Below are 51,626 nucleotides of genomic sequence, written 5' to 3'. Positions count from 1 at the left end.
CGCCCGGTTACATTCCGAACCCGGAAGCTAAGCCTTTCAGCGCCGATGGTACTGCAGGGGGGACCCTGTGGGAGAGTAGGACGCCGCCGAACAATATTTCAGGACCCCTGGTCCCAGCGTTCACGCTGGACCAGGGGTCCTTTTGTTTTTGCTTGATTTTCCCGATGCGCGGCAGAGTGCCGGCTGCGCGAGAATGACTGCAGTACCCGAAGACAGGAGTCACCCACATGTCCACCAACTCTCCCGACGGCCGTCCGGAGCGCGAGCCGCGTCGCAACGACGGTGGCGGTGGCGACCGGGGCGGCTTCCGCGGGCCGCGCCGTGACGACAACCGGGGCGGCGGCGGTGGCGGCTTCCGTCGCGACGACCGCCCTTCCCACCAGCGCGATGACAACCGCGGTGGCGGTTCCGGCGGTGGCTTCCGCCGTGACGACAACCGTGGTGGCGGTTCCGGTGGCGGGTTCCGCCGTGACGACAGCCGTGGCGGTGGCACCGGCGGTGGGTTCCGCCGTGACGACAGCCGTGGCGGTGGCACCGGCGGTGGGTTCCGCCGTGATGACAACCGTGGTGGCGGTTCCGGTGGCGGGTTCCGCCGTGATGACAACCGTGGCGGTGGCACCGGTGGTGGCTTCCGTCGTGATGACAACCGTGGTGGCGGTTCCGGTGGTGGCTTCCGCCGTGACGACCGTCGTGATGACAACCGTGGTGTTGGCTCCGGCGGTGGGTTCCGTCGTGATGACAACCGTGGTGGCGGCACCGGTGGTGGGTTCCGTCGTGATGACAACCGTGGCGGTGGCACCGGCGGTGGCTTCCGTCGTGATGACAACCGTGGTGGCGGTTCCGGTGGCGGGTTCCGTCGTGATGACAACCGTGGCGGTGGCACCGGCGGTGGGTTCCGCCGTGATGACAACCGTGGCGGTGGCACCGGCGGTGGGTTCCGCCGTGATGACAACCGTGGCGGTGGCACCGGCGGTGGGTTCCGTCGCGATGACAACCGTGGCGGTGGCACCGGCGGTGGGTTCCGTCGCGATGACAACCGTGGCGGTGGCACCGGTGGTGGCTTCCGCCGTGATGACAACCGTGGTGGCGGTTCCGGTGGTGGGTTCCGCCGTGATGACAACCGTGGTGGCGGTTCCGGCGGTGGGTTCCGGCGTGAAGAGCGTCGTGACGAGCGTCCTCCCTTCCGTCGGGATGACCGGCGGGACGACAACCGTGGCGGTGGCTCCGGTGGCGGGTTCCGTCGTGATGAGCGGCCTTCCTCCTTCCAGCGTGACGACCGCCGTGATGACAACCGTGGTGGCGGTTCCGGTGGTGGCTTCCGTCGCGATGACAACCGTGGTGGCGGTTCCGGTGGTGGCTTCCGCCGTGAAGAGCGTCGCGACGAGCGGCCCCCCTTCCGCCGTGACGACAACCGTGGCGGTGGCTCCGGCGGTGGGTTCCGTCGTGATGAGCGGCCTTCCTCCTTCCAGCGTGACGACCGCCGTGACGACAACCGCGGTGGCGGTTCCGGTGGTGGCTTCCGCCGTGATGACAACCGTGGCGGTGGCACCGGTGGCGGCTTCCGTCGGGACGACCGGCGGGACGACAACCGTGGCGGTGGCTCCGGCGGTGGGTTCCGTCGTGATGAGCGGCCTTCCTCCTTCCAGCGTGACGACCGCCGTGATGACAACCGCGGTGGCGGTACCGGTGGTGGCTTCCGCCGCGACGAGCGTCGCGACGAGCGGCCCCCCTTCCGCCGTGACGACAACCGTGGCGGTGGCACCGGCGGTGGGTTCCGTGGGCGGGACGACCGGCGGGACGGCGACCGTGGTGGGTTCCGTGGGCGGGACGACCGGGGTGGTTACGGGGCGCGTGACGACCGTGACCGGGACCGCGGCGACCGTGCGCCGATCAAGCGTCTGCCGATCCCGCCGGAGGTCACCGGTGACGAGATCGACCCGGACGTGCGCCAGGAGCTGATGAGCCTGCCCAAGGGGCTGGCCGAGGAGGTCTCCCGCAACCTGGTCATGGTCGCCCAGCTGATCGACGAGGAGCCGGACCGGGCGTACGAGTACTCCCGGATCGCCCTGCGGCTCGCGTCGCGTGTCGCGGCCGTGCGCGAGGCGGCCGGCTTCGCCGCGTACGCCACGCAGAAGTACTCCGAGGCGCTGGCCGAGTTCCGGGCGGCGCGGCGGATGAGCGGTGGCGTCGAGCTGTGGCCCGTCATGGCCGACTGCGAGCGTGGCCTGAACCGTCCCGAGCGCGCGCTGGCGATGGCCGGCGAGCCCGAGGTGCAGAAGCTGGACAAGGCCGGACAGGTCGAGATGCGGCTCGTGGCCGCCGGTGCCCGTCGTGACCTGGGCCAGATGGACGCCGCCATCGTGACGCTGCAGAGCCCCGAGCTCGCGTCCGGCGCCGTTCACCCGTGGACCGCGCGCCTGCGGTACGCCTACGCCGACGCGCTGATCGCCGCCGGTCGTGAGAGCGAGGCGCGGGACTGGTTCGCCAAGGCCCTGGAGGCCGACAAGGACGGGGTCACGGACGCCTCGGACCGGCTCGCCGAGCTGGACGGTGTCGAGTTCGTGGACGCCTTCGACGACTCCGAGGACGAGGTCGTCGAGGGTGGGATCGATGGTGTCGAGGACGACGTCGATGACGTTGACGTTGACGTTGTTGTCGACGTTGACGACGTTGACGACGACGAGATCGATGACGCCGACGACCTCGACGGCGACGACCGCTGATCCGGTGAACAGGTGAGAAGGGCGGCACCCCTCGGGGTGCCGCCCTTCTTCGTTTTCCGGGCTTCAGTCCAGCGCGAGGCTTCTCAGGACCAGGCCGGTCGCGGGCTTCGGGCCGAACGAGGTCGACTTGCGGGGCATCGTCACGCCCTGCCGCGCGAGGTCCCGTACGACCTCCTCCCGTACCGGATGCATGAGGACCGCCGTACCGCCGCGGCGTTCCGCCTGGGCGACCGCGGCCTGCGTGTCGTGGATGTAGGCGATGTCCTCGGGGGCGTCCGGGATGTGCCAGACGTGGTCCAGGAGGGTCGAGTGCAGGACCGTCGCGTCCAGGGTGCGCCAGGTCTCCGGGCGGTCCGTGCGGATCGTGCGGTCGAGGAGGGCGGGGTCCGGGCGGTCCAGGAGGTGGAAGGCGCCGTCACCCGCGAGGAGGAACGCGTTGCCTTCGGCCGCCGCGGTGGCCAGGGCGTCCAGGGCCACCGGCAGGGGGCACTCGATCCGGCGTACGCGGAAGGAGTCGCCGAGGGCCGCCAGGGCGTCCGCGACCGGCAGGCGGTTGAGGAGACGGTGGATGGCGCGGACCCGCAGGGGGTAGCGGGCGGTGTCGATGAGGAGGACCAGGCCGTAGTTCCACGGGCCGGGAGCGGTGTGCTCCTCGCGCAGACGCAGATACGTCGCCCAGCGGTGGTGGCCGTCGGCGATGAGGGCCTGGTGGCGGCGGAGTTCCTGGGCGACGGTGGCCTGGTCGGCCGGGTCGGTGACCGCCCAGAGGCGGTGCTGGAAGCCGTCCTCCGTGGTGGTGGAGAGCAGCGGCTCGCGGCGTACGGTCCGCTCGATGACGGCGTCGGCGCCGCCGTCGTCCTCTCCGACGTAGGTCAGGAGCAGGGGTTCCAGATTGGCGGCAGTGGTCCGCATGAGGGCGGCGCGGTCCTCGACCACGTGCGGCATGACGTCCTCGTGAGGGAGGACCACGCCCTCGTCCGGGGTCGAGAGTTCCAGGGCGCCGATGATGCCCCGCTGGAGGATGCCGTCGCCGTTCTGCTCGTACACGTAGAGCGCGGGCTCCGGGTCAGGGGCGAGGACGCCGTCCGCGAGCCAGCGGTCGAGGGTGACCGCGGCCTTGCGGTGGCGGGTGCCGGCGGTGATCGCCTGCGGGAGGATCAGCCGGACGATGTTGTGGGGGTCGGCCGACTCCAGATGGAGAAGTCCGTCAGGTCGTACGACGACGTCGTAGGGCGGGGACGTCACGGCGGCGAGGCTGCCCACCCGCTCGGGGACGTAACGGAGTCCACGGAACGGGGCCAGGCGCAGCCCTGCGGCGTCGTCGCGGACAGCGTCGGCCGCGTGACCTGAGGTGTTCATCTCGACATCGTATGTGTGCACGGGCATGAGCGATGATCGGGGGAGCGGGCGAATTTCACCCGGCGAGGCGAGGAGAGTACGCGGTGACGGTGCGGATCGGGCAGGGGCAGCAGGACGGTGGAGGCAGGGCGCTTCCGGGGAGCAGCGCGGTGGCGCTGAGCGCGGCGTACGACACGGCGCTCCTCGACCTGGACGGTGTCGTGTACGCGGGCGGGGAGGCCATCCCGTACGCCGTCGAGGCGCTCGGGGTGGCACGGAACGGCGGAATGCACCTGGCGTACGTCACCAACAACGCGCTGCGGACGCCGCAGGAGGTCGCGACGCACCTCACCGAGCTGGGCGTGCCGGCGGTGGCCGGGGACGTGGTCACCTCGGCGCAGGCGGTCGCGCGGCTGATCGCCGACGAAGTGCCTCCGGGGTCGCGGGTGTTGGTCATCGGAGGGGAAGGGCTGCGGGTGGCGCTGCGCGAGCGGGGCCTCGTGCCGGTGGAGTCGGCGGACTTCGAGCCGGCGGCGGTCGTCCAGGGGTACGGAGGGCCGGACCTGCCGTGGGGGCGGTTCGCGGAGGCGGCCTACGCGGTGCAGCGGGGGGTGCCGTGGTACGCCTCGAACACCGACCTGACGATTCCGGGCGCGCGGGGGATCGGACCGGGGAACGGGGCGGCGGTGGAGGTCGTACGGATCGCGGCCGGGGGTGGCGTGGAGCCGAAGGTCGCGGGGAAGCCGCTGCCGCCGATGCACCGGGAGACGGTGCTGAGGACGGGGGCCGAGCGGCCGCTGGTCGTGGGGGACCGGCTGGACACGGACATCGAGGGCGCGTTCAACGGCGGGGTGGACTCGCTGCTCGTCCTCACCGGGGTGACGGATGTGGCGCGGCTGCTGACGGCGGCGCCGGAGCACCGGCCGACGTATGTGGCGGCGGATCTGCGGGGGCTGCTGGTGCCGCAGCCGGAGGTCGTCGCGGGGGCCGGGGGAGTCGTGGTGTGTGGGGGGTGGCGGGCGTCGGTGCGTGGGGGTGAGCTGGTGCTCGAGTCGGTGCTTGAGGCGGGTGCTGATGTGATGGACGGGGTGCGGGCGTTGTGCGGGGCTGCGTGGTCGGCCGCGGGGGACGGGGTGTGCGGGGCGGACGCGGGGAAGGCGCTGGCGTCGTTGGGGTGGTGAGGCTCCCCGCGGAGGCGAAATAATTGGGTAGGCTAACCTAACTCCGTGTTGGTTGAGAGTCCCTCCCGAGCGAGCGCGGAGCCGACGCCCGCCGCCCAGTCTCCGAAGCGCCGGAATTCCGTGCGTGCCGTCGGGTTGGCGGTGGCCGTCGCGGTCCTGCTGCTGGTCTGTGTCCTGAGCATCATGATCGGTGCCAAGCCGGTGCCGCTCGGGGATGTGTGGCACGGGCTGTTCCGGAACAGCGGTGTCGGCAACGACGTCGTCATCCATGACGTACGCGTCCCCCGTACTCTCCTCGGGCTGCTCGTCGGGCTCGCCCTCGGGCTGTCCGGGGCCGTGATGCAGGGGCTGACCCGTAATCCGCTGGCCGAGCCCGGACTGCTCGGGGTCAACGCGGGGGCCGCCGCCGCCGTCGTCTCGGCGATCGCGTTCCTCGGGGTGTCCGACGTCAAGGACTACGTCTGGTTCGCCTTCGTCGGAGCCGCCGTCGTCGCCGTGGTCGTCTACCTGCTCGGGGGCAGCCGCAGTGCCACTCCCGTGCGTCTGGCGCTCGCCGGTACCGCCGCCACCGCCGCGCTCTACGGATACGTCAACGCCGTCCAGTTGCTGAACTCCGCCGCCCTCGACCGGCTGCGGTTCTGGACCGTCGGGTCGCTCGCCTCCGCCGACATGGCGACCATCCGGCAGGTCGCCCCCTTCATCCTGGGCGGCGCCGTCCTCGCGCTCCTCATCGCGCGGCCGCTGAACGCCATGGAGATGGGCGACGACACCGCCCGGGCGCTCGGCGCGAACATCAACCGGACGCGGGTCATCGCCATGGTGTCCGTCACCCTGATGTGCGGAGCCGCCACCGCGGCCTGCGGGCCCATCGTGTTCCTCGGGCTGATGGTCCCGTACATGGTGCGGGCGGTCACCGGGCCCGACATGCGCTGGATCCTGCCGTACGCGGCCGTCCTCGCGCCTGTCCTGCTGCTCGGCTCCGACGTCGTCGGGCGGCTCGTGGCCCGGCCCTCCGAGCTCCAGGTCGGCATCGTGACCGCCCTCATCGGCGGGCCCGTCTTCATCCGACTCGTCCGCCGCAAGAGGATGGCCCAGCTGTGACCACCAAGACCCTGCGGGCCGGCGGCGGACTCTCCGTACGGTACGAGCCCCGGGCCGCGCTCTCCGTCCTCGGCCTGCTCGTGGTCACCGTCGCCGTCTCCGTCGTCCTCATCGGCACCGGGGACTTCCCCATGTCGCCCGGCGAGGTCGTCGACACCCTCCTCGGCAAGGGCACCGTCGTCCAGGAGTTCGCCGTCATGGACCTGCGGCTGCCGCGGGTCCTCGTCGCCGTCTTCGTCGGCGCCGCGCTCGCCGTCGGCGGGGCCGTCTTCCAGTCGGTGGCCCGCAATCCGCTCGGCAGTCCCGACGTCATCGGCTTCGGCCAGGGCGCCACCGTCGGCGCGCTCACCGTCATCGTCCTCTTCCAGGGCAGCGCCGCCGCCGCGGCCGGCGGGGCGGTCGTCGGCGGGCTCGTCACCGGTGTGACGATCTACCTGCTGGCGTGGAAGAAGGGCGTGCACGGCTACCGGCTCGTCCTCGTCGGCATCGGCGCCGCCGCCATGCTCACCTCCGTCATCCACTACCTGATCACCAAGGCCGATCTGGTGGACGCGACCCGCGCCACCGTGTGGATGACCGGCTCCCTCGACGGGCGCGACTGGTCCCAGTTCTGGCCGCTGTTCGCCGTCTGCTGCGCCCTGCTGCCGCTCGTCCTCGGCCACGGCCGGGCCCTGCGCATGCTGGAGATGGGCGACGACGCCGCGTACGCCCTCGGGGTGAAGGTGGAGCGGACCCGGATCATTCTCATGGCCTCGGCCGTCCTGCTCGTCGCCGTCGCCACCTCCGCCGCAGGGCCGATCGTCTTCGTGTCGCTGAGCGCGCCCCAGCTGGCCCGCCGCCTGACCCGGGCACCCGGCCCCAACCTCGCCGCCTCCGCCCTCATGGGCTCGGCGCTGCTGCTCAGCGCCGACTGGCTCGCCACGAACGCCTTCGGCGAGCGCCAGCTCCCGGTCGGCGTCGTCACCGGCATCCTCGGCGGCTGCTATCTGCTCTGGCTGCTCGTCACCGAACGCAAGGCGGGCCGGATATGACCACGAACAAGGACAACAGGAGTACGGGTATGGCCGGTCGGCAGAAGCAGCGTCTGAGCGCGGAATCGGTCACCCTCGCGTACGAGCAGCGGGTCATCGCCCGCGACCTGTCCGTCGAGATCCCCGACAACTCCTTCACCGTCATCGTCGGGCCCAACGCCTGCGGCAAGTCGACCCTGCTGCGCGCCCTCTCCCGGATGCTGAAGCCCACCGAGGGACGGGTCCTGCTCGACGGGGCGTCGATCCACTCCCTGCCCGCCAAGAAGGTCGCCAAGACCCTCGGCCTGCTGCCCCAGTCCTCGATCGCCCCCGACGGCATCACCGTCGCCGACCTCGTCGCCCGCGGCCGCTACCCGCACCAGGGACTGCTGCGCCAGTGGTCGCCGGAGGACGAGCGGATCGTCCAGGAGTCGATGGCCTCGACCGGCGTCGCCGAACTGGCCGAGCGGTACGTCGACGAGCTCTCCGGCGGGCAGCGCCAGCGCGTCTGGATCGCCATGGCGCTCGCCCAGCAGACACCGCTGCTGCTCCTGGACGAGCCGACGACGTTCCTCGACATCCAGCACCAGATCGACGTCCTCGACCTCTGCGCCGAGCTGCACGAGACGCAGGGCCGGACGCTCGTCGCCGTGCTGCACGACCTCAACCACGCCGCCCGGTACGCGACCCACCTCATCGCCGTCCGAGGCGGCGAGGTCGTCGCCGAGGGCCCGCCGTCCGAGGTCGTCACGGCCGAGCTCGTCGAGCGGGTCTTCGGACTGCCCTGCCAGGTCATCGAGGACCCGGAGACCGGTACGCCGCTGGTCGTGCCGGCCGGGCGCAAGGCGCGGGCCCGGAAGGCCGAGGGCGTGGCCGTGCTGCGGAAGTAGGGCCGTCTGGGGCGGTGCTACAGGAGCGAGCGCAGCTTCAGCAGGTCGCGGAAGCCGGCCTCCAGCCTGACCCGGCCGGAGGCCCAGGCCTTCGCGAAGTTCAGCTCGCCGCCCACCATCGCCACCAGGTCGTCGCCGGTCATCGCGAGCCGGATCTGCGCCTTCGTCGGCGGCGGGCCCGGCACCGTGTCCACGACCTCGATCCGGCCGTCGGCGAGACGGCCCGTGAAGGTCGTGTCGAGGTCCGTGATGTGGCAGCTCAGGGTGCGGTCGAGCGCGGTCGCACCCCGCACGCCGCCGTCGGCCCGCGCGAGATTGTCCGAAAGTCTGTCCAGTGCGCCGCGGCACTCAGTGATCGTCGCCATCGCGGTCGACCGTACCCCAGGCCTTCGCGATAGCGTCGGGGGATGAGCGATGCGACGACGGAGCCGGCACCCATCGAGGCGGAAACCACGGTGGACCACGAGCCCGCCGCGCCCGCGCCGCTCGGCGTCGCCCGGGAGCTCACCGGCCACGCCGCCGTCGACGCCCACCTGGCGCGTCTCGGCGAGGTGGACCACCTCCCGGCGGACGGACACCTGGAGGTGTACGAGGATGTACACCGTGGACTGCGCGCCGAGCTGACCTCGCTCGACGCGCACCCCGACCCCCGTCCGCACGACAACAGGAGCTGAACCGAACGTGGCAGGAGTGGCACGCCGCCGTCTCGACGCCGAGCTGGTACGGCGCAAGCTCGCGCGCTCGCGCGAGCACGCCAGCCAGCTGATCGCCGCGGGCCGGGTGACCGTCGGCAAGACCGTCGCCACCAAGCCCGCCACCCAGGTCGAGACCGCCGCGGCCATCGTCGTCGTCCTGGACGACTCCGACCCCGACTACGTCTCGCGCGGCGGCCACAAGCTCGCCGGGGCCTTCGAGGCCTTCGTCCCGCAGGGCCTGCTCGTCGAGGGCCGGCGCGCCCTGGACGCCGGGGCCTCGACCGGCGGCTTCACCGACGTGCTGCTGCGCGCGGGCGCCGCCCACGTCGTCGCCGTCGACGTCGGCTACGGGCAGCTCGCCTGGTCGCTGCAGAGCGACGAGCGCGTCACCGTGAAGGACCGGACGAACGTCCGCGAGTTGACGCTCGAAGCGATCGACGGCGTCCCGGTCGACCTGGTCGTCGGCGACCTGTCGTTCATCCCGCTGGGCCTCGTCCTGCCCGCCCTGGTGGCGTGCACCGCGCCCGACGCCGACCTCGTCCTGATGGTGAAGCCGCAGTTCGAGGTGGGCAAGGAACGGCTCGGTACGGGCGGGGTCGTGCGGAGCACCGAACTCCGGGCCGACGCCGTGAAGAACGTGGCCCGGCGCGCGGCCGAGCTCGGACTCGGTGTCCTCGGCGTCACCGCCAGCCCGCTGCCCGGCCCGTCAGGGAACGTCGAGTACTTTCTGTGGCTGCGGGCAGGCGCACCCGCGCTCGATCCGGCGGACGTCGACCGCGCCGTGGCGGAGGGACCTCGTTGAGCTCAACGGCAGCACCATCGGGAACATCACGCACCGTCTTCCTGCTCGCGCACACCGGCAGGCCCGCCGCCGTGCGCAGCGCCGAACTGGTCGTCCTGGGGCTGCTGCGCTGCGGCATCGGCGTCCGCGTCCTGGAGGCCGAGGCCTCGGACCTGCCGCTGCCGCCGTCCGTCGAGAAGGTGCCGGAGGCCTGCTCCGACGCCCTCGACGGCTGTGAACTCCTCGTCGTCCTCGGCGGCGACGGCACGCTGCTGCGCGGCGCCGAGTTCTCCCGGGCCTCCGGGGTGCCGATGCTCGGCGTCAACCTGGGCCGGGTCGGCTTCCTCGCGGAGGCCGAGCGGGACGACCTCGACAAGGTCGTCGACCGGGTCGTGACGAAGGCGTACGAGGTCGAGGAGCGCATGACCCTCGACGTCGTCGTGTACGAGAACGGCGACGTCCTGCACCGCGACTGGGCGCTCAACGAGGCGGCCGTCCAGAAGGTGTCCCCGGAGCGGATGCTGGAGGTCGTGCTCGCGATCGACGGCCGTCCGGTGACCGGCTTCGGCTGCGACGGGGTGATCTGCGCGACACCGACCGGCTCCACCGCGTACGCCTTCTCGGCGGGCGGACCGGTCGTCTGGCCGGAGGTCGAGGCCCTGCTCATGGTCCCCATCGGGGCGCACGCGCTGTTCGCCAAGCCGCTCATCACCACCCCCGAGTCGGTGCTGGCCGTCGAGGTCGAGCCGCACACCCCGCACGGCGTGCTGTGGTGCGACGGGCGGCGGACCGTGGAGCTTCCGGCGGGTGCGCGGGTCGAGGTGCGGCGCGGCGCCGTGCCCGTCCGGCTGGCCCGTCTGCACCACGCCTCCTTCACGGACCGGCTGGTCGCCAAGTTCGCCCTGCCGGTGTCGGGGTGGCGGGGCGCTCCGCACTGACGCGCTCCCGGGAGCCCCGGCCGGGGCTCCCGGTGCGCGAACGATCGGCGCGCCGGAGAGTTACGCCCGGGGCGATGTCGCATCGGACCAGAGAAACCTCGTATGGTCTGGGGCGTGCTGGAGGAGATGCGGATACGGTCGCTCGGGGTCATCGACGACGCGGTGGTCGAGCTGTCGCCCGGCTTCACCGCGGTGACCGGTGAGACCGGCGCGGGCAAGACCATGGTCGTGACCAGTCTGGGCCTGCTGCTCGGTGGACGGGCCGACCCGGCTCTGGTGCGGATCGGCGCGGCCTCGGCCGTCGTCGAGGGACGGATCAGCGTGCCCCCGGGCGCGCCGGCCGCCGTACGCGCGGAGGAGGCCGGGGCGGAGCTCGACGAGGGCGTGCTCCTCGTCAGCCGCACCATCTCGGCCGAAGGACGCTCACGGGCCCACCTCGGCGGGCGCTCCGTGCCCGTCGGGCTGCTCGCCGAGCTCGCCGACGACCTCGTCGCCGTCCACGGCCAGACCGACCAGCAGGGCCTGCTCAAGCCCGCCCGGCAGCGCGGCGCGCTCGACCGGTACGCGGGCGAGGCCGTCGCCGTGCCACTCGCCGCATACGGCGAGGCGTACAAGCGGCTGCGGGCCGTCACGGGCGAGCTGGAGGAGATCACCACCCGGGCCCGGGAACGGGCCCAGGAGGCCGATCTGTTGCGCTTCGGGCTCACCGAGATCGAGGCCGTCGCCCCGCGCGCCGGGGAGGACGTCGAACTCGCCGCCGAGGCGGAGCGGCTCGGGCACGCCGAGGCCCTCGCCTCCGCGGCCGCGCTCGCGCACGGCGCGCTCGCGGGCAACCCCGAGGACCCCGAGGCCGTCGACGCGACGACCCTCGTCGCGGGCGCGGGCCGGGCCCTGGAGGCCGTACGGTCGCACGACGCGGCGCTCGCCTCGCTCGCCGACCGGATGGGGGAGATCTCCATCCTGCTCGGGGACGTCGCCGGGGAGCTCGCCGGATACGCCGACGACCTGGACGCCGACCCGCTGCGGCTCGCCGCCGTCGAGGAGCGGCGCGCGGCCCTCACCCAGCTCACCCGGAAGTACGGCCAGGACATCACGGCCGTCCTCGCCTGGGCCGAGGACGGCGCGGCCCGGCTCGGCGAGCTGGACGGCGACGACGACCGCGTCGAGGAACTGACCGCGGAGCGGGACCGGCTGCGCGACGAACTGTCCGTCCTCGCCCAGGGGCTCACCGACGCCCGCACGGAGACGGCCGACCGGTTCGCCGGGGCGGTCACCGCCGAGCTCGCCTCGCTCGCCATGCCGCACGCGCGCGTGTCCTTCGACATCAGCCAGACCGAGGACCCCGAGGGTGTCGAGGTCGGCGGCCGGCGCGTCGCGTACGGCCCGTCCGGGGCCGACGAGGTCGAGCTGCTGCTCGCCCCGCACCCCGGCGCGCCGCCGCGGCCGATCGCCAAGGGCGCGTCCGGCGGTGAGCTGTCGCGCGTGATGCTCGCGGTGGAGGTCGTCTTCGCGGGGACCGACCCCGTGCCCACGTACCTCTTCGACGAGGTCGACGCGGGCGTCGGCGGCAAGGCGGCCGTGGAGATCGGGCGGCGGCTCGCCAAGCTCGCCAAGACCGCGCAGGTCGTCGTCGTGACCCACCTTCCGCAGGTCGCCGCCTTTGCCGATCGGCAGCTGCTCGTCGAGAAGACCAACGACGGCTCCGTGACCCGGTCCGGTGTCACCGTCCTGGAGGGCGAGGAGCGCGTGCGGGAGCTGTCCCGGATGCTCGCCGGCCAGGAGGACTCCGAGACGGCCAGGGCGCACGCGGAGGAGCTGCTCGCGACGGCCCGGGCGGACGCGTGAGGCGTCTCGTCTCCTTCGGGGTCGCCGCAGGGTGACCCGGGCGGTGTACGGGGGGCTGCGGGGGCTGTGGGTGGTTGCGCGTCGGTCGTCGGGTGGCGCGGGTGAGCTGCGTGGTGCGCGGTGGACGCGGGTCAACCACGCCGGGCGGAGCGTCGGCCTGTACGCCGGGGCCGCGACCGCTCTCGGGGCGGCGGCCGCCAGCGGCAGTGGGCCCGTGGCGTTCGCCGTGCCGGCGGCGGGGGCGTGCGGGGCGTACGACGATGTGAAGGGTGATCACCGACACGGGCTCCGGGCGCACTTGGCGGCGTTGCGGGACGGCGAGGTGACCAGCGGGACCGTCAAGCTCCTCGGCATCGCGCTGCCTCGCCGGCGGCCGGGGCACTGCTCAAGGAACGGCCCGTGGACACGGTCCTGGCCGGGGTCGTCATCGCCCGGCAGCGCCCACCTGGCCCTGGTGACCCTCGTGGACGTACGGCCGGGGCGGGCGGGCCTGACCGTGCTCGCGCTCGGCGCGCCCGGGCTGCTGCGCGGGTCGCTCTCCGCCCTCCCCCGATGGGGGCAGCGTCGGCGGTACTCGGCGAGGCCCTCGGGGAGCGCACCATGCTCGGTGACACCGGGGCGCACGCCCTCGGCGCGGCCGTCGGTGGCGCGATCGCCGCGGGGAACGGGTGGTTGGGGCTCGCCTCGCACGCGGTGGGGCTGGTCGCCGCCGCGGTGTGGGGGGAGCGCGAGGCCGCCTCGGGCGCTCGTCCACGTGGGTGAACCCTGGGGCGGGCCGGGGCGGCGGACGCCCTCCGTGCAAGGGAACGACGCCACTTCGGTGCCGGAACGTGCGTACGGTCGGCGGTACGGGCTGGCATCCTTGGGCGCGTGACACAGCTCCGTACGGTCCAAGTGCTGGGCGGCGGCAGCGCGGGCAGCAGCTCCCACGTCCGATCACTCGCCTCGGGGCTTGTGGCGAGGGGCGTGCGGGTGACCGTGTGCGCCCCGGCGGAACTCGACCGTCTCTACGACTACCTCGGCGCGGGCGCGCACTTCGTGCCCCTGCCGCGCCTCGGGGACCCCGCGACCGTCACCGCGCTCCGTAACGCCTGCATCGGCGCGGACGTGGTCCACGCGCACGGGTTGCAGGCCTCCGTGCGGGCCGCGCTCGCGCTGTCGGCGCCGTGCGGGGAGCGGGCTTCCGGCGGTGGGCCGGTGTCCGGTGGGCCGGCCCTCGGCGGGCCGGCGTCCGGTGGGGGGCGTACGCCGCTCGTCACGACCTGGCACAGCCGGAACCACCTCGACGGGGCGCGGGGCGGGGTGCAGCGGCTCCTGGAGCGGAGGACCGTACGGGCCGCGTCCGTCGTCCTCGGTACGTCGTCCGAACTCGTCGACCGGGCCCGGCGGCGGGGGGCGCGGGACGCCCGGCTCGCGCCCGTGACGGTGCCGGCCGCGCGGGGGCCCGTCTGTCTTCACGACGGCAAGGCCCGTGCCGAACTGGGCGCGGTCGAACGGCCCTTGCTGATGGCCGTCGGGGCGCTCGAACGAGGGCGGGGGTACGGGACGCTGCTCGACGCGGCGCGCGCGTGGCGGGACCTCGATCCGCAGCCGCTGCTCGTCATCGCGGGCGAGGGGCGCGAACGGGCCGCGCTGCAGCGGCGGATCACCGCGGAGGGGCTCGCGGTGCGGCTGATCGGGCGGCGCGACGACGTGGCGGAGCTGCTGGCCGCGGCGGACGTCGCGGTCCTCCCGTCGCGCCGGGAGGCCCGCTCCCTGCTCGCGCAGGAGGCGCTGCGGCTCGGCGTGCCGCTGGTCGCGACGGCGGTCGGCGGGGTGCCGGAACTGGTCGGGGACGCGGCGGAACTGGTGCCGTACGGGGACGCGGCGGCGCTCGCGGGGGCGGTGCGGGGGCTGCTGGAGGACGCGGACCGGCGGATGGACCTGGCGGCGGCGGGGCGGGTGCAGGCGGGGACGTGGCCGACGGAGGACGAGACGGTGGCGCATGTGCTGAGCGTGTACGACGAGTTGGCGGGGCGCTGACGGGGTGGCGGGGTGGGGTGTTTCCCCCACCCCGGCCTCGGGGAACATCGGTACAGCGGTTAACGCTAAGCCGGTGATCATGAGCTGTTAGCACAGGTGATCAGCCTGGTTACGGGGTTCGCCGGAAGATCGTTGAGCGGCTGCGGGCGTCGTTAGCGTCAGGTCCATGCCAGTGGAGTTCTTGACCGACGAGCAGGCGGCTTCGTACGGGAAGTTCAATGAGGAGCCGACCCGGCCGGAGCTGGAGCGGTTCTTCTTCCTCGATGACGAGGACCGCGAGCTGATCGCGAAGCGCCGCGGTGACCACAGCCGGCTCGGGTTCGCGCTTCAGATGTGCACCGTGCGCTACATCGGCCGGTTCCTCCCCGACGATCCGCTCGATGTGCCGTGGGTGGTGGTGGAGTACCTCGCGGAGCAGCTTGGCATCGAGGACGCCAGTTGCGTGAAGCAGTACACCGAGCGCAAGCCGACGGCGTACGAGCACGCGTGGGAGATCCGCGACGCGTACGAGTACCACGAGTACGAGGATGCCCAGTGGGGGCGGAAGTTTCGTACGTTCTTGCACGGCCGGGCGTGGACGCATGCCGAGGGGCCGGTGGCGCTGTTCAACCAGGCGGTGGGCTGGCTGCGTCGGCACCGGGTGCTGCTGCCGGGGGTGTCGGTGCTGGCCCGGAAGGTGTCGGAGGTCCGGGCGGTCGCGGAGAAGCGGCTGCACGCCACCGTCGCGCGGGCCGCGCACCGCGCGGACACGGCGCTGCCCGGGGACCTGGTGGCCACCCTGGTGAGGCCGGAGGGGGCCCGGTTCTCGGAGCTGGAGCGGCTGGGCCGGCCGCCGACGCGGACGACGGGCACGGCGTTCGCCCGGTCGCTGGAGCGGGTCGATGAGATCGGGGCTTTCCAGCTGAGGCGGGTGCGGCTGTCGCAGGTTCCGCCGAACCGGCTGGCCGCGCTGGCGCGGTACGGGCTGGGGTCGAAGTCGTCGAGCCTGGAGCGGGCCGAGGAGCCTAAGCGCACGGCGATGCTGACCGCGGTGATGCGGCACCTGGAGGCAAAGGCCATCGACGAGGCCCTGGACCTGTTCCAGGTGCTGATGGCAACCCGGCTGATCAGTACGGCGAAGCGGAAGACGGAGAAGGAGCGTCTGTCGACGCTGCCGCAGCTGGAGAAGGCGTCACGGACGCTCGCACGGGCGGCGAAGGTGCTGTTCGAGGAGCTGGAGCTGGTCGAGACGCACGGCGCCGACATGGACACGGCTGCGTTGTGGGCGGCGGTCGAGGAGGTCGCGCCGCGGGCGGCGGTGATGAGCGCGGCCGCGTTGGTGGTTGCGCTGGTGCCCGAGGACGAGGGTTCGGGCGACGTCGCGATGCGGGCGGCGCTGACCACCCGCTAGAACACGGTGCGGCCGTTCCTGGCGCTGCTGGGCGAGTCGAAGGCGCTTGCGGCGGCGACCGGCGGGGCGCGGGTGCTGGCCGGGGTGAAGCGGCTGCCTGCTTTGGCGCGGCGGCGGGTGAAGGACAAGCCGCTGCTGCCGCGGGAGGTCGACGAGAAGCTGGTGCCGGCCGCGTGGCGCAAGGCGGTGTACGCGAACGCGGAGCTGCCGCAGGGGGCGGTGGACCGGGACGCGTACGTGGTGTGCGTGCTGGAGCAGCTGCACCGGGCCCTTCAGCGCCGGGACGTGTTCGCCTCTCCCTCGCACCGCTGGTCCGCCCGCGGGCCCGGCTCCTGGACGGGGCGGCGTGGGAGGCGGTGCGAGAGGACGTGCTGGCCGGGCTGAGCCTGGACATGCCCGTGACCGAGCACCTGGCGGATCTGGTGCGGGCCCTGGATGTGGGCTGGAAGCAGATGGCGGAGCGTCTTCAGTCGGCGGGCAAGGACGCGCGGGTGTCGCTGGATGTCCTGCCGAGCGGCCGGGTGAAGCTGAACGTGGCCAAGCTCGGCGCGGTCGGTGAGCCGAAGTCCCTGGCGTGGCTGCGGGGGCGGGTCGGGAAGATGCTCCCGAAGATCGACCTGCCTGACCTCTTGTTCGAGGTCCACTCCTGGACCGGGTTCCTGGACGCGTTCGTCCACCTTGGGGACGGCACCACCCGCATGAAGGACCTGGCCACCTCGGTGGTCGCGCTGCTGGTGTCGGAGGCGTGCAACATCGGCATGACCCCGGTCACCAACCCCGGCCAGGAGGCCCTCACCCGCGCCCGCCTGGTCCACGTCGACCAGTTCTATCTCCGGGGCGAGACGATCGCCGCGGCGAACGCGATGCTGATCGAGGCCCAGTCGAAGGTGCCGATCGTGCAGTTCTGGGGCGATGGTCTGCTGGCCTCGGTCGACGGCCTGCGGTTCGTTGTCCCGGTGCGGACGATCAACGCGGCGCCGTCCCCGAAGTACTTCGGGTTCAAGCGCGGCATTACCTGGCTCAACGCCGTGAACGACCAGGTCGCCGGGATCGGGCAGATGGTCGTCCCCGGCACCCCGCGCGACTCCCTGCACATCCTGGACGCGCTGCTGAACCTGGACGGCGGGCGCAAGCCGGAGATGGTGGCCACCGACCATGCCTCGTACTCCGACATCGTGTTCGGGATCTTCAAGATCCTGGGCTACAACTTCAGCCCCCGGTTCAAGGACCTGGACGACCAGCGGTTCTGGCGGGCCACGATGCCCGGCGTCCAGACGGGGACGTACGGCGTCCTGGAGCCGCTCGCGCGCAACCGGGTCAACCTGAAGAAGATCGAGATGTGGTGGCCGGACATGCTCCGCGTCGCCGGGTCCCTGGTCACCAACCAGGTCCGCGCCTACGACCTGCTGCGGATGTTCGGCCGCGAGGGCCACCCCACCCCGCTGGGGCAGGCATTCGCCGAGTACGGGCGGATCGGCAAGACCGAGCACCTGCTCCGGATGGTCGACCCGGTCGACGACACCTACCACCGGCAGATGAACCGCCAGCTCACCGTCCAGGAGTCCCGCCACAAGCTCGCCCGCGACGTGTGCCACGGCAAGCGCGGCACCATCCACCAGGCGTACCGCGACGGCATGGAGGACCAGCTCGGCGCGCTCGGCCTGGTCCTCAACGCCATCGTGCTGTGGACGACGAAGTACATCGACGCCGCTGTCGCCCAGCTCCGCGCCGAGGGCCAAGAAATCCGCGACGAGGACATCGCCCGGCTCTCCCCGCTCAAGCATGCGAACCTCAACGTCCTCGGCCGCTACAGCTTCACCGCCTCCACTCCAGCCGCCGGCGGCTTGCGGCCGCTACGGGACCCTGATGCGGTCGAGCTCGACGAGGACGACGACGGGTAGGGAGGGACAGACCCGGTCTCGTGTAGATGGCTAGTGCATCAGCTCGGAGTGGGGGTGCTCGGGCGCCGCAGGGCAGACGTAGAGCTGCTGGTCGTAGCCGCGGCCGATCTGGACGGCAGTGGGCTGGCTCCGTTCGTAGGGGTCGAAGCCTGGAAGTGATGCATCTTCCGGTTCCTGGTGCGCGAGCCAACTGCTGTCGTCGTTGTCCTCGTACGTGGCGATGGTGAGCAGGGCGTCCATGTCTCTGCCGCAGGCCGGGCAGGGCCGGGGGCCCGGGTCGGTGGTAGTCCACCGTGGCCAGCCGCCGACCTTCCAGCCGGGCGCGCCGGCCAATTCTTTGTCGTAGAACTCCTCCGGCCACGGAAGTTCTTCGCTGTCCATCTCCACGTTGGCGGCCTGCCACACGCTCAGGTTCCCCAGCTGCTCCTGCAGTTCCTTGCTCACCTCCAGGTGGTCGGGGTATTCGGTGACCTGCTCCGGGTGGAGCAGGCACGGCTCGGGCAGGTAGCTGTCGTACTGCATCGCGGGCGGTTCGGGGGGGCGTGGCGAGGATGTCGGTGACCGTGGCTGCCGACCGCCAGAACAGCGCGGTCTTGGGCATGATCGGGTGGTCGAAGGGGCACCACAGGACCTGGAGCAGGTCCATTCCTTCGGGTATGGGCAGATCGGGCACGTCCCGCTTGTACAGCTGCGCGACCGGCAGCATCGCGATGGAACCCTCATACGGACCGATCGCGACCTTCACGGGGTGTTTCCGAGGAGGGGTGATCCGCTCCAGGGTTTCTCGTTCCTGCTCGGTCAGGATCCGTCCGCGGGAGGCGGTAGTGATTCGCCGCTTTAGCCTCATGTCCGCCGGCGACGGGGCCAGGTCGTTCCCGTCCACCACATGAGGTCCCTCGCAGTGCGGCCACGGCTCGCCGGCGGGCCACAGCAGCGGTCCGCCGATGGAGCTGTCCTGCGGTGACGGGGTCCCCCGGCGGGGGTGCAGCCGGGTGGCCGTGCGGGCCAGCGGAGCGAGCTGAGGGAAGATCGCGGTGACGTCGTACGGTCGGGGAGGCGTCGTCGGAGTGCTGTTCATAGCCGCGATCTTGCCAAGTGACTCTGACAACGGAGCTCGGGGCAACTGTCCCTCAGGCGGTACATCCGGAACGGCCGTGTCCTCGTTTGGCTGAGTGGCCAGGCTATTGGAAGAGCCGCCTGCCCCAGCCGTCGCGGGGGGCTCCAGCACTGACTTATTGGATCAGGTCGGTATGTGTGTAGCACGTCGGGCAAACGTAGAGCTGCAGATGATTCGCGTCGGAGACCTGGATCCCGGGCGGGTTCGACACGGGGTCGTTGTCGAGCACGGCGATGGCTTGGTCCTCGTGCGGGGCCCAACCCCTTCTGTAGTCACGGCATTCGTCTGAGGCGATGGTCAGCAGCGGGTTCATCGCGGCGCCACAGTTGATGCAGAACCGGGCGATGGGATCGGTGAGGCCCCAAGGTGCCCATCCACCGACCTTCCAGCCGGGGGCCTCGGACAGCTCGTTCATGTAGAACTCTTGCGGAGCGGCCTCATAGCGATCGTCTATCTCGACTCCGGCCGCCTGCCACAGGCTCCAGTCGCTCAGCTGCTGCTGCAACCCCTCGCCCAACTCCAGAAAATTGGGGTACTCGGTGACTTGCTCCGGTGCGAGCACGCACGGCTCCGGCGTGTAGCCGTACTGCGCCTCGGTCGGTTTGGGCGGTGAGGCGAGGACGTGGGTGACGTCGGCGGCGGTTCGCCAGAACAGCTCGGTCGTAGGCTTGTGCTCCGGCGGGTGCTCTGAGGGACACCACAGCACCTGGAGCAGATCGGTCCGTCCGGGCGGCCGCAGCAAGGGCACGTCGCGCGTGTACAGCTGGGCCACTGGCAGAAGGGGGGAAACTGGACCCTCATGCCACTTGTCGCAGTACAGCCATGGCTGACTGGAGGGCCACAACAGCGGCCCGCCGACCGAACTCTCGTATGGGGACGGAGAGCCGGGGCGGGGATGCAGCCGGGTCGTCGTGCGGGCCAGCGGAGCGAGCTGAGGGAAGGCCGCGGCCACGTCGAACGGCCGTGGTGGAGTGGTACGGGTGACGTTCACAGCGGCGATACTGCCAGCAGTCTCTGACAATCGGCGTACGACAAGATCAGCCGCGGCTCCGCCCTCCCCTCCGAAGACCCCCACCACGTCAGCATCGGTACCCCGCTCCATCGCTCACCAGATCCAGCGCGATCCACTCGGGAGGTGAGGCATCAAGTCATTCTCATAAACGGTCATCTGTGAGAGTTCTGCGAGAGCCCCCGCAGTGATCACGTTTCCGCAGGTCGCTGCTCGCAAAAGTCCTCTCGAAACCGGCGTGTTGTGCGAGGCACTTCTGAGAGACTCCCGGCATGGATCTCACGCCCGATCGGGCCGCATTGGCGGTAGAGCGGCACGACTGCCCGAACTGTGACGTGCCCGCCGGCTCCGCCTGCCGCACCCGAGGTGGGAAGACCGCCGCGAAGTACCACACCCCCCGCTTCGTCCTAGTTCCCGCGCTCCGCGAGGAACTCGAAGTCCTCGTCCCCGCCGACCGCCACCCCGGCCACGCGTGGAAGCAGGGCCCAGCGCTCGCCATCGTGCCCGCGCCCCGAACCGAGCGGCCGGTCCGGATCGGGTACGCGAGGACGTCGACCGCGCGGCAGGAGTTGGCGAGCCAGCTCGAAGCCCTTCACCGGGCCCAGTGCCACAAGGTGTTCAAGGAGCAGATCAGCACCCGGGTGAGGATCCGGCCCGAGCTGGAGAAGGCGCTCGCCCTGGCCCACCAGTTCAAGGAAGCCACGCCGGAGACCCCGGTCATCCTCACGGTGCACGAGCTCAAGCGCCTCGCCAGGAACGCCGCCGAGCTGATGACGCTGTCCGCCGAGCTCCAGGCCGGCGGCATCCAGCTCGAACTCCTCACCGGGCCGCTCACCGGGATCTACGACCCCAACGGCATGGGCGCCATGTTCTTCGCCGTCCTCGCCGTGGCCGGGCAAATCGAGCGCAACTACATCCGGGAGAAGACCCTCGAAGGGCAGGTCATCGCCGCATCAAAGGGCAACCACGGCGGCCGGCCGAAGGTCATCGACGACGACATGCTCACCTTCGCCGTCGCGCTCAAGGACAAGGGCGTGCCCGTCCCCGACATCGCGAAGAAGCTCACCATCAAGACCGGGAAGAACGCGGGCAAGCACCCCTCGGTCGCCTCGCTCTACCGGGCCCTCGCGGAAGCAGAGGAAGCCGCGTCCGACGACGGCCTGCCGCGACGGCCCAAGCCTGTACGCATCCGCCGGCCCGGGGACCCGCTCACCGCCGAGGAGATCGACCTGCGCGAACGACTCCAGGCTCAGCCCCATCCGAACGCCAAGCTGCGGTAGCCCCACTCCTGACCTGCATCGGAACCCTTGATCAACGGCTTAGCGTTAACCGCTGTACCGATGTTCCCCGAGGCCGCACCCCGCCCCTTCCCGAAACTCTGACGAGACCGGGGGCTCCGCCCCCGACCCCCCGGGGCGACGGCCTCGCGCGGGCCGACAGGCGAACTTCGGGCTCTGCACCCGCCCGCTCGGCGGCGGCTTCGCGCCGTTCGGCGCTTGCCGGGCTCTTCGTCCGCGCCCTGGGCGGCGGTTTCGCGCCGGGTGGCGAGTTCCGGGTTTTGCGTCCGCGCCCTCGGCTTCGCGCCGGGTGGCGGGCTTCGGGCTCTGCGTCCGCGCCCTCGGCGGCGGCTTCGCGCCGGGTGGCGCGTGCCGGGTTTTGCGTCCGCGCCCTCGGCGCGCGCCGGGCGGCGAGTTCCGGGTTCGCCCCCCGCGGCCGTTTCGTGTCGAGCGGGGAGCTTCGGGCTTCGTGCCCGCCCCGCGGCAGCTTTGCGTCGGCTTGTTCGTGGTCTTACGTCGTGTGGCGGCGGGCTCTCAGGGCCAGGGAGAGGGCCAGCACCGTTTGGGGGTCGTCCAGGTCCGTGCCCAGGAGTTCGGAGATGCGGGCCAGACGGTTGTAGAGGGTCTGGCGGTTGAGGTGGAGTTCGCGGGCCGTCTCCGCCTTGCGGCCCGCGTGCGCCAGGTACGTCTCCAGGGTCGGGAGCAGCGGCGGGCGGGAGGTGCCGTCGTGGTCGCGGAGGGGGCCGATCGCGCGGTCCACGAACGCGGCCAGGTCAGGGTGGTCCCGTAGGCGCCAGAGGAGGAGGTCGATGTCGAGGCGGCGGGCGTCGTACCAGGGGCGGTCCGAGAGGCCCTGCGCGGCCGTCGCAGTCTCCGCCGCGTGCCGCAGACCCGCCGACGCCGCCGCCCAGCTTCCGGCGACGCCCACGACGACCACCGGCGGGTGGACGCCCGCGCGCTCCAGGCCGGCCCGCTCCACGCCCGCGCGGAGCGCCGCCGCGACCCGGTCCGCGACGGCCGTGCGCTCCGACTCCGAGCGCAGGCCCAGGAGGAGGGGGACACGTCCCTCCACCGGGCGGACGCCCAGAAGGACGGGGACGCCTACCGAGGAGAGTTCTTCGAGGACCGCTCGGGCCAGGAGGGCCCAGTTGCCCGACGGGGAGAGTTCCGAGGCCAGGCGCATGACCACCGGCAGCAGCGGGCCGTCGCCCGGTTTGAAGCCGAGGACCCGGGCCTGGGCGGGGGCGGCCTCCGCCGTGATCCGGCCCTCCGCCAGGTCCGTCAGGAAGTCGCCCCGGCCGCGTGCGGCCAGTTCCTCCTCCTGGCGCGCCTGCATGAGGACCACCGCGAGGATGCCCGCCGCCCGCTCGGCCGCCATCCGGTGGACGGGGGAGAGGGCGCCGGAGACCGCGAGAAGGACCAGGCGGGCCCGTACCGAGCCCGTACCGGGGCCGCCACCCGGCACGTCGACGAGCACCGTACCGGTGGGCGGGCCGGATTCGCGGGCCGCCCGCTGGCCGCGCAGCCCGTCCCACACCTGGAGCGGGTCGGCAGGGCCGGACTCGGTGCCCGCCGCGTACAGGAGCTGGCCGTCGGCGGTCTCCAGGAAGACCGGGTTCGCGGCGAAGTCGGACAGGATGCGCAGGACCTGCGGGATCCCGCCGCCGCCGAGCAAGGCCTCCGTGCACTGCCGATGGACCTCCTCGGCCTGGCGGAGGAGCGCGTAGTGGCCGTTGACGATCTCGGTGTGGATCTCCTCCGTGACGGCCACGAAGGGGACCTCGCGGTGGAGCTGGACGAGCGGCAGCCCCGCCGCCCGCGCGGTCTCCACTATCGTCGCCGGGAGGCGGGCGAAACGCGGGCCCAGTTCGACGACGAGCGCCGCGATGCCCCGGTCGGCGAGCCGGCGGACGAAGGCCCGTTGTTCGGCCGGGCGGGTGCCCAGGCCGAGGCCCGTCGTGAGGAGCAGTTCGCCGCCCTTGAGCAGCGACGCGATGTTCGGCACCTCGCCGGCGTGCACCCAGCGCACCGTCCGGTGCAGCCGGTCCGCGCCGGCGACGACCTCCGGGAGCCCGCCGCGCAGCCCCGGGAGTTCGAGTGCCCGCTGCACGGTGATCCCGCCCTGATTGTCCATGGGCCCGGACGCTACCCCGCGTCCGCGTTCCGGTGACATCACCCCACGGTTACGGGACCGGACACTTCGTACATCGGGGCGACAACTCGTCGCCCCATGGCGGGAATTGTGCGACCGCATGTCGATTGTGGCCTGCGTCACACGCGAGGATGCTCTCGCGCCATGGCAAAGAACTCCACCCCAGAGGTCCACCGGCTGAAGGCGAACTCCGTCGGTCTGGTCGGCGTCGTCTTCATGGCCGTGGCCACCGCGGCCCCGATCACCGCGATGACCGGTAACCTCCCCATCGCCGTCGGCTTCGGCAACGGCACCGGCGCACCCGCCGGCTATCTCTTCGCGACGCTCGTCCTGACCGTCTTCTCCGTCGGCTATGTCGCCATGGCCAAGCGGATCACGGCCGCGGGCGCCTTCTACGGCTACATCTCGCACGGTCTCGGCCGGATCGCCGGCATGGCCTCCGGCATGCTCGCGGTCCTCGCGTACATCGTCTTCGAGGCCTCGATCGTCGGCGTCTTCGCGTACTTCGCCAAGACGACGGTCGCCGATCAGCTCGGCGTCGACATTCCGTGGATCCTGTACGCGGCGGTCATGCTGGCCGTGACGGCGGTCCTCTCGTACTTCGACATCAACCTGACCGCCAAGGCCCTCGGCGTGATGCTCATCGCGGAGATCGCGGTCCTCTTCGCGGTCGCCACCGCCGTGCTGATCGCCGGCGGCGGACCCGACGGCATCCCGGTCGAGCCGATCAACCCCATGAACGCCTTCACCGGCACCTCGGCGGGGCTCGGACTCTTCTTCGCCTTCTGGTCCTGGGTCGGCTTCGAGTCGACCGCGATGTACGGGGAGGAGTCGCGCAACCCGAAGAAGGTCATCCCGCGCGCCACGCTGATCTCCGTCATCGGCGTCGGCCTCTTCTACATCTACGTGTCGTGGATGACGATCGCCGGAAACGGCCTCGCCGGGTCCGTGAAGCTGTCCGCCTCCGCCGCGCCGCTCGACCTGTTCTTCGCCCCCACCCAGTCCTTCATCGGCGCCTGGGCCGTCGACGCCTTCCAGTGGCTGCTGCTGACCGGCTCCTTCGCCTGCGGCATGGCCTTCCACCAGTGCGCCTCGCGCTACCTGTACGCCATCGGCCGCGAGGGCTTCCTCCACCCGGCGCTCGGCCGCACCCACGCCCGGTACGGCTCGCCGTACATCGCCTCCTACGTGCAGAGCGCGATCGCCGTCGGCCTCGTCGTCGCCTTCTGGCTCACCGGCCAGGACCCCTACATCCACCTCTACACGCTGCTCGCGATCCTCGGGACGATGGCGATCCTCATCGTCCAGACCCTCTGCTCCTTCGCCGTCATCGGCTACTTCCGCAAGAACCACCCCGAAGACCGGCACTGGTTCAGGACCCTCACCGCCCCGCTCCTCGGCGGCATCGGCATGATCGCCGTCGTCGTCCTGCTGGTCGTCAACATGGAGACCGCGGCCGGTCTCGCCGCCGACTCCCTCTTCTTCAAGGCGATCCCGTGGATCGTCGGCGTGGTCTTCTTCGGCGGCCTCGGCCTCGGCTTCTACCTCAAGGCCAAGCGGCCCGAGCGCTACGAGATCATCGGCCGGATCGTCCTGGAGGACGCGGCCGAGCGCCCCGCCGAGGAAGTCCTCGCTCCCGCCGCCGTAACCCAGAGCTGAATCCCCTCCCACCTCAGAGCTGTATCTCGTCGTACCGCAGAGCCGATCCCCTTCTCCCAGGAGCGCTCCATGGCACGCACCAACCCGATGCACCTCCTGAAGCGTCTCGCCGCCGAGCACGCCGACGCCCGGCGGCTGTCCCTACCCGTCGACGAACTCAGAGGCATGAGAGCCGACGCCCTCGGGCGCCGCTCCCTGCTCACCTACGCGGCCGCCGCCGGTGTCGCCGTCGGTGTCGCCGGGGCCGCCGGCCTGGGCGGGGCCGTTCCCGCCCGCGCCGCCACCCCGGACCCGCCCGTCAGGAGCACCGCCAGGGTCGCCGTCGTCGGGGCCGGGATATCCGGCCTCACCGCCGCGCTCACCCTCCAGGACGCCGGCCTGAGCCCCGTCCTCTACGAGGCCGACCCCTCGCGGGTCGGCGGCCGCATGTGGACCCAGCGCACGCACTGGGCGTACGGCCAGACCTCCGAGATCGGCGGCGAGCTGATCGACACCGGCCACAAGAAGATCCTGGAGCTCTGCCGCCGCTTCGACCTCGACGTCGAGGACTTCCTCGGCGGCGGACCCAACGGAGCCGAGGAGGTCCTCTGGTTCGACGGCGCCTACTACCCGCGCCACCAGGCCGACGAGGACTTCAACGGGGTCTACCAGGCCCTGCGCCGCGACCTCTCCGAGGCGGGCGAGGTCTTCTGGAACCAGACCACGTCCACCGGCACCGCCCTCGACAACCTGTCCGTGTACGAGTGGATCGAGACCCGCGTCCCCGGCGGCCACTCCTCGCCCCTCGGCAAGTTCATCGACGTCGCCTACAACGTCGAGTACGGCGCCGACACCACCGAACAGTCCTCGCTCGCCCTCGTCCTGCTCATGGGCTACCAGACCAATCCGGGCAACTTCAACATCTGGGGCCTGTCCAACGAGCGGTACCACATCGTCGGCGGCAACGATCAGCTCCCGAACGCCATCGCCGGGGCCCTCACCCCCGGCACCCTGCGCCGGGGCTGGTCCCTGACCGCCGTACGGGCCAACGCCGACGGCACGCAGACGCTGACCTTCACCGAGGCCGGCGCCACCCGGACCGTCACCGCCGACCACACGATCCTCTGTCTCCCGCTGCCGATCCTCAAGCAGCTCGACCTCACCCAGGCGGGCTTCGACCCGCTCATGCGGAACCTGCTGCGGGACGCCCGCATGGGCCACTGCACCAAGCTCAACATGCAGTTCGGCACCCGCCCCTGGCGCGGCACCGGCCCCTGGCCCGGGGTCTCCGCCGGAGACTGCTTCACCGACAGCGAGGTCCAGCAGACCTGGGACACCACCAAGGTCCAGGGCGGCACCGGCGGCATCCTCATCCAGTACGGCGGCGGCAGCCTGGCCAGGAACCTCAACCCGGCCGGGCCGTTCTCCACCGAGTCCGATCCGTACGTACGCGGCCTCGTCACCCGCTACCTCGCGGGCATCGACGCGTTCTTCCCCGGCACCTCCAGGGCGTACACGGGCCGGGCCCAGGTCTCCGCCTGGCACAAGAACCCGTACGTCCTCGGCGCGTACTCCTGTTGGCCCGTCGGCTACCTCCACAAGTACGCGGGGTACGAGGGCACGGCACAGGGGAACGTCCACATCGGCGGCGAGCACTGCAGCTACGACTTCCAGGGCTTCATGGAGGGCGGGGCCACGGAGGGCGAGCGGGCCGCCAAGGAGGTGATCGACGCCCTGAGGTGAGTCTCAGGCGGCCGGTGTGATGTTGTGGTTGAAGCGGAAGACGTTGTCGGGGTCGAAGGCGGCTTTGACCCGGGCCAGGCGCCGGTGGTTCTCGGCGCCGAAGCCCTCGACCACCCGCTGCTCGCCCTCGGAGCCGATGAAGTTCAGATACACCGCTCCGGTCGACCACGGCCTCGCATCGGCCCGCACGTCCCGGACCCACTGGATCGCCCGTTCGTCGTCGGCCGGGTCCGACCAGGTCGCGAAGGGATGGACGGCCCAGGGCGCGGAACGCCAGGGGATCGGGTGGTCGGCCGGCCCGGCCGCCACCGCGCCGCCCAGCGGGAACAGCACGTGCTGGCAGGAGGTGGGCGGCGGGATGCGCTCCGCGCGGGCGCAGTAGGCGTCCACCGCCGCGTCCGGCAACGTCTTCAGGTACTCCGCCGACCAGTAGTTCCGAAGGCCCGGGGGGTCGTCGAGCATGCACTGGAGATCCGCGTAGGCGATGTCCGTGACCATCTCGATCACGGGCTTCTGCGCGAACAGCGGCGCCGCGAGTTCGCGGACCTCGGCGACCGGACCGGCGTACGTGAACAGCGTCCCGCAGAGCAGCTCGCCGACGAGGTGTTCGGGGACGAACGGTTCGGGGGGCGCGGGCAAGTAGATGACCCCGCCGCCCACGTCGTCGGGGGCGGACGCCAGGAGATCGCGGAAGGTGCGCACCACTCCGGGGGCCGCCTCCGGCATGAAGAACAGCATCGCGATGCTCATCGCCGGCAGCTCGTGCAGCCGCAGCGTGAGCGAGGTCGCGACCCCGAAGTTCCCGCCGCCGCCGTGCAGCGCCCAGAAGAGCTCCGGGTTCCGCTCCGCGTCCGCGTGCACGTGCCTGCCCTCGGCCGTGATCAGCTCCGCCGCGAGGAGGTTGTCGCTCGCGAGGCCGAACTTCCGCTCCAGCCAGCCCGAACCGCCGCCCAGCGTGAACCCGCCGACCCCGGTCGTGGACACCCGGCCACCGGTCGTGGCCATCCGGAAGGGCTGGGTCGCGTGGTCGAGATGACTCATCGTCGCGCCGCCGTCGACCCGTACGGTCATGTGCTCGGGGTCGGCGACGACCGTGTGCATCCGGCGCAGGTCGACCACGAGGCCGTCGTCGACGACGGACGTGCCCGCGACACTGTGCCCGCCGCCGCGCACCGCGATGGGCAGACCCGTCCCACGGCCGAAGAGGATCGCGTTCGAGACGTCCTCCGCGGTCGCGCACTGGGCGATGACCGCCGGCCGGCGGTCGATCATCCCATTGTGGATCGCCCGGGCCTCGTCGTAACCGGGATCGCCGGGGACGAGCACCACACCGGCGAGATCCTCCCGGAGCCCGGTGAGCGCGGCCTGCGGGACGCTGTGCGGGGGAGCCATGGGAGGGCCCCCCTTTCCTCGGGGGGACAGGACCCTCTCAGCGTATTCCGGCGGGCCGCGCGCCGCGCCTCAGCCGCCGTACGCCCCGCTGGCCGTCAGGCGCAGCGCGGTGTCGATCAGCGGGACGTGGCTGAACGCCTGCGGGAAGTTGCCCACCTGGCGCTGGAGCCGCGGGTCCCACTCCTCGGCGAGCAGCCCGAGGTCGTTGCGGAGGGAGAGCAGTTTCTCGAAGAGCGTGCGGGCCTCGTCGACCCGGCCGATCATCGCCAGGTCGTCGGCGAGCCAGAACGAGCAGGCGAGGAACGCGCCCTCGTCGCCCTCCAGGCCGTCGACACCGGCCTCCTCGCCGGCCGTCGGGTAGCGCAGCACGAAGCCGTCCTCCGTGGACAGCTCCCGCTGGATCGCCTCGATCGTGCCGATGACCCGCTTGTCGTCCGGCGGCAGGAAGCCCATCTGCGGGATCAGCAGCAGCGAGGCGTCGAGCTCCTTGGAGCCGTACGACTGCGTGAACGTGTTCCGCTCCGGGTCGTAGCCCTTCTCGCAGACGTCCCGGTGGATCTCGTCGCGCAGCTCGCGCCAGCGCTCCAGCGGGCCGTCGGCGTCCCCGGACTCGATGAGCTTGATCGTGCGGTCGACGGCCACCCAGGCCATCACCTTGGAGTGGGTGAAGTGGCGGCGCGGGCCGCGGACCTCCCAGATGCCCTCGTCGGGCTGGTCCCAGTGCGTCTCCAGGTACCTGATCAGCTTCAGCTGGAGCAGCGAGGCGTAGTCGTTGCGGGAGAGCCCCGTCATGTGCGCGAGGTGGAGGGCCTCGGTGACCTCGCCGTAGACGTCCAGCTGGAGCTGGTTGGCGGCGCCGTTGCCGACCCGGACCGGGCCGGAGTTCTCGTACCCCGGGAGCCAGTCGAGCTCCGCTTCGCCGAGCTCCCGCTCGCCCGCGATGCCGTACATGATCTGGAGGTTCTCCGGGTCACCCGCGACCGCGCGGAGCAGCCAGTCCCGCCAGGCGCGGGCCTCCTCGCGGTAGCCGGTGCGCAGCATCGAGGAGAGGGTGATCGCCGCGTCCCGCAGCCAGGTGTAGCGGTAGTCCCAGTTGCGGACGCCACCGATCTCCTCGGGCAGCGAGGTGGTCGGCGCGGCCACGATCCCGCCGGTCGGCGCGTACGTCAGCGCCTTCAGGGTGATCAGTGAGCGGACGACGGCCTCCCGGTAGGGGCCGTGGTACGTGCAGTGCTCGACCCACTCGCGCCAGAAGTCGGCGGTGGCCTCCAACGATCCCTCCGGGTCCGGCAGCGCCGGAGGCTCCTTGTGGGAGGGCTGCCAGGAGAGCGTGAAGGTGATCCGGTCACCGGGGGAGACGGTGAACTCGGAGTACGTGGTGAGGTCCTCGCCGTGCGTCTCCGCGTCCGTGTCCAGCCACACCGAGTCGGGCCCGGCGACGGCGACGGTGCGCTCGCCGACCTTGTGGACCCAGGGCACGATCCGGCCGTAGCTGAAGCGCATCCGCAGCGCGGAGCGCATCGCGACCCGGCCGGAGACGCCCTCCACGACCCGGATGATCTGCGGGGCGCCGTCGCGCGGAGGCATGAAGTCCGTCACCCGGACCGTGCCGCGCGGGGTGTCCCACTCGGACTCCAGGATCAGCGAGTCGCCCCGGTAGCGGCGCCGGTCGGCCGGGGGCGGCTCGGCGTCCTCGGCCACGGTGGGACCCACCCGCCAGAATCCGTGTTCCTCGGTGCCGAGCAGTCCCGCGAAGACCGCGTGGGAGTCGAAGCGGGGGAGACACAGCCAGTCGACGCTGCCGTCCCGGCAGACCAGGGCGGCGGTCTGCATGTCTCCGATGAGTGCGTAATCCTCGATGCGCCCGGCCACGTGCTTCACTCCAGTCGAACGGCCACGTCCGCCCCGTGGGGCGCTTGCTCGAATGCGCCGGCTGGGTGTCAGCCGGGTCTGGTTGTCTCAGCGGTCAAGGGATCGTCGACGAGCTCTCGGGCCGGCCGAGGGGCGGGGTGGTGCCGCCGGCCGTTCTGCTCGGTGGGCAATGTCCGAGCAGAATACGTCGCACCCTAGTGACCCGGTGATCACGCGGGTAACGTCGCTGCTCCGATCGGGTGAACAGGCCCGTGACCCCGCCGATCACCCCGCCGCACGAATCCCGCCCCACCCCCTTCTGTCGCCGTCCGTGTACACCCGACTGCCGCGTGTGGCCGGAAGCGCCCTCCCGATGTCGCTGATACCCTGGTACCCCGTGGACCGGTGGGAAACGGCGACAGCCGAGGACCCCGAAACCGCAGCGACGGCACCCCCCGATTCTTCCGGAGGGGACGCCGGTACGCACCTCCAGAACGCGACCACGGGAGCCCCCTCTTGGCGATGCCGCCCAACACCACGACGACCAAGCACATCTTCGTCACCGGGGGTGTCGCCTCCTCCCTCGGCAAGGGACTGACCGCCTCCAGCCTGGGTGCGCTCCTCAAGGCCCGCGGCCTGCGGGTCACGATGCAGAAGCTCGACCCGTACCTGAACGTCGACCCGGGCACGATGAACCCGTTCCAGCACGGCGAGGTGTTCGTCACCAACGACGGCGCCGAGACCGACCTGGACATCGGCCACTACGAGCGCTTCCTCGACGTCGACCTCGACGGCTCGGCCAACGTCACCACCGGCCAGGTCTACTCGCAGGTCATCGCCAAGGAGCGGCGCGGCGAGTACCTGGGCGACACCGTGCAGGTCATCCCGCACATCACCAACGAGATCAAGTCCCGGATCCGCCGCATGGCGACGGACGACGTGGACGTCGTCATCACCGAGGTCGGCGGCACCGTCGGCGACATCGAGTCCCTGCCGTTCCTGGAGACCGTCCGCCAGGTCCGCCACGAGGTCGGCCGCGACAACGTCTTCGTGGTGCACATCTCGCTGCTGCCCTACATCGGCCCCTCCGGCGAGCTGAAGACCAAGCCGACCCAGCACTCGGTCGCCGCCCTGCGCAACATCGGTATCCAGCCGGACGCGATCGTCCTGCGCGCCGACCGCGAGGTCCCGACCGCCATCAAGCGCAAGATCTCGCTGATGTGCGACGTCGACGAGGCCGCGGTCGTCGCCGCCATCGACGCCAAGTCGATCTACGACATCCCGAAGGTCCTGCACACCGAGGGCCTGGACGCCTACGTCGTCCGCAAGCTCGACCTGCCGTTCCGCGACGTCGACTGGTCCACCTGGGACGACCTGCTGGACCGCGTGCACAACCCCGACCACGAGGTCACGGTCGCGCTCGTCGGCAAGTACATCGACCTGCCCGACGCCTACCTCTCGATCACCGAGGCCATGCGGGCCGGCGGCTTCGCCAACAAGGCCCGGGTCAAGGTCAAGTGGGTCACCTCCGACGACTGCAAGACGCCGGCCGGCGCCACGAAGCAGCTCGGCGACGTCGACGCGATCCTCATCCCCGGCGGCTTCGGCGACCGCGGTGTGAACGGCAAGATCGGCGCGATCCAGTACGCCCGTGAGAACAAGGTGCCGCTGCTCGGCATCTGCCTCGGCCTCCAGTGCATCGTCATCGAGGCCGCGCGGAACCTCGCGGACATCCCGGACGCCAACTCCACCGAGTTCGACCCGGCCACCGCGCACCCCGTCGTCTCCACGATGGAGGAGCAGCTCGCGTACGTCGAGGGCGCCGGCGACCTGGGCGGAACGATGCGCCTGGGCCTCTACCCGGCGAAGCTCGCCGAGGGCTCGATCGTCCGCGAGGTCTACGACGACCAGCCGTACGTGGACGAGCGCCACCGCCACCGCTACGAGGTGAACAACGCCTACCGCGCGGAGCTGGAGAAGAAGGCCGGCCTGGTCTTCTCCGGCACCTCCCCGGACAACAAGCTCGTGGAGTACGTCGAGTACCCGCGCGAGGTCCACCCCTACCTGGTCGCCACCCAGGCGCACCCGGAGCTCCGCTCCCGACCGACCCGCCCGCACCCGCTCTTCGCGGGCCTGGTCAAGGCTGCGGTCGAGCGCAAGACGGGCAAGCCGGCCAAGTAACCGCCGGGCGTTAACGTTGCCGGGGTACGGGTCCTCACGGACGCGTACCCCGGCTTTCGTATGTGGGAGGACAGCACATGGAGTTGCAGGACACCCCGGAGGAGTGGCGGGTCGTCGCGACGACGACCCCCTTCCAGGGCAAGAAGACCAGCGTCCGCACGGACGACGTGGTCATGCCGGACGGCACGGTCGCCCGCCGCGACTACCAGGTCCACCCCGGCTCGGTGGCCGTCCTGGCCCTGGACGAGCAGGACCGGGTCCTGCTGCTCAAGCAGTACCGGCATCCGGTGCGGCAGAAGCTGTGGGAGATCCCCGCGGGGCTGCTCGACGTGCCCGGCGAGAACCCGCTGCACGCCGCCCAGCGCGAGCTGTACGAGGAGGCCCACGTCAAGGCCGGGGACTGGCGGGTCCTGACCGACGTCTACACGACCCCCGGCGGCTGCGACGAGGCCGTACGGATCTTCCTCGCGCGGGACCTCGCGGAGGCGGAGGGCGAGCGCTTCGAGGTCTCCGAGGAGGAGGCCGACATGGAGCTCGCGCGGGTGCCGCTGGCGGAACTCGTGCGCGGGGTCCTCGCGGGCGAGCTGCACAACAACTGCCTGGTGGTGGGTGTCCTGTCGCTGGCCGCCGCGCGCGCGGGCGAAGGCGTCGAGGCGCTGCGCCCGGCGGAGGCGCCCTGGCCGGCCCGCCCGTTCGCGTCGTAGCGGTGTGACCATCGGCTGATCCGATCGGGGGATGTGCCCGCCGCGCTCCACCGGGTACGTGCCGCGCCCTGAACTACGCTCGGAATCACCCGTGCGGAGACCCCGCGGGATCGGCTCGTGCGCAGGTGGACGGGAGCGTGGCCCGTGACGGATCAGGCGGTGGCGGCGGCCGTGGGCCGGCGGTTCTTCGGCCGGCAGCGGGAGCTGAAGGCCCTGCGCGCCGACATCGAGCGGACCGGCCTCGACACCCTCACGGGTCGCAAGGCACCCCGGGCCCGGGTCCTGCTCGTCGCCGGCAAGCCCGGCTCCGGGCGTACCGCCCTCGCCGAGGAGCTGGCGGACGGGCTCGCCGACCGCTACCCCGACGGGGTGTTCCGCGCCCGGCTCACCGAGCCGGGCGGCGACCCCGTGCCCACCGCCCGCGTCGCCCAGGAACTCCTGGCCGCGCTCGGCGTGGCCGAGCCGCCCGGCGCCGGCGAGGACGAGCTGACCGAGCTGGTCCGCCACGCCCTCGCCGGGCGCCGGGCCGTCCTGATCCTCGACGACGCCGTCGACGCCGAGCAGGCCGACCCGCTGATCCCCGACGACCCCGACACCCTGGTCGTCGGGGTGTCGCGCGGGCCGCTCACCGGCATCCCCGACGTACGGCCCTGCACCCTCGGCGGACTCGACCCCAAGTCGGCCATCGAGCTGCTCACCGCCTTCACCGGTTCCGTCCGCATCACCGTCGACCCGCAGGCCGCCGAGAGCCTCGTCGAGGAGTGCGGGGGGATGCCCGGCGCGGTCGTCCTCGCCGGGGGCTGGCTCGCCGCCCGTCCCAAGGCCTCCGTCGCCGACCTCGCGAAGCAGCTGCGCGGGCTGAGCGGGGACCCGCTCACCAGGACCTTCCTGCTCGCCCACGAGGCGCTGCCCGCGACCGCCGCCCGGATACTGCGATTCCTCTCCCTGGCCCCGCTCGGCCGGGCCGACGCCCACACCGCCTCCGCCCTGGCCGGCTGCTCGGTCTCCGCGGCGGCCACCACCCTCGCCGACTTCGCCGCCCTGGGTCTCGTCTCCGGTGGTCAGGACGGGCAGTACGAGGTCCCCGGCCATCTCGTCCCCCTCCTTCGCGCTCAGCTGGAGGAGCGCGACCGGCCCGCCGAGGTGCAGCTCGCCCGGGCCCGGATGCTGGAGCGGACCGTACGGCTCCTCCAGTCGTGCCGTGCGGTCACCGAACCCGAGGGCTCGGCCGCCCGGCTGAAACTGGCCGGTCTGCCGCGCGCCCTGCGGTTCCCGAACCGGGACGCCGGGGCCGACTGGCTCCGCTCCCGGCAGCCCGTCCTGCTCGCCTCCGCCCGCCTCGCCGTCGCCGACGGGGAGCTCGACACCCTGGCCCGCCGGCTGATCGCCTCCCTGGTCAGGGCGCTGGCCGCGCACCGGGGCGCCGAGGCGGCGGCGCCCGAGCTGTACGGCCTCCACCAGCTGGTCCTGGACGTGGCCGAGCGGCGCGGACTGCACCGAGAGCGGGCGGCCGCCCTGCTGAACCTGGCCGATCTCGACGCGAAGACCGGACGGACGAAGGACGCTCTGCTGCGATATCGGTTGGCTTTGGATGCCGGAAGGGCAGCAAATGATCCGTATGCCACCGGTCGCGCAATGGAATCCGTAGGTGGCTCGTATCAGGAGCTGGGTGACTGGCAGCGGGCCGGCGACTGGTACGGGCGGGCGCTCGCCCAGCGCCTCGCCCGGGACGAGCGCCCCGACCAGGCCCGGCTGTACGGCCGCCTCGGCGCCGTGCAGACCTACGCGGGGCGGTACGGCGAGGCGCTGCGGCACTGGCGGGCCGCCGCGGCCGGCTACCGCAGGCTCGCCGATCTCCCCGGCCACGCGCGGGCGTTGAGCGAGGCGGCCCGGGTCCAGGAGTACGCGGGACGCCCCGAGGAGTCGCTGCGGACCTGCGAGGAGGCGGTGGAGTGGGCCCGGCGGGCGCAGGACACCCGGCTCCAGGCGGCGCTCCAGCTGCGGCTCGCCGACACCCTCGACCGGCTCGGCGACCCGGCCGCCGCCAGGCTGCACAGGGCCGCAGCCGAGCGATTGCTGGAAACGGAAGCCACAGCCTACGAAATCCGCAGTGGGTTCGAGAAAGATTAGTACTTTGAAAGGCTAGACACCGGGAACTCCTTCATTAGACTGGGTCCGCCGCGTTCGAACGTGGTCTGCCCCGGTGCGCCGCAGTGCATCCGGGTATATATCGCAGTACCCCAGTTGTCCCCCCTCAGATTCAAGGACCGTGATCGACGATGAAGGTCGGCATCCCCCGCGAGGTCAAGAACAACGAGTTCCGCGTGGCCATCACCCCTGCCGGTGTCCACGAGCTCGTCCGTAACGGCCACCAGGTCTTCATCGAGCAGAACGCCGGTGTCGGCTCCTCGATCACGGACGAGGAGTACGTCGCCGCCGGCGCCGAGATCCTCGCCACCGCCGACGAGGTCTGGGCCACCACCGACCTGCTGCTCAAGGTCAAGGAGCCCATCGCGGAGGAGTACCACCGCCTCCGCAAGGACCAGACCCTCTTCACGTACCTGCACCTCGCCGCCTCCCGCGAGTGCACGGACGCGCTGCTGGAGTCCGGCACCACCGCCATCGCCTACGAGACCGTCGAGACCGCGAACCGCGCCCTGCCGCTGCTCGCCCCGATGTCCGAGGTCGCGGGCCGCCTCGCCCCGCAGGTCGGCGCCTACCACCTGATGCGCTCGGTCGGCGGCCGTGGTGTCCTCCCCGGCGGCGTCCCCGGCACCCACGCCGGCGAGTGCGTCGTCATCGGCGGCGGCGTCTCCGGCTGGAACGCCACGCAGATCGCCGTCGGCATGGGCTTCCACGTGACCCTGCTCGACCGCGACATCAACAAGCTCCGTGAGGCCGACAAGATCTTCGGCACCAAGGTGAAGACGATCGTCTCCAACGCCTTCGAGCTGGAGAAGGCCGTCGTCGAGGCCGACCTCGTCATCGGCGCCGTCCTCATCCCGGGCGCCAAGGCCCCGAAGCTGGTCACGAACGAGCTCGTCGCCAAGATGAAGCCCGGAAGTGTCCTTGTCGACATTGCGATCGACCAGGGCGGTTGCTTCGAGGACTCCCACGCGACCACCCACGCCGAGCCGACCTTCCAGGTCCACAACTCGGTCTTCTACTGCGTCGCCAACATGCCGGGCGCGGTCCCGAACACCTCCACCTACGCGCTCACCAACGCCACGCTGCCCTACATCGTGTCGCTGGCGAACAACGGCTGGGTCGAGGCGCTGCGCCGCGACTCCGCGCTCGGCCTGGGTCTCAACACCCATGACGGCAAGGTGGTTTACAAGGAGGTCGCCGAGGCGCACGGCCTCGACCACGTCGAGCTGAGCACCCTCCTGGGCTGACCTTCGAGGCGCCGCCGTCAACCGGTGCCGTCAATGCCACACACCCGGCCGGACCTTGTTCGACAAGGTCCGGCCGGCTGTGCGTCCGGCCCCGTCCGGGGCCCGCGCAACTCGCCTCGAACGTAACCCTTTAACCGTTTCGCGCACCCCTGAAACGTGTGGATGCATGCCTGCGCACCCTTGACAGAGACGTGTTCGGTTGCCGACACATCCGGCCGGGAACGGCGGATTGTGTTGCTGCGGAGCGGTGACACGCCATAGAGTCGCCAACCGTCGGCATGGTGCCACGCTGACCTATCGATAAATGTTCCTGGTGACATCCAAGGAGGTAAGACGACTTGTGAATGAGTCGACAATTACTCCCGGGAGCGGTGCGCCAGGTGCCCCGATCGGCTCCGTCGCGGTGCGGACCTTCGCGACGCACCAGCCCATGACGACAGCCCACACGATGAAGACGATGGACGGCCTACACGTGAACGCCACGGCCGGCAACGAGATGGGCCGAGAGTCCACCCACTTCGCCGCCTTTGACGAGGTGCCCGAGGGGCACTTCTACGACCCCGACGCCGAGTATGAGCCCGACCCGGAGTACGCGGCCACCCTCGCACCCGACGCTGCCCGCCAGCGTCGCGAGCGGATCGGCCCCACCGGACGGCCGCTGCCGTACTTCCCGATCCCGGGTCCCCTGACCGACCACGGACCCGCGAAGATCATCGCGATGTGCAACCAGAAGGGCGGCGTCGGCAAGACCACGTCGACCATCAACCTGGGTGCCGCGCTCGCCGAGTACGGACGACGGGTGCTGCTCGTCGACTTCGACCCACAGGGAGCCCTGTCGGTCGGCCTCGGCGTGAACCCGATGGAGCTCGACCTCACCGTCTACAACCTGCTCATGGAGCGGGGCATGTCGGCGGACGAGGTGCTCCTCAAGACCGCCGTTCCCAACATGGACCTGCTGCCGAGCAACATCGACCTCTCGGCCGCCGAAGTCCAGTTGGTCAGCGAGGTCGCGCGCGAGTCCACGCTCCAGCGCGCCCTGAAGCCGCTGATGAACGACTACGACTACATCGTGATCGACTGTCAGCCCTCGCTCGGCCTGCTGACCGTGAACGCCCTGACGGCGGCTCACAAGGTCATCGTGCCGCTGGAATGCGAGTTCTTCGCCCTGCGCGGAGTGGCGCTGCTCACCGAGACGATCGAGAAGGTCCAGGAGCGGCTCAACCCCGACCTGGAGCTCGACGGCATCCTCGCCACGATGTACGACTCGCGGACCGTGCACAGCCGTGAGGTGCTCGCGCGCGTCGTCGAGGCCTTCGACGACCACGTGTACCACACGGTCATCGGGCGGACGGTGCGCTTCCCGGAGACCACGGTCGCCGGCGAGCCCATCACCACGTACGCCTCGAACTCCGTGGGTGCCGCCGCCTACCGCCAGCTCGCCAGGGAGGTGCTCGCCCGGTGTCACGCCGAGTGAGTCTGCCCGGCGCCGACGAACTCTTCCGTACGACCGGGGGGACGGCGCTCCAGTCGTCCTCACCCCGCCGGGCCGTCCCGGCTCCGGCGGGTGAGAGCGACACGGCGGCGGCCGAGGGCTCCGCGGAACACACGGCGGCGGGCTCCGAGGCGGCCGAACCGCGCGCCCGGACGGCGGAGCCGGAGAGCGCCGCCCCGAAGCCGGTGAACGCGGCGGTGCCGGCCCCGGCGGCCCGGCGGCGCGGCGGCCGTGCCCCGAACCGGCGGCCCAGCGGCCGTGAGCGCCACGACGAGAAGATCACGGTCTACGTCTCCGCCGAGGAGCTCATGGACCTGGAGCACGCCCGGCTCGTCCTCAGGGGCGAACACGGTCTCGCCGTCGACCGGGGCCGGATCGTCCGGGAGGCGGTCGCCGTGGTCCTGGCGGACCTGGAGTCCCGCGGCGACGCGAGCATCCTCGTACGCCGCCTGCGCGGCCGCTGACGGTAGCCTGCGGGCTGCCGAGCTCTCCGTACCTCCTGGATCCCCATGCACCACGTCTCTGACGAATCGTCCCGCCCGCCGGGCCGCCGCCCCCTGGGCCGCGGCCCGGGCGAGACGGCGCCGGAGGGGCCTCCGGTGGGGGAGCCCGTAGCCGCAGCTCCCGCAGCTCCCGCAGCTCCCGCAGCTCCCACCGCTCTCGCCGCTCCTCCGATGGACGCCGAGCCCGGCGACGGGCGGTTCACGGTGCGGCTCGCGAACTTCGAGGGGCCCTTCGATCTGCTCCTCCAGCTGATCACCAAGCACAAGCTCGACGTCACCGAGGTCGCCCTCTCCCAGGTCACCGACGAGTTCATGGCGCACCTGCGCGCCCTGGGCCCCGACGGCGACCTCGACCAGACCACCGAGTTCCTCGTCGTCGCCGCCACGCTGCTCGACCTCAAGGCCGCCCGGCTGCTCCCCGCCGCCGAGGTGGAGGACGAGGCCGACCTCGCCCTCCTGGAAGCCCGCGACCTGCTCTTCGCCCGCCTCCTCCAGTACCGCGCGTACAAACGGATCGCGGAGATCTTCCGGGACCGCTGGGAGGCCGAGGGCCGCCGCCACCCCCGTACCGTCGGACTCGAACCGCACCACGCCGAGCTGCTCCCCGAGGTCGTCATCTCCATCGGGGCCGAGGGCTTCGCCAGGCTGGCCGTCAAGGCCATGCAGCCCAAGCCCGAGCCCCAGGTCTACGTCGACCACATCCACGCCCCGCTCGTCAGCGTCCGCGAGCAGGCCGCCGTGGTCGTCGCGCTGCTGCGCGAGCGAGGGACGGCCCTCTTCCGGGAGCTGATCGAGGACGTCGGAGACGACACCCTCACCGTCGTCGCCCGCTTCCTCGCCCTCCTGGAGCTCTACCGGGAGAAGGCCGTCGCCCTCGACCAGGAGACCGCCCTGGGGGACCTCACGGTCTCCTGGACCGGCGGGGAGGCGGATCCGTCCGGGGCCGTGACCGACGAGTTCGACCAGGAGACCGCCGCATGAGCGACCTCAAGCCCTCCCTCGAAGCCGTCCTGATGGTCGTCGACGAGCCCGCCACCGAGCAGCACCTCGCCAAGGTCCTGGACCGCACCCCGCGCGAGGTGGCCGACGCCCTGCACGAGCTGGCCGACGAGTACACCGCCCAGGGCCGCGGCTTCGAGCTGCGGCGGGTGGCCGGCGGCTGGCGCTACTACACGCGAGCCGCCCACGCCGCGGCCGTCGAGGCCTTCGTGCTCGACGGGCAGCAGGCCCGGCTCACCCAGGCGGCCCTGGAGACCCTCGCGGTCGTCGCGTACCGCCAGCCGGTCAGCCGTTCCCGGGTCTCCGCGGTCCGCGGGGTCAACTGCGACGGGGTCATGAGGACCCTTCTCCAGCGGGGTCTGGTGGAGGAGGCGGGCGCGGAACCCGAAACAGGTGCGATCCTGTACAGGACGACGAACTATTTCCTGGAGCGGATGGGCCTGCGCGGCCTGGACGAACTCCCCGAGCTCGCGCCTTTCCTCCCCGAGGCGGAGGCGGTCGAGCCGGACTCCCTGGAAGGCGTCCCGTCGTTCGATCCGGACGCAGACGTAGACGACAAGACGGAAATTTGATGCGAAGCAGCAGCGGCAGGAACAGCAGCGGAAACAACGGCGGGAGCCGTGGTGGCAACAGCGGCGGCCGCGGCGGCAGCGGCGGTGGCCGCGGCGGCAGCAGCAGCGGTGGCGGTGGCTACCGCGGCGGCAGCAGCGGCGGCGGCGCCGGTCGTGGTGGCAGCAGCGGCGGTGGCGGTGGCCGCGGCGGCAGCGGTGGCGGTGGCGGTGGCTACCGCGGCGCCGGCGGCGGCCGCGACGACAGGCAGGGTGGCGGCAGCGCCAGGCCGCGCAACCCGCGCCCCGAAGAGCGCCAGTACGACGTCCCCGGCCTCGGCGGCTCCGCCGGCGGCCCCAAGAGCGGCCGCGGCGCCTCCGCGCGCGGTGGCGCCAAGGGCGGCCCCCGGCAGTCCCCGCAGCGCGGTGGCGGCCGTACCGAGCCGTCCCGCTCGCGCGAGTACGACGCCCGTACGGAGGAGCGCAACCGGGAGCGGTACGCCGGCAAGCCGGAGATCAAGACCCCCAAGACCTTCCCCGGCGCCGAGCAGGAGGGCGAGCGTCTGCAGAAGGTCCTCGCCCGCGCCGGCGTGGGCTCGCGGCGTGCCTGCGAGGAGCTCATCGAGCAGTCCCGCGTCGAGGTCAACGGCGAGATCGTCATCGAGCAGGGCAAGCGCGTCGACCCGGAGAAGGACGAGATCAAGGTGGACGGCCTGACCGTCGCCACCCAGTCCTACCTCTTCTTCGCGCTGAACAAGCCCTCCGGCGTCGTCTCGACCATGGAGGACCCGGAAGGCCGCCAGTGCCTCGGCGACTACGTCAACAACCGTGAGACCCGGCTCTTCCACGTCGGCCGGCTCGACACGGAGACCGAGGGCATCATCCTGCTCACCAACCACGGTGAGCTGGCCCACCGCCTCACGCACCCCAAGTACGGCGTGAAGAAGACCTACCTCGCCGCCATCACCGGCCCGCTGCCCCGCGAGGTCGGCCGGATGCTCAAGGACGGCATCGAGCTGGAGGACGGGTACGCCCGCGCCGACCACTTCCGCGTCGTCGAGCAGACCGGCAAGAACTACCTGGTCGAGGTCACGCTGCACGAGGGCCGCAAGCACATCGTGCGCCGGATGCTGGCCGAGGCCGGCTTCCCGGTCGACAAGCTGGTCCGTACGGCCTTCGGCCCGATCTCGCTGGGTGACCAGAAGTCGGGCTGGCTGCGCCGTCTGACCAACACCGAGGTCGGCATGCTGATGAAGGAAGTCGGGATGTAGTTCCCACCCCCTCTCCGCGAGAGGCCCGTGACCGCAGGTCGGTCACGGGCCTTTTCCGTGCCTTCTCATGCTTGTGGCCGGGGCGCGTCTCCATTTATAGTCAGAGTGACTCTTAAGGAGGGAGGCGACGTGCACCACTACGGCCACGGCCTCGTCGTCGGCGGCTTCTCTCCGCCGCACGCCGGCCACCACCACCTCGTCCGCACCGCGCGCGAGCGGTGCGAGCGTCTCACCGTGCTCGTCTGCGGCTTCTCGACCGAGAGCCTGCCCCTGGCCGACCGCGTCGCCTTGATGCGCGAGATCCACCCCGAGGCCCTCGTCGTCGGAGCCGTCGACGACAGCCCCGTCAGCCTGCGGGCCGCCGTGCCCGAGCGTGTCGACGCCGTCTTCGTCGCGGAGCCGTACGGGGAGTCGTACGGGGACGAGCTCGGCCGCCGCCTCGGCGCGGAGTCCGTCACCGTCGACCCCGACCGCACCCGCTTCCCCGTCTCCGGCGCCGCCGTCCGCGCCGACCTCGCCGGCTCCTGGGACTACCTGGAGCCGCCGGTACGTGCCGCGCTCACCCGGCGCGTCGTCGTCCTCGGCGCCGAGTCCACCGGCACCACCACCATGGCCCTCGCCCTCGCCGACCACTACCGGCGGCGCGGCGGCGTCTGGGCCCGCACCCGGTGCGTACCGGAGTACGGGCGCGAGTACCGCGAGCTCAAGCTCGCCGAACTCCGGGCCGAACGCCCCGGCGCCACCTGGGCCGACGTCACCGTCCGCTCCTCCGACTTCCCCGTCATCGCGCGGCGGCAGGCCGAACTGGAGGAGGAGGCGGCCCGGGACGGCTCGCCCGTGCTCTTCTGCGACACCGACGCCTTCGCCGCGACCATCTGGCACGAGCGGTACACGGGCACCGTGAGCGCCGAGACCGGGGAGGTCGCCGCCCACGGCCGCCGGCACCTCTGGCTGCTCACCGATCACCGTGGCGTCGCATGCCAGAACACCGAGAACACCGAGAACACCGAGAACACCGAGAACAGCGCGAACGCCGAGGGCACAGAGGGTACGGCGCTGCGCGACGGGGAGCACCTGCGGCCCTGGATGACCGCACGCTTCCTCACCCAGCTCACCCGCACCGGCCGCCGGACGGCCGTCCTCAGCGGCCCGCACGAGGAGCGGCTCGCGGCGGCCGTCGCCGCCGTCGACGCGCTCCTCGCCGAGGGCAGCCACCTCGCCGACCCCTTGCCGGAGCGCCGATGAACACCGCCCCGCCCGCGGCGGACGGCTACGACAAGTACGCCTTCGAGCCCTTCGCCGTCACCGCCGACCTCGCCGTCCTCACCGTCCGCGAGGAACGCCTGCACGTCCTCCTCGTCCAGCGGGGCCAGGAGCCGTACGCGGGGGAGTGGGCGCTGCCCGGCGGCTTCGTCCTGCCCCGCGAGTCCGCCGACACGGCCGCCCGCCGCGAGCTCGCCGAGGAGACCGGGCTGCCCGGGGCCACCGTCGCGGGACTCCACCTCGAACAGCTCCGCACCTACAGCGACCCCGACCGGGACCCCCGGATGCGGGTCGTCTCCGTCGCCTTCACCGCGCTCGTCCCCGGCCTGCCCGAGCCGCGCGGCGGCGGCGACGCGGCCGAGGCGCGGTGGCTGCCCTACGGCTCGTACGGGCCGCTGGCCTTCGATCACGACCGGATCCTCGCCGACGCCCGCGAACGCGTCGGCGCCAAGCTCGAGTACACGTGCCTCGCCACCGCCTTCTGCCCGCCCGAGTTCACCCTCGGCGAGCTCCGGCAGGTGTACGAGACGGTCTGGGGCGTCGAACTCGACCGCCCCAACTTCCGGCGCAAGGTCCTCACCACACCCGGCTTCGTCCGGGCCGTGGAAGGGCCGCCGCGCCGCACCGGCGGACGGGGGAAACCGGCCGCTCTCTACCGGGCGGGCGAGGCCACGGCCCTCCACCCGCCGCTCCTGCGACCGGAAGGACGACCCTCATGACCCTGCCCCCGACCCGTACCGCGGTGAAGCGGGCCGCGACCGGATCCCTCGTCGGCCTCGCGCTCGGCGACGCGCTGGGCTTCCCGACCGAGTTCAAGGACGTGCCGGCGATCCTCGCCGCCTTCGGCCCCTGGCGGGAGACGGACCTCCCGCTCGCGCGCGGGACGGCGTACGTCACCGACGACACCCAGATGACCCTCGCCTTCGCCCGGGGCATCCGCACGGCGATGGACCGGGGCGCGCTCGCCCCGGAGCGCCTCGCCCGGCCGGTCCGGGACGAGTTCGTCGACTGGTACCACTCCCCGGAGAACAACCGGGCCCCCGGCAACACCTGCCTGCGCGCCTGCCTGCTCCTCGACGGCGACCGGCCGTGGCAGGACGCCAGCCAGATCGGCTCCAAGGGCTGCGGCGCCAACATGCGGGTCGCGCCGATCGGCCTCGTCCCCGGGCTGAGCGAGGAGCAGCGCGCGGGCGCCGCCCAGCTCCAGGCAGCCCTCACCCACGGCCACCCCACCGCGCTCGCCGCCTCCGACCTCACCGCCCGCGCCGTGTACCTCCTCGCCCAGGGCGTGGACCCGGCCGGGCTCGTCGGACAGCTGCGCTCGTACGCGTACGAGAACCGCTCCCGCTACCACGAGCACTGGCTCGGCGACCTCTGGACCCGCTCCCAGGACCCCTCCGCCCGGCACTTCGTCGAGCGCGGCTGGGACGAGTGCCTGGCCGTCCTGGAGCGCCTGGACGCCGTCCAGCGCACGGCTGACCCGGAGCTCGACCCCTGCGAGTACACCGGTGACGGCTGGATCGCCGAGGAGGCCTTCGCGACCGGCCTGCTCTGCTTCCTCCTCTTCCCCGGTGAGCCCCTCACCGCCCTGCGCAGGGCGGCCTGCACCCGGGGCGACTCCGACTCGATCGCCGCCCTCGCGGGCGCCTTCGCCGGCGCCCATCTGGGCGCGGACGCCTGGCCGAAGGAGTGGGCCGAGCGCGTCGAGTACCGGAGCGAACTGCTGACGTTCGGGGCGCTCTGGGACGCCTGACCGGGGCGCCGCGAGCTGCCGGAGGACGTCCGGCCGGGGCGCCGGGGCGTCAGAGCGACGCGCGGCGGGCGCGGATCAGGAAGTCCTGGACGCGGGTGTGGTCCGGGGCGGCGGGGAGCGGGCTCGTGTCGTGGGCGCGGTCCGCCTCGTCCTGGAGGCGGTTCATCCAGGACTCGACCTCCTGCCACGGCACCTCGCCCCGCTTGACCGCGAGGAAGCGGTCGCGCTCCTCGCCGACGTCGACGCGGAGCTCGCCCGTGCGCAGCAGGTCGCGGCAGCTCGTCAGCAGCCGCAGCAGGTGCATCGCGTGCTTCCAGCGCGGCTGCCCGTACTGGCGGACGTCCGCGTCCAGCTTGCGGCGCTGGCCGCCGGCGTAGCGGACGAAGGTCTGGTGGGCCTGCCGGGAGAGGAAGGCCCCGCGCAGGGAGAGGAGTTCGCGGCCCGTGTCGTCGACGTGCTCGACGACGGGGGAGTGCAGGCACTCCAGGGCGTTCGGGTTGTTGCGCAGGGCCAGCTCGCAGAAGCGCTCCAGCTCCCAGCTGAACTGGTCCTCGCCCGGGCCCTCCACATGGGCCGGGGGCTTGTCGAACCGCCAGAAGAGCGGCGTCGGGGCGAGATAGACGCCCCGCACGTCGGTGTCGCTGCCCTCGGTCGCCAGACCGAAGGCGTGCGAGCCCATCACACAGGAGTAGATCGTGTGGTCGCGCACCAGCTCGTCCGGGGTCATGCCGGTCAGGCTACGCGAGGGTGATCGAATCCCCCGAGACATTGATCTGCTCGGCCGGGAGGGGACGGGGAGCCGGTCCCGCCGCCACCGAGCCGTCGGCGATGCGGTACTTGGAGCCGTGGCAGGGACAGTCGATGGTGCCGTCCGCGACCTTGTTCACCAGACAGCCCTGGTGGGTGCAGACCGCGGAGAAGGCCTTGAACTCGCCTGCGGTCGGCTGCGTGACGACCACCTTCGCCTCGGTGAAGACCGTGCCGCCGCCGACCGGGATCTCGGAGGTCGTCGCCAGCGGGGGAGCTGCCGTCGTCGTGGGGGAGGTGGGCGACGTGGCCGATGTGGCGGGCGTCTCAGGAGTGGCGGATGCCGCGGGGGCGCTCGGCGTGGCCGGGGCGCTGGTGGTCGTACCGCCGTCGCCCTCGCCGTCCGAGCCGCAGCCCGTCGTCAGGGCCGCGGCGGCGAACAGGACGGTACGGCGGTGCGTGGCGCGTGAAGTCATGGCGCCAGCTTGGCGGTGCCCCGGCCCAGGGACCCGCAACACGCCTACGGGCGGGGCGTCAGCTCCCTCGCACGGCCGCCCGCGTCCCGGCGGACCTCCAGGACCGCCGTCACCGCGGACCGCTCGATCGCTCCGTAGACGTGCGGGAAGAGCCGGCCCTCCGCGCCCTCCCAGCGGACCTCGCCGCTCAGCCGGGACTCGTCGATCACGAGGACCAGGAGCGGGCCGGCTGCGGACCGGTAGGGGCCGTCGGCGATCGCGAGGGCCGAGGGCTCGTCGGCCGAGCAGTGGACGAAGCCCTCGGCGGCCAGCGACGGCGGGGCGTAGGGGGCGGTCGGGTCGGCGGGGTCGGCGGCCCAGTCGGCCTGCGGTACGACGTGCAGCAGCATGCCGACTGTTCTACCGCGTCCGGGGTGTGTACACCGAGTGGCGGAATGAGGTGATATGGGTGAGATTGTCCGTGATTCGTACCGGACGAAAGGCAGAGCGATGGCGGGAAACGACCTCGGCAGTCTCCTCGGAAGCCTCCTCGACGGCGGAAGCGGAGGCGGCGGCCAGGGCGGTAGCGGCGGCGCCGGCGGTGCCGGCGGCATCCTCGGCTCCCTGCTCGGCGCCCTCGCGGGCGGCAAGGGCGCCGGTGGCGCCGACGCCGCGAACCCGCTCGGCGGACTCCTCGACATGCTGACCAGGTCCGGTCTCGTCGACCAGGCCCAGTCCTGGGTCGGCACCGGCGAGAACAAGCCCGTCAGCGGCGCCGAGATCGCCGAAGCCCTCCCGGACGACACCCTCCAGAAGGTCGCCCAGGACGCCGGCGTCAGCCCGCGGGAGGCCGCCGACCAGATCGCCCAGTCCCTGCCGCAGGCCGTCGACAGGCTGACCCCGGACGGCGCGGTGCCCCAGGGCTCCCTGGAGGACCTCATCCGCCGGCAGCAGCTCTAGAGGATCTCGCCGGCGCCCGCCCTCCGTCTCGGAAGGCGGGCGCCGCGACGCGTCCTTCCACCGCTGACTAGGCTGAACGGAGCACTCGACGCAGGCGAAGGAGTACGACGTGGCGGTACGAGCGGTCCGAGGCGCCGTCCAGCTGGAGCGGGACGAGGCCGGACACATGCGCGAGCAGGTCGAGGAGCTGCTCACCGCCGTCCTCACGCGCAACGAACTCACCGCCGACGACCTCATCAGCATCTGGTTCACGGCCACGCCGGACCTGCACAGCGACTTCCCCGCCGCCGCGGCCCGCCGGATCGGCATCGTCGACGTACCCCTGATCTGCGCCCAGGAGCTCGACATCGAGGGCGCGATGCCGAGGGTCGTCCGGCTCCTCGCCCACGTCGAGACCGATCTGCCCAAGTCCCGGATCGCGCACGTCTACCTCGGCGCCGCGGCCGCCCTGCGCAAGGACATCGCCCAGTGAGAACAGCGCTCGTCATCGGCACCGGCCTGATCGGCACCTCCGCGGCGATCGCCCTGGCGGGCCGCGGTGTCACGGTCCACCTCCGCGACCACGACCCGGCACGGGCCCAGACGGCCGCCGCGCTCGGCGCGGGCACCGACGAGGCACCCGAGGGCCGCGTGGACCTCGCGATCGTCGCCGTGCCCCCGGCGCACGTCGCCTCGACCCTCGCCGAGGCGATGTCCGCAGGCCTCGCCCGCGGCTACCTGGACGTGGCGAGCGTCAAGGGCGGGCCGAAGCGGGAGCTGGAGGCGCTGGGCCTCGACCTCACCACGTACATCGGTTCGCACCCGATGGCCGGCAAGGAGCGCTCGGGCCCGCTCGCGGCGACCGCGGACCTCTTCGAGGGACGGCCCTGGGTCCTCACCCCGACCCGTGACACCGACACCGAGGTCCTGAACCTCGCCCTGGAGCTCGTCGCCCTCTGCCGGGCCGTGCCCGTCGTCATGGACGCCGACGCCCACGACCGGGCCGTCGCCCTGGTCTCCCACACCCCGCAGCTGGTGTCGTCGATGGTCGCCGCGCGCCTGGAGGAGGCCGACGAGTCGGCCGTACGCCTCTGTGGGCAGGGCATCCGTGACGTCACCCGGATCGCCGCCTCCGACCCGCGCATGTGGGTCGACATCCTCTCCGCCAACCCGGGCCCCGTCGCCGACGTCCTCTCGGGCGTCGCCGACGACCTCGCCGAGACGGTCCGCGCGCTGCGCTCCCTCCTGTCCGTCGACGAGGACAAGCGCCGGGACGGCGCCTCCGGCATCGAGGACGTCCTGCGGCGCGGGAACGCCGGCCGCGCCCGCGTCCCCGGCAAGCACGGCGCCGCCCCCACGGTCTACGAGACCGTCGCCATCCTCATCAGCGACCAGCCGGGCGAGCTGGCCCGGATCTTCGCCGACGCGGGCCGTGCGGGCGTCAACATCGAGGACGTCCGCATCGAGCACGCCACCGGCCAGCAGGCGGGCCTGGTCCAGCTCATGGTCGACCCCGCGGCCGCCCCGGCCCTGAGCGCGGCCCTCCAGGAACGCGGCTGGGCGCTGCGGACGCCCTGACGGCGCGCGGACGGGGCCGGGCAGCGCGCGGACGGGGCCGGCCAGCCACGCCGACGGAGCCGGCAGCCACGCGGACGGGCTGCCGGTACGGGCCGCCGACGGTACGGGAGAGCTCGCCGGGAGCCCCTCCCGCAGGCCTCCGGCACCGCCCCGCAGGGGCTCCGACGTGGGCTGGGCCGAACGGGTGCGTGGGACTCGGTAACCTTGTGGGGGCCCCTTGCATCTCCGCCGAGGCCCTACCGCTCCCCCAGGAAGGTGTTCCCACCGTGGAATCCGTGATCGTCGCCATCGACGGGCCGTCCGGCACGGGCAAGTCGAGCACCTCGAAGGCGGTCGCCGCCAAGCTGGGGCTGAGCTACCTCGACACCGGCGCCCAGTACCGGGCGATCACCTGGTGGATGATCAGCAACGGCGTCGACGTGACCGACGCCGACGCCGTCGCCAACGCCGCCGCCAAGCCGGACATCATCTCCGGCACCGACCCGGGCCGCCCCACCATCACGGTGGACGGTGTCGACGCCGCCGGTCCCATCCGGACCGAAGAGGTCACCTCCAAGGTCAGCGCCGTCAGCGCCGTCCCCGAGGTGCGGGCGCTCATCACCGACCTCCAGCGGTCCATCGCGAAGGGCGCCGAGCACGGCATCGTCGTCGAGGGCCGGGACATCGGCACCACCGTCCTGCCGGACGCCGACCTGAAGATCTTCCTCACCGCCTCGCCCGAGGCCCGTGCCGCCCGCCGCTCCGGCGAGCTCAAGGGCGCCGACGTACAGGCGACGAAGGAAGCCCTGATCAAGCGGGACGCGGCCGACTCCGGCCGCAAGACCTCCCCGCTCGCGAAGGCCGACGACGCCGTCGAGGTCGACACCACCGACCTCACCCTGGACCAGGTCATCGAGTGCGTCGTCACCCTGGTGGAGGAGAAGAGGGCGGGCGCCAAGTGACCCTGCCCTCAGCGAAGGGCGCCGTCGTCGGCCGACGCATCGGCATCGGCCTGATGTACGGCTTCTGGAAGCCGCGCGTCCTCGGCGCCTGGCGGGTGCCGGCCTCCGGCCCCGTCATCCTCGCCGTCAACCACGCGCACATCATCGACGGTCCCATGCTCATGGGCACCGCACCGCGCCCGGTGCACTTCCTCATCAAGAAGGAAGCCTTCGTCGGGCCCCTCGGGCCCTTCCTGAAGGGCATCGGGCAGGTCAAGGTCGACCGCGACAGCACCGACCGGAACGCGATAGGCAACGCCCTGGGCGTCCTGGAGCAGGGCGGCGTCCTCGGGATCTTCCCCGAGGGCACCCGGGGCGAGGGCGACTTCGCCTCGCTGCGCGCCGGCCTCGCCTACTTCGCCGTCCGCAGCGGCGCTCCGATCGTCCCGGTCGCGGTGCTGGGGACCACCGGGCGGGACGGTCGGGAAGAACCGGCGCGCCGCGGACGGTTGGTCAAGGCACTGCCTCCGCTGCGCGGCCGCGTCGACGTCGTCTTCGGCGACGCCTTCGAGGCGGGCGACGGATCAGGGCGACGCACCCGCAAGGCGCTCGACGAGGCCACCGTACGGATCCAGGGACAGCTCACCGCTCACCTGGAAAACGCCAGGCGCCTCACCGGGTGCTGAGCGAGACTTTCAGTAGTGGGCCCCGCGGCATGGGGACCCACCGACCACGAATGATCAAGGAACGGACTTCATGAACGACCAGCACGACCACGGGGCACTTGGCGACGCCGAGTACGCGGAGTTCATGGAGCTCGCCTCGGAAGAAGGCTTCGCCGCCGAAGAGATCGAGGGCGCGATCGAGGAGGCCGGGCACGGCCCCCTCCCCGTCCTCGCCGTCGTCGGCCGTCCGAACGTCGGCAAGTCGACCCTGGTGAACCGCATCATCGGCCGCCGCGAGGCCGTCGTCGAGGACAAGCCGGGCGTCACCCGCGACCGCGTCACCTACGAGGCCGAATGGGCCGGGCGCCGCTTCAAGGTCGTCGACACCGGCGGCTGGGAGCAGGATGTCCTGGGCATCGACGCCTCCGTCGCCGCCCAGGCCGAGTTCGCCATCGAGGCCGCCGACGCCTGTCTCTTCGTCGTGGACGCCACCGTCGGCGCCACCGACACCGACGAGGCCGTCGTCAGGCTGCTCCGCCGCGCCGGGAAGCCGGTCGTCCTCGCCGCCAACAAGGTCGACGGACAGTCCGGCGAGGCCGACGCCACCATGCTCTGGTCCCTGGGCCTCGGCGAGCCGTTCCCCGTCTCGTCGCTGCACGGCCGCGGTACCGGCGACCTCCTCGACGAGGTCCTGAAGAAGCTGCCCGAGGCCCCCGAGCAGCGCTTCGGCAACGCCGTCGGCGGCCCGCGCCGCATCGCCCTCATCGGCCGCCCGAACGTCGGCAAGTCCTCCCTGCTCAACAAGGTCGCGAACGAGGACCGGGTCGTCGTCAACGAGCTGGCCGGCACCACCCGCGACCCGGTCGACGAGCTCATCGAACTCGGCGGCGTGACGTGGAAGTTCGTCGACACCGCCGGCATCCGCAAGAAGGTCCATCTCCAGTCGGGCGCGGACTACTACGCCTCCCTGCGAACCGCGGCCGCCATCGAGAAGGCGGAGGTGGCCGTCATCCTCATCGACACCACCGACAAGATCTCGGTCCAGGACCAGCGCATCATCACGATGGCGGTCGAGTCGGGCCGCGCCATCGTCATCGCCTACAACAAGTGGGACGAGCTCGACGAGGAGCGCCGCTACTACCTCGAGGGCGAGATCGAGACCGAGATGCAGCAGGTCGTCTGGGCGCCCCGGGTCAACGTCTCCGCCAAGACCGGCCGCCACATGGAGAAGCTGGTCCCGGCCATCGAGACCGCCCTCGCCGGCTGGGAGACCCGCGTCCCCACCGGCCGGCTGAACGCCTTCCTCGGCGAGATCGTCGCGGCCAACCCGCACCCGATCCGCGGCGGCAAGCAGCCCCGCATCCTCTTCGGTACGCAGGCGGGCACCAAGCCGCCGCGGTTCGTCCTCTTCGCCTCGGGCTTCCTGGAGGCCGGCTACCGGCGCTTCATCGAGCGCCGTCTGCGCGAGGAGTTCGGCTTCGAGGGCACCCCGATCCACATCTCGGTGCGCGTGCGCGAGAAGCGCGGCCGGAAGAAGTAGTCGGCAGCGTGGTGTGACGGACACGGCAGAGGGCCGGGGCGACAAGCCCCGGCCCTCTGCCGTGTCGCGGACGGGTCCGCTGTGGTGTCCGCCGGACTCAGAAGCCCCGGCGGGGTCCCGGCGGGAGCGCCGCCGGGGTGTGGTGCTGCGCCGTCCACATCGGCGGATGCGCGGAGGCGTACCGGTGACCGGTGCCGTATCCCTGGCCGTTGCCGTACAGGCCCGTGCTCGTGGTCGTGCCGAAGGCCCGGAACGTCACCTCCTCCTCGCCGCTGCGATCACCCGGCAGTGTGCGGAACGACCGGCGGTACTCCGAGAACAGGGCGTCGTAGATCGGCGTGGCCGACTGGCCCGCCGTGACGTCCTGCGCCGGGCGCATGGAGGGGATCTGGCTCGGATACGGCTGGAGGAAAGGGTCGTATGGGTGCACGTACGTGCCAACGACACCGCCGCCGGTCGGATGCGGGCGGCTCTCCGAAAGAGACGCCCGCCGGGGGCGCGGCACGGTCGGAACCTCCGGCACCGCGGCGCCCCCGGCGGTCCTCGGCGCCGCGGCCCCGAGGGGACCGCCCGCCGCCGAGGGCCCGGCCGATGCCGATCCTGACGCCCCGCTGAACCCTGGCGGCCCGTCCAGCCCTGCGAATCCGCTGAACCCGGCGGATTCGCTCGGCCGCGCGGG

General features: G+C 72.0%; 43 protein-coding genes, 1 rRNA gene and 2 pseudogenes. 35 read left to right on the top strand and 11 right to left on the bottom strand.

The features are described 5' to 3' along the window. The 3 genes from rrf to ACFWWU_RS32645 form a co-directional block, all read left to right on the top strand. A 5S ribosomal RNA gene (gene rrf, locus ACFWWU_RS32655) occupies positions 1–92 on the top strand; the annotation flags it as partial. 229 nt (positions 93–321) lie between these two features. Beyond that, entirely contained in the window at positions 322–1,959 is a 1,638-nt protein-coding gene (locus tag ACFWWU_RS32650) for a hypothetical protein (RefSeq protein ID WP_384151159.1), read from the top strand. After that, complete coding sequence (locus ACFWWU_RS32645; protein WP_384151156.1) at positions 1,944–2,723, top strand: hypothetical protein; 780 nt, start codon at positions 1,944–1,946, stop codon at positions 2,721–2,723. Before ACFWWU_RS32650 ends, ACFWWU_RS32645 begins: the two co-directional genes overlap by 16 nt. 63 nt (positions 2,724–2,786) lie before the next feature. On the opposite strand, the gene ACFWWU_RS32640 is transcribed toward ACFWWU_RS32645, so the two are convergent. Further along, positions 2,787–4,082: a DUF1015 domain-containing protein gene (locus ACFWWU_RS32640; RefSeq protein WP_384151154.1), complete on the bottom strand. Its 1,296-nt coding sequence runs from the start codon at positions 4,080–4,082 to the stop codon at positions 2,787–2,789. 83 nt (positions 4,083–4,165) lie between these two features. Here ACFWWU_RS32640 and ACFWWU_RS32635 point away from each other — a divergent pair, with 83 nt between their 5' ends. From ACFWWU_RS32635 to ACFWWU_RS32620, 4 genes are all read left to right on the top strand, one after another. Further along, a complete protein-coding gene (locus ACFWWU_RS32635; RefSeq protein ID WP_384151151.1) occupies positions 4,166–5,242 on the top strand; it encodes an HAD hydrolase-like protein in 1,077 nt (358 codons plus the stop codon). A 141-nt stretch (positions 5,243–5,383) separates the two neighbouring features. Further along, complete coding sequence (locus ACFWWU_RS32630) at positions 5,384–6,343, top strand: iron chelate uptake ABC transporter family permease subunit (protein ID WP_384151178.1); 960 nt, start codon at positions 5,384–5,386, stop codon at positions 6,341–6,343. Then, complete coding sequence (locus tag ACFWWU_RS32625) at positions 6,340–7,374, top strand: FecCD family ABC transporter permease (RefSeq protein WP_384151148.1); 1,035 nt, start codon at positions 6,340–6,342, stop codon at positions 7,372–7,374. Before ACFWWU_RS32630 ends, ACFWWU_RS32625 begins: the two co-directional genes overlap by 4 nt. Beyond that, positions 7,371–8,243 carry an ABC transporter ATP-binding protein gene (locus tag ACFWWU_RS32620; RefSeq protein WP_384151145.1) on the top strand — a complete coding sequence of 291 codons (873 nt, stop codon included), beginning with the start codon at positions 7,371–7,373 and terminating at the stop codon, positions 8,241–8,243. Before ACFWWU_RS32625 ends, ACFWWU_RS32620 begins: the two co-directional genes overlap by 4 nt. 17 nt (positions 8,244–8,260) lie before the next feature. On the opposite strand, the gene ACFWWU_RS32615 is transcribed toward ACFWWU_RS32620, so the two are convergent. Further along, on the bottom strand, positions 8,261–8,608 hold the full coding sequence (locus ACFWWU_RS32615; protein ID WP_384151142.1) for an SCP2 sterol-binding domain-containing protein: 348 nt from the start codon (positions 8,606–8,608) through the stop codon (positions 8,261–8,263). Positions 8,609–8,650: 42 nt separating this feature from the next. Between ACFWWU_RS32615 and ACFWWU_RS32610 the strand changes: the two genes are divergently transcribed. From ACFWWU_RS32610 to ACFWWU_RS32580, 7 genes and pseudogenes are all read left to right on the top strand, one after another. Next, on the top strand, positions 8,651–8,917 hold the full coding sequence (locus ACFWWU_RS32610; protein WP_384151139.1) for a hypothetical protein: 267 nt from the start codon (positions 8,651–8,653) through the stop codon (positions 8,915–8,917). Positions 8,918–8,924: 7 nt separating this feature from the next. Further along, the gene (locus ACFWWU_RS32605) at positions 8,925–9,740 is read left to right on the top strand and encodes a TlyA family RNA methyltransferase (protein WP_384151136.1); all 816 of its coding nucleotides are present in this window, start codon (positions 8,925–8,927) and stop codon (positions 9,738–9,740) included. Beyond that, positions 9,737–10,657 carry an NAD kinase gene (locus ACFWWU_RS32600; RefSeq protein WP_056650727.1) on the top strand — a complete coding sequence of 307 codons (921 nt, stop codon included), beginning with the start codon at positions 9,737–9,739 and terminating at the stop codon, positions 10,655–10,657. Before ACFWWU_RS32605 ends, ACFWWU_RS32600 begins: the two co-directional genes overlap by 4 nt. Positions 10,658–10,759: 102 nt before the next feature. Continuing rightward, a complete protein-coding gene (gene recN, locus ACFWWU_RS32595; protein WP_384151132.1) occupies positions 10,760–12,502 on the top strand; it encodes a DNA repair protein RecN in 1,743 nt (580 codons plus the stop codon). Further along, a pseudogene (locus ACFWWU_RS32590) lies at positions 12,499–13,264 on the top strand (hypothetical protein). The gene recN and the pseudogene ACFWWU_RS32590 overlap by 4 nt, the downstream one beginning before the upstream one ends. Positions 13,265–13,372: 108 nt before the next feature. Then, positions 13,373–14,524: a glycosyltransferase family 4 protein gene (locus tag ACFWWU_RS32585; RefSeq protein ID WP_384151129.1), complete on the top strand. Its 1,152-nt coding sequence runs from the start codon at positions 13,373–13,375 to the stop codon at positions 14,522–14,524. 166 nt (positions 14,525–14,690) lie between these two features. Continuing rightward, positions 14,691–17,815, top strand: a pseudogene (locus ACFWWU_RS32580) (Tn3 family transposase). A 30-nt stretch (positions 17,816–17,845) separates the two neighbouring features. Here ACFWWU_RS32580 and ACFWWU_RS32575 read toward each other — a convergent pair. Together ACFWWU_RS32575 and ACFWWU_RS32570 are read right to left on the bottom strand one after the other, a co-directional pair. Beyond that, on the bottom strand, positions 17,846–18,337 hold the full coding sequence (locus ACFWWU_RS32575) for a hypothetical protein (RefSeq protein ID WP_384151126.1): 492 nt from the start codon (positions 18,335–18,337) through the stop codon (positions 17,846–17,848). Between the two features lie 710 nt (positions 18,338–19,047). After that, positions 19,048–19,704, bottom strand: a complete 657-nt coding sequence (locus ACFWWU_RS32570; protein WP_384151123.1) for a hypothetical protein — start codon at positions 19,702–19,704, stop codon at positions 19,048–19,050. Positions 19,705–20,213: 509 nt separating this feature from the next. Here ACFWWU_RS32570 and ACFWWU_RS32565 point away from each other — a divergent pair. Beyond that, complete coding sequence (locus ACFWWU_RS32565; protein WP_384151120.1) at positions 20,214–21,221, top strand: recombinase family protein; 1,008 nt, start codon at positions 20,214–20,216, stop codon at positions 21,219–21,221. 508 nt (positions 21,222–21,729) lie between these two features. On the opposite strand, the gene ACFWWU_RS32560 is transcribed toward ACFWWU_RS32565, so the two are convergent. Further along, positions 21,730–23,352, bottom strand: coding sequence for a PucR family transcriptional regulator (locus tag ACFWWU_RS32560; RefSeq protein WP_384151117.1), 1,623 nt, complete (start codon positions 23,350–23,352; stop codon positions 21,730–21,732). A 162-nt stretch (positions 23,353–23,514) separates the two neighbouring features. Between ACFWWU_RS32560 and ACFWWU_RS32555 the strand changes: the two genes are divergently transcribed. Both ACFWWU_RS32555 and ACFWWU_RS32550 read left to right on the top strand, forming a co-directional pair. After that, complete coding sequence (locus tag ACFWWU_RS32555) at positions 23,515–25,029, top strand: APC family permease (protein WP_384151114.1); 1,515 nt, start codon at positions 23,515–23,517, stop codon at positions 25,027–25,029. A gap of 69 nt (positions 25,030–25,098) precedes the next feature. After that, a complete protein-coding gene (locus ACFWWU_RS32550) occupies positions 25,099–26,751 on the top strand; it encodes a flavin monoamine oxidase family protein (protein ID WP_384151111.1) in 1,653 nt (550 codons plus the stop codon). A 3-nt stretch (positions 26,752–26,754) separates the two neighbouring features. Here the strand turns inward: ACFWWU_RS32550 and ACFWWU_RS32545 are convergent, their stop codons facing one another. Beyond that, positions 26,755–28,143, bottom strand: a complete 1,389-nt coding sequence (locus ACFWWU_RS32545) for an FAD-binding oxidoreductase (RefSeq protein WP_384151108.1) — start codon at positions 28,141–28,143, stop codon at positions 26,755–26,757. Positions 28,144–28,212: 69 nt separating this feature from the next. Further along, complete coding sequence (locus ACFWWU_RS32540; RefSeq protein WP_384151105.1) at positions 28,213–30,015, bottom strand: glycoside hydrolase family 15 protein; 1,803 nt, start codon at positions 30,013–30,015, stop codon at positions 28,213–28,215. 501 nt (positions 30,016–30,516) lie between these two features. Between ACFWWU_RS32540 and ACFWWU_RS32535 the strand changes: the two genes are divergently transcribed. The 12 genes from ACFWWU_RS32535 to ACFWWU_RS32480 all read left to right on the top strand — a co-directional run bounded on the left by ACFWWU_RS32535 (position 30,517) and on the right by ACFWWU_RS32480 (position 44,103). Beyond that, positions 30,517–32,175: a CTP synthase gene (locus tag ACFWWU_RS32535; RefSeq protein WP_384151102.1), complete on the top strand. Its 1,659-nt coding sequence runs from the start codon at positions 30,517–30,519 to the stop codon at positions 32,173–32,175. Positions 32,176–32,252: 77 nt separating this feature from the next. Then, positions 32,253–32,879: an NUDIX domain-containing protein gene (locus ACFWWU_RS32530; protein ID WP_384151099.1), complete on the top strand. Its 627-nt coding sequence runs from the start codon at positions 32,253–32,255 to the stop codon at positions 32,877–32,879. Positions 32,880–33,023: 144 nt separating this feature from the next. Further along, positions 33,024–35,009: a tetratricopeptide repeat protein gene (locus ACFWWU_RS32525; RefSeq protein ID WP_384151096.1), complete on the top strand. Its 1,986-nt coding sequence runs from the start codon at positions 33,024–33,026 to the stop codon at positions 35,007–35,009. A 149-nt stretch (positions 35,010–35,158) separates the two neighbouring features. Further along, positions 35,159–36,274, top strand: coding sequence for an alanine dehydrogenase (gene ald, locus ACFWWU_RS32520; RefSeq protein ID WP_384151093.1), 1,116 nt, complete (start codon positions 35,159–35,161; stop codon positions 36,272–36,274). 448 nt (positions 36,275–36,722) lie between these two features. After that, positions 36,723–37,748, top strand: a complete 1,026-nt coding sequence (locus ACFWWU_RS32515) for a ParA family protein (protein WP_037631020.1) — start codon at positions 36,723–36,725, stop codon at positions 37,746–37,748. Continuing rightward, a complete protein-coding gene (locus ACFWWU_RS32510; RefSeq protein WP_384151090.1) occupies positions 37,733–38,230 on the top strand; it encodes a hypothetical protein in 498 nt (165 codons plus the stop codon). Before ACFWWU_RS32515 ends, ACFWWU_RS32510 begins: the two co-directional genes overlap by 16 nt. Positions 38,231–38,275: 45 nt before the next feature. Beyond that, positions 38,276–39,250: a segregation and condensation protein A gene (locus tag ACFWWU_RS32505; protein ID WP_384151087.1), complete on the top strand. Its 975-nt coding sequence runs from the start codon at positions 38,276–38,278 to the stop codon at positions 39,248–39,250. Continuing rightward, a complete protein-coding gene (scpB, locus tag ACFWWU_RS32500; protein WP_079037675.1) occupies positions 39,247–39,840 on the top strand; it encodes an SMC-Scp complex subunit ScpB in 594 nt (197 codons plus the stop codon). Before ACFWWU_RS32505 ends, scpB begins: the two co-directional genes overlap by 4 nt. After that, entirely contained in the window at positions 39,840–41,087 is a 1,248-nt protein-coding gene (locus ACFWWU_RS32495) for a pseudouridine synthase (RefSeq protein ID WP_384151082.1), read from the top strand. Before scpB ends, ACFWWU_RS32495 begins: the two co-directional genes overlap by 1 nt. Before the next feature lie 129 nt (positions 41,088–41,216). Then, complete coding sequence (locus ACFWWU_RS32490) at positions 41,217–42,332, top strand: AAA family ATPase (RefSeq protein ID WP_384151079.1); 1,116 nt, start codon at positions 41,217–41,219, stop codon at positions 42,330–42,332. Beyond that, the gene (locus tag ACFWWU_RS32485; protein WP_384151076.1) at positions 42,329–43,069 is read left to right on the top strand and encodes an NUDIX domain-containing protein; all 741 of its coding nucleotides are present in this window, start codon (positions 42,329–42,331) and stop codon (positions 43,067–43,069) included. Before ACFWWU_RS32490 ends, ACFWWU_RS32485 begins: the two co-directional genes overlap by 4 nt. Next, a complete protein-coding gene (locus ACFWWU_RS32480) occupies positions 43,066–44,103 on the top strand; it encodes an ADP-ribosylglycohydrolase family protein (RefSeq protein ID WP_384151073.1) in 1,038 nt (345 codons plus the stop codon). Before ACFWWU_RS32485 ends, ACFWWU_RS32480 begins: the two co-directional genes overlap by 4 nt. A 49-nt stretch (positions 44,104–44,152) precedes the next feature. On the opposite strand, the gene ACFWWU_RS32475 is transcribed toward ACFWWU_RS32480, so the two are convergent. From ACFWWU_RS32475 to ACFWWU_RS32465, 3 genes are read right to left on the bottom strand one after another with little or no spacing between them, the layout of a single operon-like run. After that, positions 44,153–44,830, bottom strand: coding sequence for a DNA polymerase beta superfamily protein (locus ACFWWU_RS32475; RefSeq protein ID WP_384151070.1), 678 nt, complete (start codon positions 44,828–44,830; stop codon positions 44,153–44,155). A 10-nt stretch (positions 44,831–44,840) separates the two neighbouring features. Further along, complete coding sequence (locus ACFWWU_RS32470) at positions 44,841–45,326, bottom strand: Rieske (2Fe-2S) protein (protein WP_384151067.1); 486 nt, start codon at positions 45,324–45,326, stop codon at positions 44,841–44,843. Positions 45,327–45,370: 44 nt separating this feature from the next. Next, positions 45,371–45,715: a DUF952 domain-containing protein gene (locus ACFWWU_RS32465; protein ID WP_384151064.1), complete on the bottom strand. Its 345-nt coding sequence runs from the start codon at positions 45,713–45,715 to the stop codon at positions 45,371–45,373. Positions 45,716–45,815: 100 nt separating this feature from the next. On the opposite strand from ACFWWU_RS32465, the gene ACFWWU_RS32460 reads away from it, so the two are divergent. The 6 genes from ACFWWU_RS32460 (at position 45,816) to der (ending at position 50,947) form a co-directional block, all read left to right on the top strand. Next, positions 45,816–46,265, top strand: a complete 450-nt coding sequence (locus ACFWWU_RS32460; RefSeq protein ID WP_384151061.1) for a YidB family protein — start codon at positions 45,816–45,818, stop codon at positions 46,263–46,265. Between the two features lie 109 nt (positions 46,266–46,374). After that, a complete protein-coding gene (gene aroH / locus ACFWWU_RS32455; protein ID WP_384151059.1) occupies positions 46,375–46,737 on the top strand; it encodes a chorismate mutase in 363 nt (120 codons plus the stop codon). After that, the gene (locus ACFWWU_RS32450) at positions 46,734–47,822 is read left to right on the top strand and encodes a prephenate dehydrogenase (RefSeq protein ID WP_384151056.1); all 1,089 of its coding nucleotides are present in this window, start codon (positions 46,734–46,736) and stop codon (positions 47,820–47,822) included. Before aroH ends, ACFWWU_RS32450 begins: the two co-directional genes overlap by 4 nt. A gap of 275 nt (positions 47,823–48,097) precedes the next feature. Further along, on the top strand, positions 48,098–48,763 hold the full coding sequence (gene cmk, locus ACFWWU_RS32445) for a (d)CMP kinase (RefSeq protein WP_384151174.1): 666 nt from the start codon (positions 48,098–48,100) through the stop codon (positions 48,761–48,763). A 53-nt stretch (positions 48,764–48,816) separates the two neighbouring features. Next, positions 48,817–49,428: a lysophospholipid acyltransferase family protein gene (locus ACFWWU_RS32440; RefSeq protein ID WP_384151171.1), complete on the top strand. Its 612-nt coding sequence runs from the start codon at positions 48,817–48,819 to the stop codon at positions 49,426–49,428. Positions 49,429–49,498: 70 nt separating this feature from the next. Next, on the top strand, positions 49,499–50,947 hold the full coding sequence (der, locus tag ACFWWU_RS32435; RefSeq protein WP_384151053.1) for a ribosome biogenesis GTPase Der: 1,449 nt from the start codon (positions 49,499–49,501) through the stop codon (positions 50,945–50,947). 97 nt (positions 50,948–51,044) lie between these two features. Here der and ACFWWU_RS32430 read toward each other — a convergent pair whose 3' ends face one another. Continuing rightward, positions 51,045–51,326, bottom strand: coding sequence for a hypothetical protein (locus ACFWWU_RS32430; protein ID WP_384151051.1), 282 nt, complete (start codon positions 51,324–51,326; stop codon positions 51,045–51,047). Positions 51,327–51,626: the final 300 nt, after the last annotated feature.

It is taken from the genome of Streptomyces sp. NPDC058650, from assembly GCF_042717315.1.
GTDB lineage: Bacteria > Actinomycetota > Actinomycetes > Streptomycetales > Streptomycetaceae > Streptomyces.
Note: the sequence above shows the minus strand (reverse complement) of the source record. Positions and strands in the feature narration are given on the sequence as shown.

Excerpts from the sequence above, each read along its gene's own strand:
- ACFWWU_RS32640 (WP_384151154.1), bottom strand. The coding sequence starts at position 4,082 with ATGAACACCTCAGGTCACGCGGCCGACGCTGTCCGCGACGACGCCGCA.
- ACFWWU_RS32620 (WP_384151145.1), top strand. The coding sequence starts at position 7,371 with ATGACCACGAACAAGGACAACAGGAGTACGGGTATGGCCGGTCGGCAG.
- ACFWWU_RS32615 (WP_384151142.1), bottom strand. The coding sequence starts at position 8,608 with ATGGCGACGATCACTGAGTGCCGCGGCGCACTGGACAGACTTTCGGAC.
- ACFWWU_RS32610 (WP_384151139.1), top strand. The coding sequence starts at position 8,651 with ATGAGCGATGCGACGACGGAGCCGGCACCCATCGAGGCGGAAACCACG.
- recN (WP_384151132.1), top strand. The coding sequence starts at position 10,760 with ATGGTCTGGGGCGTGCTGGAGGAGATGCGGATACGGTCGCTCGGGGTC.
- ACFWWU_RS32575 (WP_384151126.1), bottom strand. The coding sequence starts at position 18,337 with ATGCAGTACGACAGCTACCTGCCCGAGCCGTGCCTGCTCCACCCGGAG.
- ACFWWU_RS32565 (WP_384151120.1), top strand. The coding sequence starts at position 20,214 with ATGGATCTCACGCCCGATCGGGCCGCATTGGCGGTAGAGCGGCACGAC.
- ACFWWU_RS32560 (WP_384151117.1), bottom strand. The coding sequence starts at position 23,352 with ATGGACAATCAGGGCGGGATCACCGTGCAGCGGGCACTCGAACTCCCG.
- ACFWWU_RS32555 (WP_384151114.1), top strand. The coding sequence starts at position 23,515 with ATGGCAAAGAACTCCACCCCAGAGGTCCACCGGCTGAAGGCGAACTCC.
- ACFWWU_RS32550 (WP_384151111.1), top strand. The coding sequence starts at position 25,099 with ATGGCACGCACCAACCCGATGCACCTCCTGAAGCGTCTCGCCGCCGAG.
- ACFWWU_RS32545 (WP_384151108.1), bottom strand. The coding sequence starts at position 28,143 with ATGGCTCCCCCGCACAGCGTCCCGCAGGCCGCGCTCACCGGGCTCCGG.
- ACFWWU_RS32535 (WP_384151102.1), top strand. The coding sequence starts at position 30,517 with ATGCCGCCCAACACCACGACGACCAAGCACATCTTCGTCACCGGGGGT.
- ACFWWU_RS32530 (WP_384151099.1), top strand. The coding sequence starts at position 32,253 with ATGGAGTTGCAGGACACCCCGGAGGAGTGGCGGGTCGTCGCGACGACG.
- ald (WP_384151093.1), top strand. The coding sequence starts at position 35,159 with ATGAAGGTCGGCATCCCCCGCGAGGTCAAGAACAACGAGTTCCGCGTG.
- ACFWWU_RS32515 (WP_037631020.1), top strand. The coding sequence starts at position 36,723 with ATGAAGACGATGGACGGCCTACACGTGAACGCCACGGCCGGCAACGAG.
- ACFWWU_RS32505 (WP_384151087.1), top strand. The coding sequence starts at position 38,276 with ATGCACCACGTCTCTGACGAATCGTCCCGCCCGCCGGGCCGCCGCCCC.
- scpB (WP_079037675.1), top strand. The coding sequence starts at position 39,247 with ATGAGCGACCTCAAGCCCTCCCTCGAAGCCGTCCTGATGGTCGTCGAC.
- ACFWWU_RS32495 (WP_384151082.1), top strand. The coding sequence starts at position 39,840 with ATGCGAAGCAGCAGCGGCAGGAACAGCAGCGGAAACAACGGCGGGAGC.
- ACFWWU_RS32485 (WP_384151076.1), top strand. The coding sequence starts at position 42,329 with ATGAACACCGCCCCGCCCGCGGCGGACGGCTACGACAAGTACGCCTTC.
- ACFWWU_RS32480 (WP_384151073.1), top strand. The coding sequence starts at position 43,066 with ATGACCCTGCCCCCGACCCGTACCGCGGTGAAGCGGGCCGCGACCGGA.
- ACFWWU_RS32475 (WP_384151070.1), bottom strand. The coding sequence starts at position 44,830 with ATGACCCCGGACGAGCTGGTGCGCGACCACACGATCTACTCCTGTGTG.
- ACFWWU_RS32470 (WP_384151067.1), bottom strand. The coding sequence starts at position 45,326 with ATGACTTCACGCGCCACGCACCGCCGTACCGTCCTGTTCGCCGCCGCG.
- ACFWWU_RS32465 (WP_384151064.1), bottom strand. The coding sequence starts at position 45,715 with ATGCTGCTGCACGTCGTACCGCAGGCCGACTGGGCCGCCGACCCCGCC.
- ACFWWU_RS32460 (WP_384151061.1), top strand. The coding sequence starts at position 45,816 with ATGGCGGGAAACGACCTCGGCAGTCTCCTCGGAAGCCTCCTCGACGGC.
- ACFWWU_RS32440 (WP_384151171.1), top strand. The coding sequence starts at position 48,817 with ATGTACGGCTTCTGGAAGCCGCGCGTCCTCGGCGCCTGGCGGGTGCCG.
- der (WP_384151053.1), top strand. The coding sequence starts at position 49,499 with ATGAACGACCAGCACGACCACGGGGCACTTGGCGACGCCGAGTACGCG.
- ACFWWU_RS32430 (WP_384151051.1), bottom strand. The coding sequence starts at position 51,326 with ATGCGCCCGGCGCAGGACGTCACGGCGGGCCAGTCGGCCACGCCGATC.